The 56731-nt window shown below is 74.7% G+C and carries 48 protein-coding genes and 3 pseudogenes (1 of these 51 cut by a window edge); 27 read left to right on the top strand and 24 right to left on the bottom strand.

Going from position 1 to position 56731, the window contains the following annotated elements:
• Positions 1-1929: the 5' portion of an NACHT domain-containing protein gene (locus ACFVFR_RS21370; protein WP_383704000.1), read on the bottom strand. The gene continues 1371 nt to the left of window position 1, outside the view; 1929 of the gene's 3300 nt are visible here — the first part of the coding sequence; it begins with the start codon at positions 1927-1929; its stop codon lies beyond the left edge, outside the window.
• A 588-nt stretch (positions 1930-2517) separates the two neighbouring features.
• Between ACFVFR_RS21370 and ACFVFR_RS21365 the strand changes: the two genes are divergently transcribed.
• Positions 2518-3279, top strand: a complete 762-nt coding sequence (locus ACFVFR_RS21365) for a M23 family metallopeptidase (protein ID WP_383703998.1) — start codon at positions 2518-2520, stop codon at positions 3277-3279.
• A gap of 154 nt (positions 3280-3433) precedes the next feature.
• On the opposite strand, the gene ACFVFR_RS21360 is transcribed toward ACFVFR_RS21365, so the two are convergent.
• On the bottom strand, positions 3434-3928 hold the full coding sequence (locus tag ACFVFR_RS21360) for a hypothetical protein (protein ID WP_383703996.1): 495 nt from the start codon (positions 3926-3928) through the stop codon (positions 3434-3436).
• A gap of 55 nt (positions 3929-3983) precedes the next feature.
• A complete protein-coding gene (locus ACFVFR_RS21355) occupies positions 3984-5306 on the bottom strand; it encodes a hypothetical protein (RefSeq protein ID WP_383703994.1) in 1323 nt (440 codons plus the stop codon).
• A gap of 408 nt (positions 5307-5714) precedes the next feature.
• On the opposite strand from ACFVFR_RS21355, the gene ACFVFR_RS21350 reads away from it, so the two are divergent.
• The 3 genes from ACFVFR_RS21350 (at position 5715) to ACFVFR_RS21340 (ending at position 7106) form a co-directional block, all read left to right on the top strand.
• On the top strand, positions 5715-6533 hold the full coding sequence (locus tag ACFVFR_RS21350) for a Scr1 family TA system antitoxin-like transcriptional regulator (RefSeq protein WP_383703992.1): 819 nt from the start codon (positions 5715-5717) through the stop codon (positions 6531-6533).
• The gene (locus ACFVFR_RS21345; RefSeq protein WP_383703988.1) at positions 6530-6733 is read left to right on the top strand and encodes a DUF397 domain-containing protein; all 204 of its coding nucleotides are present in this window, start codon (positions 6530-6532) and stop codon (positions 6731-6733) included. The genes ACFVFR_RS21350 and ACFVFR_RS21345 overlap by 4 nt, the downstream gene beginning before the upstream one ends.
• A gap of 172 nt (positions 6734-6905) precedes the next feature.
• A complete protein-coding gene (locus ACFVFR_RS21340; protein ID WP_383703986.1) occupies positions 6906-7106 on the top strand; it encodes a DUF397 domain-containing protein in 201 nt (66 codons plus the stop codon).
• Between the two features lie 113 nt (positions 7107-7219).
• Here ACFVFR_RS21340 and ACFVFR_RS21335 read toward each other — a convergent pair whose 3' ends face one another.
• From ACFVFR_RS21335 to ACFVFR_RS21310, 6 genes and pseudogenes are all read right to left on the bottom strand, one after another.
• Positions 7220-8098 (bottom strand): NAD(P)H-binding protein, encoded by an 879-nt coding sequence (locus ACFVFR_RS21335; RefSeq protein WP_383703984.1) that lies wholly within the window; start codon positions 8096-8098, stop codon positions 7220-7222.
• 264 nt (positions 8099-8362) lie between these two features.
• Complete coding sequence (gene cseC / locus ACFVFR_RS21330; RefSeq protein ID WP_383703982.1) at positions 8363-9661, bottom strand: two-component system sensor histidine kinase CseC; 1299 nt, start codon at positions 9659-9661, stop codon at positions 8363-8365.
• Position 9662: 1 nt separating this feature from the next.
• Positions 9663-10373, bottom strand: a complete 711-nt coding sequence (gene cseB, locus ACFVFR_RS21325) for a two-component system response regulator CseB (protein ID WP_383703980.1) — start codon at positions 10371-10373, stop codon at positions 9663-9665.
• A gap of 8 nt (positions 10374-10381) precedes the next feature.
• Positions 10382-11050 (bottom strand): hypothetical protein, encoded by a 669-nt coding sequence (locus ACFVFR_RS21320; protein WP_383703978.1) that lies wholly within the window; start codon positions 11048-11050, stop codon positions 10382-10384.
• 218 nt (positions 11051-11268) lie between these two features.
• Positions 11269-11928, bottom strand: a pseudogene (locus ACFVFR_RS21315) (SigE family RNA polymerase sigma factor); the annotation flags it as partial.
• Positions 11929-12732: 804 nt separating this feature from the next.
• A pseudogene (locus ACFVFR_RS21310) lies at positions 12733-13602 on the bottom strand (A/G-specific adenine glycosylase); the annotation flags it as partial.
• 916 nt (positions 13603-14518) lie between these two features.
• Between ACFVFR_RS21310 and ACFVFR_RS21305 the strand changes: the two are divergent.
• A complete protein-coding gene (locus ACFVFR_RS21305; RefSeq protein WP_383703976.1) occupies positions 14519-15376 on the top strand; it encodes a hypothetical protein in 858 nt (285 codons plus the stop codon).
• A gap of 65 nt (positions 15377-15441) precedes the next feature.
• Complete coding sequence (locus ACFVFR_RS21300) at positions 15442-16488, top strand: hydroxyacid dehydrogenase (protein WP_383703974.1); 1047 nt, start codon at positions 15442-15444, stop codon at positions 16486-16488.
• Positions 16489-17124: 636 nt separating this feature from the next.
• On the opposite strand, the gene disA is transcribed toward ACFVFR_RS21300, so the two are convergent.
• The gene (disA, locus tag ACFVFR_RS21295; RefSeq protein ID WP_383703972.1) at positions 17125-18249 is read right to left on the bottom strand and encodes a DNA integrity scanning diadenylate cyclase DisA; all 1125 of its coding nucleotides are present in this window, start codon (positions 18247-18249) and stop codon (positions 17125-17127) included.
• A gap of 102 nt (positions 18250-18351) precedes the next feature.
• Positions 18352-19779 (bottom strand): DNA repair protein RadA, encoded by a 1428-nt coding sequence (gene radA / locus ACFVFR_RS21290; RefSeq protein ID WP_383703970.1) that lies wholly within the window; start codon positions 19777-19779, stop codon positions 18352-18354.
• Positions 19780-20202: 423 nt separating this feature from the next.
• Here radA and ACFVFR_RS21285 point away from each other — a divergent pair, with 423 nt between their 5' ends.
• Positions 20203-22017, top strand: coding sequence for a sigma-70 family RNA polymerase sigma factor (locus ACFVFR_RS21285; protein WP_383703968.1), 1815 nt, complete (start codon positions 20203-20205; stop codon positions 22015-22017).
• Positions 22018-22291: 274 nt separating this feature from the next.
• Here ACFVFR_RS21285 and ACFVFR_RS21280 read toward each other — a convergent pair whose 3' ends face one another.
• On the bottom strand, positions 22292-23167 hold the full coding sequence (locus ACFVFR_RS21280) for a hypothetical protein (RefSeq protein ID WP_383703966.1): 876 nt from the start codon (positions 23165-23167) through the stop codon (positions 22292-22294).
• A 423-nt stretch (positions 23168-23590) separates the two neighbouring features.
• Between ACFVFR_RS21280 and ACFVFR_RS21275 the strand changes: the two genes are divergently transcribed.
• The 6 genes and pseudogenes from ACFVFR_RS21275 to ACFVFR_RS21250 all read left to right on the top strand — a co-directional run bounded on the left by ACFVFR_RS21275 (position 23591) and on the right by ACFVFR_RS21250 (position 30379).
• Positions 23591-24562 carry a Ppx/GppA family phosphatase gene (locus ACFVFR_RS21275; protein ID WP_383703963.1) on the top strand — a complete coding sequence of 324 codons (972 nt, stop codon included), beginning with the start codon at positions 23591-23593 and terminating at the stop codon, positions 24560-24562.
• A gap of 419 nt (positions 24563-24981) precedes the next feature.
• Positions 24982-25815, top strand: a complete 834-nt coding sequence (locus ACFVFR_RS21270) for a sugar phosphate isomerase/epimerase family protein (RefSeq protein ID WP_383703961.1) — start codon at positions 24982-24984, stop codon at positions 25813-25815.
• A 115-nt stretch (positions 25816-25930) separates the two neighbouring features.
• Entirely contained in the window at positions 25931-26575 is a 645-nt protein-coding gene (locus ACFVFR_RS21265; RefSeq protein WP_383703959.1) for a TetR family transcriptional regulator, read from the top strand.
• Positions 26576-26721: 146 nt separating this feature from the next.
• The gene (ilvD, locus tag ACFVFR_RS21260) at positions 26722-28584 is read left to right on the top strand and encodes a dihydroxy-acid dehydratase (RefSeq protein WP_383703957.1); all 1863 of its coding nucleotides are present in this window, start codon (positions 26722-26724) and stop codon (positions 28582-28584) included.
• Positions 28585-29150: 566 nt separating this feature from the next.
• A complete protein-coding gene (locus ACFVFR_RS21255) occupies positions 29151-29519 on the top strand; it encodes a DUF4190 domain-containing protein (protein ID WP_383703955.1) in 369 nt (122 codons plus the stop codon).
• 165 nt (positions 29520-29684) lie between these two features.
• Positions 29685-30379: pseudogene (locus ACFVFR_RS21250) on the top strand (GntR family transcriptional regulator).
• A 219-nt stretch (positions 30380-30598) separates the two neighbouring features.
• Here ACFVFR_RS21250 and ACFVFR_RS21245 read toward each other — a convergent pair.
• Entirely contained in the window at positions 30599-30799 is a 201-nt protein-coding gene (locus ACFVFR_RS21245) for a hypothetical protein (RefSeq protein ID WP_383703953.1), read from the bottom strand.
• A gap of 192 nt (positions 30800-30991) precedes the next feature.
• Entirely contained in the window at positions 30992-31378 is a 387-nt protein-coding gene (locus ACFVFR_RS21240) for a DUF302 domain-containing protein (protein WP_383704142.1), read from the bottom strand.
• A gap of 176 nt (positions 31379-31554) precedes the next feature.
• Here ACFVFR_RS21240 and ACFVFR_RS21235 point away from each other — a divergent pair, with 176 nt between their 5' ends.
• The 3 genes from ACFVFR_RS21235 to ACFVFR_RS21225 are packed head-to-tail and all read left to right on the top strand — an operon-like array spanning position 31555 to position 34146.
• Positions 31555-32931: a rhodanese-like domain-containing protein gene (locus ACFVFR_RS21235; protein ID WP_383703951.1), complete on the top strand. Its 1377-nt coding sequence runs from the start codon at positions 31555-31557 to the stop codon at positions 32929-32931.
• A 37-nt stretch (positions 32932-32968) separates the two neighbouring features.
• Positions 32969-33397 carry a rhodanese-like domain-containing protein gene (locus ACFVFR_RS21230; protein WP_383703949.1) on the top strand — a complete coding sequence of 143 codons (429 nt, stop codon included), beginning with the start codon at positions 32969-32971 and terminating at the stop codon, positions 33395-33397.
• Positions 33394-34146, top strand: a complete 753-nt coding sequence (locus ACFVFR_RS21225) for a TSUP family transporter (RefSeq protein ID WP_383703947.1) — start codon at positions 33394-33396, stop codon at positions 34144-34146. The genes ACFVFR_RS21230 and ACFVFR_RS21225 overlap by 4 nt, the downstream gene beginning before the upstream one ends.
• 36 nt (positions 34147-34182) lie before the next feature.
• Here ACFVFR_RS21225 and ACFVFR_RS21220 read toward each other — a convergent pair whose 3' ends face one another.
• On the bottom strand, positions 34183-34464 hold the full coding sequence (locus tag ACFVFR_RS21220) for a metal-sensitive transcriptional regulator (RefSeq protein WP_277323089.1): 282 nt from the start codon (positions 34462-34464) through the stop codon (positions 34183-34185).
• A 77-nt stretch (positions 34465-34541) separates the two neighbouring features.
• Between ACFVFR_RS21220 and ACFVFR_RS21215 the strand changes: the two genes are divergently transcribed.
• Positions 34542-35105 (top strand): rhodanese-like domain-containing protein, encoded by a 564-nt coding sequence (locus tag ACFVFR_RS21215; RefSeq protein ID WP_383703945.1) that lies wholly within the window; start codon positions 34542-34544, stop codon positions 35103-35105.
• Here ACFVFR_RS21215 and ACFVFR_RS21210 read toward each other — a convergent pair.
• Complete coding sequence (locus ACFVFR_RS21210; protein ID WP_383704140.1) at positions 35005-35394, bottom strand: winged helix-turn-helix domain-containing protein; 390 nt, start codon at positions 35392-35394, stop codon at positions 35005-35007. The two genes, ACFVFR_RS21215 and ACFVFR_RS21210, sit on opposite strands and share 101 nt — an antisense overlap.
• 185 nt (positions 35395-35579) lie before the next feature.
• Here ACFVFR_RS21210 and cutA point away from each other — a divergent pair, with 185 nt between their 5' ends.
• Positions 35580-35909: a divalent-cation tolerance protein CutA gene (gene cutA / locus ACFVFR_RS21205; RefSeq protein ID WP_383703943.1), complete on the top strand. Its 330-nt coding sequence runs from the start codon at positions 35580-35582 to the stop codon at positions 35907-35909.
• A gap of 133 nt (positions 35910-36042) precedes the next feature.
• Here cutA and ACFVFR_RS21200 read toward each other — a convergent pair whose 3' ends face one another.
• The 3 genes from ACFVFR_RS21200 to ACFVFR_RS21190 form a co-directional block, all read right to left on the bottom strand.
• The gene (locus ACFVFR_RS21200) at positions 36043-36252 is read right to left on the bottom strand and encodes a DUF397 domain-containing protein (protein WP_383703941.1); all 210 of its coding nucleotides are present in this window, start codon (positions 36250-36252) and stop codon (positions 36043-36045) included.
• 264 nt (positions 36253-36516) lie between these two features.
• A complete protein-coding gene (locus tag ACFVFR_RS21195) occupies positions 36517-37251 on the bottom strand; it encodes a GntR family transcriptional regulator (RefSeq protein ID WP_383703939.1) in 735 nt (244 codons plus the stop codon).
• Positions 37252-37276: 25 nt separating this feature from the next.
• On the bottom strand, positions 37277-38611 hold the full coding sequence (locus tag ACFVFR_RS21190; RefSeq protein ID WP_383703937.1) for a tetratricopeptide repeat protein: 1335 nt from the start codon (positions 38609-38611) through the stop codon (positions 37277-37279).
• Positions 38612-38945: 334 nt separating this feature from the next.
• Here ACFVFR_RS21190 and ACFVFR_RS21185 point away from each other — a divergent pair, with 334 nt between their 5' ends.
• From ACFVFR_RS21185 to ACFVFR_RS21175, 3 genes are read left to right on the top strand one after another with little or no spacing between them, the layout of a single operon-like run.
• Positions 38946-39326, top strand: coding sequence for a hypothetical protein (locus ACFVFR_RS21185; RefSeq protein ID WP_383703934.1), 381 nt, complete (start codon positions 38946-38948; stop codon positions 39324-39326).
• Positions 39323-39799: a hypothetical protein gene (locus tag ACFVFR_RS21180; RefSeq protein ID WP_383703932.1), complete on the top strand. Its 477-nt coding sequence runs from the start codon at positions 39323-39325 to the stop codon at positions 39797-39799. The genes ACFVFR_RS21185 and ACFVFR_RS21180 overlap by 4 nt, the downstream gene beginning before the upstream one ends.
• The gene (locus ACFVFR_RS21175; protein WP_383703930.1) at positions 39796-40533 is read left to right on the top strand and encodes a hypothetical protein; all 738 of its coding nucleotides are present in this window, start codon (positions 39796-39798) and stop codon (positions 40531-40533) included. Before ACFVFR_RS21180 ends, ACFVFR_RS21175 begins: the two co-directional genes overlap by 4 nt.
• A 368-nt stretch (positions 40534-40901) precedes the next feature.
• Here the strand turns inward: ACFVFR_RS21175 and ACFVFR_RS21170 are convergent, their stop codons facing one another.
• Complete coding sequence (locus tag ACFVFR_RS21170) at positions 40902-43733, bottom strand: PQQ-binding-like beta-propeller repeat protein (RefSeq protein ID WP_383703928.1); 2832 nt, start codon at positions 43731-43733, stop codon at positions 40902-40904.
• A 137-nt stretch (positions 43734-43870) separates the two neighbouring features.
• Here ACFVFR_RS21170 and ACFVFR_RS21165 point away from each other — a divergent pair, with 137 nt between their 5' ends.
• On the top strand, positions 43871-44254 hold the full coding sequence (locus tag ACFVFR_RS21165) for an SH3 domain-containing protein (protein WP_383703926.1): 384 nt from the start codon (positions 43871-43873) through the stop codon (positions 44252-44254).
• Positions 44255-44411: 157 nt separating this feature from the next.
• Here ACFVFR_RS21165 and ACFVFR_RS21160 read toward each other — a convergent pair whose 3' ends face one another.
• Both ACFVFR_RS21160 and ACFVFR_RS21155 read right to left on the bottom strand, forming a co-directional pair.
• Positions 44412-45101 carry a hypothetical protein gene (locus ACFVFR_RS21160; protein WP_383703924.1) on the bottom strand — a complete coding sequence of 230 codons (690 nt, stop codon included), beginning with the start codon at positions 45099-45101 and terminating at the stop codon, positions 44412-44414.
• Between the two features lie 168 nt (positions 45102-45269).
• The gene (locus ACFVFR_RS21155; protein WP_383703921.1) at positions 45270-47636 is read right to left on the bottom strand and encodes a protein kinase; all 2367 of its coding nucleotides are present in this window, start codon (positions 47634-47636) and stop codon (positions 45270-45272) included.
• A gap of 96 nt (positions 47637-47732) precedes the next feature.
• Here ACFVFR_RS21155 and ACFVFR_RS21150 point away from each other — a divergent pair, with 96 nt between their 5' ends.
• Positions 47733-48317 (top strand): hypothetical protein, encoded by a 585-nt coding sequence (locus ACFVFR_RS21150; RefSeq protein WP_383703919.1) that lies wholly within the window; start codon positions 47733-47735, stop codon positions 48315-48317.
• Positions 48318-48582: 265 nt separating this feature from the next.
• Here ACFVFR_RS21150 and ACFVFR_RS21145 read toward each other — a convergent pair whose 3' ends face one another.
• Entirely contained in the window at positions 48583-49122 is a 540-nt protein-coding gene (locus ACFVFR_RS21145; protein ID WP_383703917.1) for a nuclear transport factor 2 family protein, read from the bottom strand.
• Positions 49123-49651: 529 nt separating this feature from the next.
• On the opposite strand from ACFVFR_RS21145, the gene ACFVFR_RS21140 reads away from it, so the two are divergent.
• From ACFVFR_RS21140 to proC, 4 genes are all read left to right on the top strand, one after another.
• Positions 49652-50011: an ArsR/SmtB family transcription factor gene (locus tag ACFVFR_RS21140; RefSeq protein ID WP_383703915.1), complete on the top strand. Its 360-nt coding sequence runs from the start codon at positions 49652-49654 to the stop codon at positions 50009-50011.
• A gap of 88 nt (positions 50012-50099) precedes the next feature.
• Positions 50100-50375 (top strand): hypothetical protein, encoded by a 276-nt coding sequence (locus tag ACFVFR_RS21135; RefSeq protein ID WP_383704138.1) that lies wholly within the window; start codon positions 50100-50102, stop codon positions 50373-50375.
• Between the two features lie 1500 nt (positions 50376-51875).
• Positions 51876-54035 carry an MMPL family transporter gene (locus tag ACFVFR_RS21130; protein ID WP_383703913.1) on the top strand — a complete coding sequence of 720 codons (2160 nt, stop codon included), beginning with the start codon at positions 51876-51878 and terminating at the stop codon, positions 54033-54035.
• 347 nt (positions 54036-54382) lie between these two features.
• Positions 54383-55189 (top strand): pyrroline-5-carboxylate reductase, encoded by an 807-nt coding sequence (proC, locus tag ACFVFR_RS21125; protein WP_383703911.1) that lies wholly within the window; start codon positions 54383-54385, stop codon positions 55187-55189.
• 60 nt (positions 55190-55249) lie between these two features.
• Here the strand turns inward: proC and trpS are convergent, their stop codons facing one another.
• Positions 55250-56356, bottom strand: coding sequence for a tryptophan--tRNA ligase (trpS, locus tag ACFVFR_RS21120; protein ID WP_383703909.1), 1107 nt, complete (start codon positions 56354-56356; stop codon positions 55250-55252).
• Positions 56357-56731 lie beyond the last annotated feature (375 nt).

Raw genomic sequence — 56731 nt, 5'->3', positions numbered from 1 at the left:
CCACTGGTCGTCGCCCGCGTGGTCGATCAGCAGGCCGATGTCCCACTCCTCGACCGCGCGCCGGGCGCCCAGGTAGTCCTGGAAGGTGCGGTGGACGAAGTCCACGGCGCCGGGTCCGGGCTCGCGGAGCAGGCCGCTGCGCAGCAGCAGATGGCGGAAGATCGCCGCCCCGTCGCCCTGGGCGGCGGCGGCCGGCACGGCGGGCAGCGCCTGCGCGATGACGCGCTCGGCGTGGTCGCGGTCGAGCTCGGTGCGACCGTTGCGGATCAGCCAGTACGCGAGCCTCTGGAGGAGCTGGACCTGTGGTTCCTCGGGCAGTTCGACGCCGTCCGGGCCGCTCATGTCGCGCTCCCGGTCGCGCCGGGTGAGCAGCATGGACAGGGCGGCGTCGTACAGCTCCTTGCGGCCGTGCGGGAGGTAGCCCCGGCGGTCCCGGTGCAGGGCGCAGATCAGGCCGCACATCAGCGGGTTGGTGGCCAGTCGGCCGAGGTCCCGCTGGGTGCGGACGGCGGTGAGCAGGGAGTGCTCGTACGCGTCGAGCCGGGTCGCGGCCTCACCGGTGGCCCCGGAGCGGGCGGCGGTGTGCCAGCGGCCGATGAACGCGGCCACGTCCTCGCGGCTCATCGGCGCGAGCGTCAGCTCGTCGAAGCCGTCCTGGCCCAGCCAGTCCTCGCGGACGGCCGAGGGGCGGGAGGTGACGAGGTAGAGGTTGCCCGGGTACGCGTCGAGCAGGTCGCGCAGCCAGCGGCGAGCCCGCGCGCGCTCGGCCTCGGGGATCTCGTCGATGCCGTCGACGAGGACCAGGCCGCGCCCCTCGCCCAGCACCCGGTCCGCCCAGCCCTCGGGCTGCGCGTCGGTGATCGGGCAGCCGACGGCGGCCAGGAAGGCGCCGGGTGTGGGCAGCCGCGCGCCGCCCCGGGTGAGGGTGCGCAGCGGGAGGACGAAGGGGACACGGCCGTAGAGGTGGACCAGGCGTTCGTCGTACCGGCGGCTGGCGGCGACCACCGCGAGCCACTGCACCAGCGTCGTCTTGCCCGAGCCGGCGACGCCGCGCACCAGCACCCGGTCCCGGTCGGCCAGCGCCTGGTCGGCGGGGAGGGGGAGGGCGGTGGCGTACGGCTCGTCGGGCTCGTCCTCGGGGTTGACCTCGTCGGGGTCGAGGCGGTGGCTCGGAGGGTGCGAGATCCCCTGGTGGCGGGGCGTGGCCGCGCGGGTGGCGCGCAGGCTCAGATACGTCGCGTCCAGCGGCCACCGGTCGGGGGAGGTGGTCAGGTCGATGCCGTAGATGGTGAGGGTGCCGTGTCTGGCCGTGACGTAGCGGGCGTAGCGCTCCTCGAAGCGCACGTCGGCCGCCGCGTGTGTGGGGGTGCGCTCGATCAGCGCGTCGACCCTGGTCACCAGCTCGGACAGCTGCTCGCTCTGCCGGACCAGGGTGTGCGCGACGAAGCTGGAGCGCTGCGTGAAGAAGTGCAGGATGTGCAGGCAGGCGGCTTCCAGGACGGTGTCGTGGAACGCGGTGGCGTCGGCGCTGAGGCCGTGGGCGCGGCCGGCGTCGGGCCGCTGGGCGACCAGGCGCCTGGCCAGGCCACCGGAGCCGTGCCGGACGGCGTCGACGTCGCTGAGAGTGAGGTCGCCGAGGCCGTGCAGGGTGCGGGTCAGCGCGTGGGTGACGGCCTCCTGTTCGTCGGCGGGAATCGGCCGCTCGCCCGGGCCGGCGGCCCGGATGCCGCGCCGGACCAGCTCGGCCGCGAGTTTGTGCAGGTCAGTCTCGGTGAGGGTGCGTTTCTCGCCGCGGAAGGAGACCAGCCCCGAGATCCGTACCGGCTTGTCCACCAGACCGGCGCCCGGCCCCTCGGACACGAACAGTTTCCTGACGAGCGGCGCGATGGCGCTCGACGCCAGCCGCGTGCCGATGACCGTTGGCTCCACGTTCCCCGTCCCCCCGCTGTCCCCGGCCCCCGCCCCGGCGCGGACGCTCGCCCCCGGCCCCTGCCCGGAGGGTGCTCAGGCTACTGCGGGCGGGGGCCGTTGGTCCCGGACGGGACGGGCGAACGCCCAGGCCAGGCGGCCCGCGTGGGGTGATCGGCGGCGGCCCGGCCGGTGATGTGGGGCACAGGCCCCCGAGGGCCTACTAGGCGCGATAGCGGGTGGCCGGGCCGGCCGTCCGGGACTTTCGGCCCGTCGACGCCGGGCCTTTCGCGAGGGCCGGGCCGGGTCCTTTTCCACGTGGTCGACGTGCTGGCGAAAAACCCCGGGAAATCGCCGGAGTACGCGTCGCGGGTGTCCGCCTACACCGTTCGGGCGCGTATCCGAAGGGGCTTTACGGGTGATCATCCCCGGTCCGGAAGGGGCGAAATTCCCCGGCTTTCGCTACGAGAACGGATAGTAGGAGGCGGGGAAAGGCCCCCCTTGGCAGAAAGCTGGCCCCGGGTTATCAAGGTAGGGCGATCCCGGTGAAACGCAGACGATTCAAAGTCGGGATCAATTCATTTCCTGGATTTCCCCGGAGGTTTCCGTATGACGCAGCACACCAAGGCCACTCACGCGAACAAGTCGGTCCTGCGCACCCGCGCCGCCGTACTGGCCGTGGGTTTGGGCGGCTCGCTCGCGCTGGGGACCGGGGTGGCGCTGGCAGCGGCCCCGCAGTCCGATCTGTTCACCGTGGCTTCGGCCGGTTCGCTGGAGAAGTCGATTCAGGCGCAGGCCAAGGCGCAGGCGAAGGCGGCCAAGAAGGGCGAGAAGAAGCCCGCCGCCCAGCACGACAAGAAGAAGGCCAAGAAGAAGGCCGGCGAGCGCGAGAAGGGGCACGGCTCCAAGACCAAGCGCGCCGACCGCTCCAAGCGCGGCCCGATCAACGCCTCCTCCTGGGTCGCCCCGGTCGGTGACGCGCCGCTGAGCGCCCCGTTCGCGGCCGGCGGCGCCCGCTGGGCGCACGGCCACTCCGGCCAGGACTTCGCCGTCTCCACGGGCACCTCCGTCAAGGCCGTGCACGCCGGCACCGTGGTCAAGGCCGGCGGTAACGGCGGCGGCGACGGCCCGGCGTACGGCAACGCCATCGTGATCAAGCACAAGGGTGGCAAGTACACCCAGTACGCGCACCTCTCGAAGATCAAGGTGGCCATCGGCCAGACCGTGCGCACGGGCGAGGCGATCGGCCTCTCCGGCAACACCGGTAACTCCTCCGGCCCGCACCTGCACTTCGAGGTCCGCACCGGCCCGAACTACGGCTCCGGCATCGAGCCGCTGGGCTTCCTGCGCGGCCATGGCGCCCCGGTCTGATCGGACTGGCGTCATCGCAGGTGAGCCGGGGTGCGCCCCGGCCGCCTGACCCCGCCGCCGCATGGGCTCCGGCTCGCGCGGCGGCCCCCGAACGACGCGAGCGGCGGTCGGTCCCCAGGACCGGCCGCCGCTCGCGTTCGCGTGTCGTCGGGTACTACCGCGTCGCCGGCTCACCCGCGCCCGCGCCCAGATCGGGGTCCGGGTCCCCGTCCGGCGCGATGCCCAGCGGCCCGGCCAGGGCCGCGGACAGCGCCGCGCACAGCGGCAGCTGGAGCGTGAACAGCGCGATGATCAGCGTGACGAAGGCGTAGTCCACGGCCTCGCCCGCCCCGTCCGAGAGGAACCGGACCGCGCTGACGGCCAGCAGCGCGACCGCGTACACGACGGTGTTCCGGGTGGCGATCAGCCACCGGTGCGGCGTCGGCCGCGCCCACGCGAGTCCGGCCACCACCAGCGTGGTGATCGTCAGGAAGGCGAGCGACCAGCCGCCCAGCCAGTCGTCGGAGAACGTCCGCCAGGAGCTTTCGCCCGCGCCGTCGGGATAGCCGCCGGCGTAGATCAACACGAACGACAGGAGTGCGCCCACCACCCAGGGAACGAGTGTCACGGCTATCGCGAACGCGACGGCCTTGGGCGGTGTTGCGCTCATGGTCGGGCCAATCGTCGAAGGGCGGGACGGACGGTCTTCGTACCGTGAATTTCCGTCAGTACCCGCCGTTGTTGCCAATCGTAGCCGCGGGGCAGGCCGGCTTGAACAGGCAGGTCGGGCTGGCCTGCTTGGCGGTGTGCAGGAATCGTGTGTACGTCTTCATCGGGGACCGGGTGAATCCGCTGATGATGATCTCGTGGTCGGGCATCTGCTTGTGCCGGCCGGAGATGTAGAAGTCGCCACTACGGCTGATCCGGGCGTTGTAGTAACCGGAAATGCTGCCGACACCGCAGTACGGATTACCGGCCTCGGTGATTCCGCGCACCTCGGCCGTCTTCGAGTTCTGCGACATCACGCGGAACGACATCTTCTTCTTGCTCGCCGTCTTCTTGCCGACGAACTTCCCGTTCGTCTTGTAGACGTGCGTGGTGCCGATGTGCGCGTTCCACGAGGAGCCGCCCTGCCAGTACACGATGCCCGTCAGGTCCGTGCGGTGGCTCTTGTTGTCCGCCTTGCTGAATCCCCGGTTGTCGCCCGCGTACTTGTAGCCCTTGGTGTACGTGCAACCCACCGGCGCGGTGACCCACTTGCTGCGGATGAAGGTGCGGTAGCGGATCGTCGTCGAGTGGTACTTCTTGGCCTTGGCCTCGGCCGCCACCGCGGCCCGCTCCAGCGCGGCCGGCTGGGTGGAGGTGGGCACCTCGACGTTCAGGCTCCAGGTGTGGCCGTTGACCGGCTTCTCACCCGTCGCGCGGAACGCGGCCCGCTCGCTGTCGGTCCACTGGCTCGCCGGCGCCTCGGCCGTGGTCGAGACGCGGTACTCGCTGGCGGTCCCCGGGCGCGCGGTCGTGTCGCGCAGGCTGGTGCCGCGCGTGGTGGCGATCGGCTTGCCGTCGCGGAAGACCCGGTACGGGGCGGCGCCGGCCACGCCGGGCCACGACAGGTCCACGAACTCGGAGTTGGCGGCCCAGGCGGCGCGCGCGGGCGCGTCGGTGGTGGCGGCCAGCGTGGTGCCGGCCAGGGTCGGGCCGTCACCGCCGGTGCCCTGGAGCACGCTGAAGTCGGTGGCCGCTCCCCTGATGTGGCGCAGCGTCCGTGGAGCCGTGCCGCTCGCGGTCAGGAAGCGGCCCTGGTCGGCGCTGAACCGGTAGCCCGCGCCCGGCGCGGTGCCGCTCGACGCGGCGTCCCGGTCGGCGGCGGGCGCGGCCCCCGGGCGCGCGCCGTCGCTCAGCGGGCTGGCCACCGCGCCGGTGGTGCCGCCCGTCACCAGGGCCAGCGGCAGCGCGATCGCCGCCAGCGCCCGGGGCACGGTGCGGTGGGCCCGTGCGGGCGTGGCGGGGTGGGTCGGATCGGTGGAAGTGGTGCGTATGGAACGCATGACGTGGTGTCCCCCTGAACGCCCGACGGCCTGTTCCCGACCGTCGCGGTATCGGTCGTGACGTGCCCAAAGTCGGCTACGCCGCAGGTCACCCTATACGTAATGGCGTGTACAGGTCGCTTCTGATTGGCGGGTATACGGCGGTGCGTGGGCGGGTATGAGGGGCGTGTTTCGGCCAGCCCAGCAGTGCGCTGGCCACGGGCCGATCCGGCCCCGGTGGCGGCCGGAGTCAGTCTTCGCGGCGGCCTGCTTCTGACACGCGGAGGGGCTGGCCGGTCACCGCCGATCAGACGATCACCAATCGTGGTCAATCCCTTACAAGCGCTTGTGGCTCTTCGTACCGTCGGCGGGCGAGCGGCCGAAAGCCAGGCCGACACGCGAACTGGCAGCGCGACGGAAGGGCTCGCCATGGAGTGCGAAGAAGGCCAACCCCAGGACGCCGTGGCGTTCTTCGGCAGCGAGGTGCGGCACGCCCGCGAGCACGCCGGGATGACCCAGTTGGAACTTGCCACGGAGGCGGCGTACGACCGTACGTACGTGGCACGGGTGGAAGGCGGAGGGCTCCTCGGCTCCAAGCACTTCGCCGAGACGTGCGACCGGGTGTTCAAGACCAACGGGTACTTCGTGCGGCTGCGGGCGCGGGTCAGCCAACGCGGGCATCCGGCGTGGTTCTTGCCGTACGTCGAGGTCGAGAAGACGGCTCGGTCGATCTCCGACTACTCCAACGCGTTCGTGATGGGGCTGGTGCAGACACCCCGGTACGCGGAGGCGCTGTTCCGGGCAGCCCATCCCCGGGAGACGGGCACCGAGATCGCAGCCCGGGTCGAGGCACGTCTGACGCGGCAGGACATCATGAAGCGGGAGTCGCCTCCACTCCTGTGGATGATCGTTCACGAGGCCGCGCTTCGCGTCCAGGTGGGCAGCCGCGAGATCATGGCGGAACAGCTCACACGCCTTGCGGACGAGGCTAGTTCACCCCATGTGAAGGTGCAGGTGTTGCCGAACGATGCCGGTGCGCCGGCGGTCAGCGTCTCGTTCATCCTGGTAGACCGGGACGAGTCCGAACCGAAGGTGTACAGCGAGACGTTCGGGCAGGGGCACTTGGCCGATGACCCGGAATCACTCCGTCGCGCCGGCGCGACGTACGATCGGCTGCGAGCCTCGGCTCTTTCGCCAGAGCGCTCGATCCGGCTCATCCGTCGCATCGCTGAGGAGTTCTCGTCATGACGGAGCAGGTTTGGGTGAAGTCGTCCTACAGCGGTGGCGAGGGCGGCAACTGTGTCGAGTGGGCCCCCAGCCGGGTAGTGGCCACCGGTGTTGTCCCGATCCGTGACAGCAAGGACCCGCAGGGCCCGGCGTTGCGTTTCGAGGTGTCGGCGTGGTCCGCCTTCGTCGCGGGTGTCAAGGCTGGCGACTTCCACGCCTGATCTCACCGCTTACGACGAGCCCCCGCCAGCGCACGCCCAGCGCGCCGGCGGGGGCTTTCGCGAAGGGGGCAGGCAACGGCCCCATGGCGCCCTACGATCGGTTGCGAGCCTCGGCTCTTTCGCCAGAGCGCTCGGTCCAGCTCATCCGTCGCATCGTTGAGGAGTTCTCGTCATGACGGAGCAGGTTTGGGTGAAGTCGTCCTACAGCGGCGGCGAAGGCGAGTGCGTTGAGTGGGCCCCCAGCCGGGTAGTGGCCACTGGTGCCGTTCCGGTTCGTGACAGCAAGGACCCGTACGGCCCGGCGTTGCGTTTCGACGTGTCGGCGTGGTCCGCCTTCGTCGCGGGCGTCAAGGCTGGCGACTTCCACGTCTGACCCCATCGCTCACGAACGAGCCCCCGCCAGCGCGCCGGCGGGGGCTCTCGTTCGTACGGGCACGGTTCCCGGCGCGCGCCGGGGCGGGGTGGCCCGGGCCGTCCCGCCCCGGGTCAGCCGCCGGGGCGCAGGTGCCGCAGGCTGCCCGGGTGTTCGCGGAGGTAGTCGGTCAGGGAGCGGGCGGGGGTGCCGGTCAGGCGGGGGACGACGTCGGAGACGGCGCTCATCTCGTTGCCGGCGATCGCCTCGTACGAGCTGACCCAGCCCGCCAGTTCCCAGGCGGCGGCGTTGTAGCCGGCCCGCGACGCGTACGCCTCCTCCTGGGTCTCGGCGACGTAGCGCACCTCGCGTCCGCTCGCGCGGCCCAGTTCGTCGGCGACCTCTGCCAGGGAGAGCGCGGTCGGTCCGGTGACGTCGTAGGTCAGGCCGTCGTGCGCGCCGTCGGTGGCGGTCAGGACGGCCGCGGCGACCCCGGCGACGTCCTCGTGGGCCACGGCCGCGGCCCGGCCGCTGCCACCGGGCCCGCGGAGTACGCCGTCGGCGCCGGTCATCGCGGGAAACGCGGCCAGGTAGAGGCTGTCCCGCAGGAACGTGAACGGCAGGCCCAGGCCACGGATGTGCCGCTCGGTGTGCCAGTGGTCGCGGGCGAAGGTGAACGTGGCGTCCGGCGCGGCGCCCTGGAACGAGACGTACACGATCCGCCGCACGCCCGCCGCGACCGCCGCGTCCACGGCGGTGAGGTGCTCGCGTACCCGGTCGGCGCTCTCCCGGGCCGAGACCAGGAACAGGGTGTCCGCGCCGGCGACGGCCTCGCGCATCGCCTCGGCGTTCCCGTACTCGGCGCCCGGCGCGGCCACCGCGCCGGGCAGGTCGGGCAGCTTGGCCGGGTCCCGGCACAGCAGCCGCTGGGCGACACCGGCGTCGGCGAGCCGGCGGGCGACGAGGCCGCCGATACGGCCGGTCGCTCCACTGACGGCGATGACTGGGGGCATGACGTGGACGTCCTCTCCTCGCGTGCGCTGGCCGCTCCTCGCGTGCGCGCTGGCTGCCAGTGTGCGCGAGGTGGCCGCGTACCGGCCCCTGGACGCGCGCACGGGCACCCGACGCGGGCGACACGCGCGCGGCCGGCCCGTACCGGAAGGAGAGCGCGCGCCGGTACGTGGCGGGGAGGTCCCGCGCGCCGAGGCCGCCGCCCTGGCCGGGCCGGCGTCGGCCCGGCGGGGAGAGCCGGCCGCGTCCCGTTCCCGGGGGCGTGCTCAGTCTGGTACGTGGATGATCGGGAAGCTGCCGGTGTTGGTGGGGGCCGAGTCGGGCAGCCACAGGACCGCGACGGCGCCCTCCCGGCCCTCGGCGGTCGGCTCCGCGTTGCGGAAGGTCAGGCGCGCGCCCAGGACGCGGGCCTGGCCCTGGGCGATGGTCAGGCCCAGGCCGTGGCCCTTGCCCGCGCGGTCGCTGGCGCCGGTGCGGAAGCGGCTCGGGCCGTCCTTGAGCAACTCCTCGGGGAAGCCCGGGCCGTGGTCGCGGACCCGGATCATGCGGCCCTCGACGGTCACCTCGAACGGCGGCTTGCCGTGCTTGGCCGCGTTGGCCAGCAGGTTGCCGAGAATCCGCTCCAGGCGGCGCGGGTCGGTGCTCACGTACGCGTCGCGGACGACCGCGATCTGGGCCTCGGGCGCCACCAGCCGCACCCGGCGCGCGACGAACTCGCCGAGCGCGATGTCGTCCAGCTCCGCGCGCTCCGCGAACCCGTCGAGCCTGGCCACCTCCAGCACGTCCTCCACCAGCGTGCGCATGGCCTGGGCCCGGTCGCGTACCAGCTCGGTCGGGCGGCCCGGCGGCAGCAGTTCGGCCGCCGTCAGCAGCCCGGTGACGGGGGTGCGCAGCTCGTGCGCGATGTCGGCGGTGACCCGGCGTTCGGCCTCCAGTCGCTGGCGCAGCGCGTCGGCCATGCCGTCGATGGCGCCGGCCAGCTCGTCGGTCTCGTCCCGCACCCGGCCGCCGATCTGCTCGCGTACCCGCACCTCGCTGTCGCCCTCGGCGACCTTGCGGGCCGCCGCCGCGGCCTTGCGCAGCCGGCGCGAGAGCTGGTCGCCGATGAGGACGCCGAGCGCGACGCCGCCCAGCACGACCGCCAGCGAGCCGATCACCAGCACCCGGTCCAGCTCGTCCAGGACGGCGAACCGGTCCTGGAACTGGCCGTGCACCGACAGCACCCGGCCGTTGCTGACCGGCACCGACGCCCAGATCTCGGGCGCGCCGGAGCCGGTGTCCTGGAGGTAGGTGGCCCGCAGCCCGCGCGCGGCCTCCTGCTGGAGTTGTTCGGGCAGTTCGGGGTCGTCCAGCTTGGCCTGGAAGAGCAGCCGGCGCGTCGACTCGTAGAAGCGCTGCGCGACCTGGACGCGGTCGTCCATGACGTCGCGGCTGTTGTCGAGCATGGAGGCGCGGGCCGCGTTGTGGACGACGAGGCTGAGCGAGGTCGCGATGAGCGCGCCCACGCAGGCGATGGCCAGGCTGACCTTCCAGCGCAGCCCGGTACGGAACGCGAGCCGTGCCATCTCAGCCCTTGAGCTTGTAGCCGAAGCCGCGAACCGTCTCGATCCGGTCCTGGCCGATCTTGCCGCGCAGCCGCTGGACGTGGACGTCCACGACGCGGGTGTCGCCGCCCCAGCCGTAGTCCCACACGCGCTCCAGGAGCCGGTCGCGGGAGAGCACGGTGCCCGGCGCCGCCGAGAACTCCAGCAGCAGCCGCATCTCGGTCGGCGTCAGCGCCACCGGCGTACCGGCCTTGCGGACCTCCATGCCCTCCGGGTCCACCTCCAGGTCGCCGAAGCGCAGCGGCCCCTCGCCGTCCGCGTCGTCGGCCGACCCGGCGCCGGCCGCGCCGCCGGGGCCGCTGGCGTGGCCGAAGCGGCGCAGCACGGCGCGGATGCGGGCCACCAGCACGGCGCCGTCGAACGGCTTGGTCACGTAGTCGTCGGCGCCGGCCTCCAGGCCGAGTACCACGTCGATGGAGTCGGCCCGCGCCGAGAGCATGATCACCGGAACGGTGGACTCGTCACGTATGCGCCGGCACAGGCTCACCCCGTCCAGGCCCGGCACCATCACGTCGAGCAGGGCGATGTCGGGCCGGTTCGCCCGGAAGCGCTCCAGGCCCGTCAGCCCGTCGGGCGCCGCCGTCACGACGAAGCCGTCCCGCTCCAGGGCGAGCTGGGTGGCCTCGCGGATCACGTCGTCGTCCTCGACGAAGAGCACATGGGTTTCCGCCACGGTCGCCGTCAGCCTTCCGTTCCGTCGTCACTGGGCAACTCGTCGTCTTCCACGGTCTTGCTGAAGTCGGTGTGGGTCCGCCCGGTCTCGACGAACCGCCCGTCGGACCAGCGGTAGTGGATGACATCCTCGCCCGAGGGGCAGCACAGCGCATCACCGGTGTCGTAGACCTGCTGGGTGACGCGCAGCTCGTTCTTGTCGATGTCGGTGTAGACGGGGGCCTGTTCGGACCGGAAGACGTTCGTGTAGTCCCGGCCCGCCTTGCGGTACACGTACGAACCGATACCGAAGCCGTCTCCGCAGGTCATCACGTTGATGACGACATCGGCCGCGGAAGCGCCGGTCAGGTCGGCGTAGCTGACCTCGACCGGGTACTCGTCCTTCACACAGGGCTTGAGGTTCCGCTTGAGGTCGACGTCGACCCCCGGGTCACCCTTGAGCAGCGCGACGGCGTCCACCTTCTCCTGGGACGGCGCCGCCGACACCGACGGCGCCGCGGTGCCCGGAGACGACTCCCGGGTCACCACGTCGCGCTGTGCCTGGCCTTCCTTACGCACGCCATCGCTGGCGGAGTTGCACCCGGCCAACACCAGGCCGGCGGTCGCGGCGAGCCCCGCGACCACACCCCCGGTGAACAGGGCGGTCTTGCTGGGAGCCGCCTTGATCAGGCCGCGCACCTGTCCTGCCCCCGTTCGTGGCGTGCGCGACGGTCCTCGTGCCCGGCCTCGACGCCGGCGGGGCGCACGGTACCGACCGGGTTCACCGCGCTCACGGGGCTCCGCTCGGCCCGCGTGGCGAGCGCCGGCGCGCGGCCGGGGCGCTGGCCCAGGGGCTGACGCTGGCGCACCACACCGGCCAGCGGAACGCCGGCCGGGCGAGCGGCGGCCGGCCGGGCGGCGGCGGCCGTCGCGGGCACCCGCACGTCCTGCCGGCGCGGGCGCGGGACGGCGCCACGGACGACGCCGGGGCCACCGTTGACCCGGGCGTTCGCGTCCGGGCGCGCCTCGCCCACCTCGGTGGCCTCGCCCCGCCGCTCCGCGCGCTCCAGCGCGATGGCGGCCAGGTCGCGGCTCTCCAACTCCTGGCGTAGCCGTGCCAGAGCACGGTGCAGCGTGCTCTTGACCGTGCCGGTCGACATCCCCAGCGCCTCCGCGGTCTCCTCGGTGCTCATCTGCTCCCAGTGTCGCAGGACGACGACGCTGCGCTGCTTCGGCGCCAGACAGGACAGGAGGTCCATCAGGAGCTCGCGGTCCGCATGCTGCTCGGTGCCGTCCTCGACCCGCGCGTCCGGCAACTCGTCGGTGGGCACCTCGTCCAGCTTGCGGGCGCGCCACCACTCCGTACGCGTGTTGATCATGACACGGCGCAGGTACGCGTCGGCGAGCGACTTGTCGGCGATGCCGTCCCAACGGCTGAGCGTACGCACCAGCGCGGTCTGGAGGAGGTCCTGTGCCTCGATCGGGTCGGGCACCAGTCGGCGGGCGCTGCGCAACAGCGCGTCCTGCCGGTTACGAACGTACTCTTCGAAGTCCAGTACCTCGCCGCTGCTGGCCATAGCGCAGCCTCCATTCCACGGTGTTCCCCACGTCACGCCCCTGGTCATGAGGCGTGTTACCGAGGAAGTTACGGAGCCGCTGTTGCGGCATCCCGTACGGAAGCACTGCCGCCAACGCACAGCTGTCCATAGGTTGTGTAACAACGACCGCCAGGCCCCTCCGCCCCTCACGCGGTGCGCTGCGCCGTGTGGGCGGAGTGACCTTCGAGGGCGTCTCCCCGCCCCGGCGCGGGGTGCCTCGCGGCGCGGCAGGTCTTTCGGCGCGGGGTGCCTCTCGGGGCGGGGCGCCGTCCCCTCTTGTCGCTGTGCGGTCCGAGCGCGGGGCCGTCTTTCGGCGTGGTGCCCGCTTCGGTGGGGGTGCCTGCCGGCGCGGGTGGGTGTGACGGCGCGCTGTCGGGTGTGGAGGTGGGTGTGGGTGTGGCGGCGGGGTGACGTCCGCCGGGTTGGTGGCTCCGGCGGGTGTGGGGGCGGGTGCGGGCGTAGGTGTGGCGGCGGGGTGACGTCTCCCGGGTTGATGGCTCCGGCGGGTGTGGGCGGGGGGGCGTCCCTGCCGTACACGGGTGGGGCGGTCACCCGGTCGGTGCGGAGGGGCTGACGTCGGGTGCGGGTGTGGGTGTGGGTGTGGGTGCTGTGCGGTTCCGGGTGCGGGCGGGGTGCGCGTACGCCGTCGGGCTCGGGCGTGGGGCGGGCGCGGATGGTCGGGTGCTTCCGCGACCGGGCGTCCGCCGGGGGCCCGGTCTCCGCGACCGGCGTCCGCCGGGGGCCCGGTCGTTCCGGGTGCGGGCTGGCCCGCACCCGGAGCGCTCAGCTCTGCGGGAGCCGGTAGACGCCGCCGGCGAGCGGCTCCACCAGGCCGTCGGCCACCAGCCCGTCCAGCGCCCGGGCCCGCTGGATCGGCTCGTGCCACACCCGGTCCAGCTCGACCCGGGACACGGGCCCGGTCGCGTCCCGCAACACCGCGAGCAGCTTGCCACGCACCTGGCGGTCCGTGCCGGCGTACGTCTGGCCCCGGCGCGGCGGACCGTCGTGCGCGGGTGAACCCGCGAGCTTCCAGGCGCACCGTGCCGCGATCGGGCACCGGCCGCACTCGGGCGAGCGGGCCGTACACACCAGTGCGCCCAGTTCCATCGTCGCCGCCGCCCAGCGCGCCGCGGTCGCCTCGTCGGCGGGCAGCAGCGAGCGGGCGAGCTTGCGTTCGGCGGCGGTGGTCGCGTTCGGCGGGTACTGCCTGCCGGTGACGGCTCGCGCGAAGACCCGGCGCACGTTCGTGTCGAGTACCGGGTGGCGCTGGCCGTACGCGAACGAGGCCACGGCCGCCGCGGTGTACTCGCCGACCCCGGGCAGCGCGAGGAGCTGCGCGTGCTCGCGGGGTACGTCACCCAGGTGGCGCTCTCTTATCGCCGAGGCCGCGGCGTGCAGCCGCAGCGCGCGGCGCGGGTAGCCGAGCCGGCCCCAGGCCCGGACGGCCTCGCCGGGCGGCTCGGCGGCCAGGTCGGCGGGGCGCGGCCAGCGGGCCAGCCACTGCTCGTAGACCGGGAGCACCCGGGCCACCGGCGTCTGCTGGAGCATGAACTCGCTGACCATCACCCCCCACGGCCCGGCCTCGGGCCGCCGCCAGGGCAGGTCGCGGGCGTGCGCGACGAACCACGTGTTGACGGCCGTGTGCAGGGCTGCGACCTCGGCGGACGGTTCGGCGCCGGGCCCCGTGGGGCGCGCCGTGGGGCGCGTCCGCGCGGTGGCGGGCCGGTCGGTGGGGGCCGTGGCCTGGCCGGCCGTGGGCCGGGATCCGGGCCGCGCGGCGGCGTCGGGCCCGGCGGCGGCGCGCTCGGCGGCCCCGGGCGCGGCGGCCTCCGGCTCGGCGGCGGGGTGCGCGGCCTCCTCGGCCCGGGCGGGTGCTGCCCGTGGGGACTCGACCTGTGGGGGCTCGGCCCGCGCCGGCGCGGACTCGACCTGCGCGGGCTCGGCCTGCGGGGACGGTGCGGGCGAAGAGGGGCGGGGGGCGCGCTCGGCGGACTCGGGGGCGCGCTCGACGGGCTGTGCGGCTTCGACAGATGGCGCGGGCGTGGCAGTCATAGCAGCATCGATCCTGGCACGACGCCGGCTCGCGACGAAACGGCCCGCGCCGGGCGGCCGGGTGAGCCGCGCCCGCCGTCCGGGCCATGTACGCCCGCCGCCCCGGCCTCGTACGCCCGCGGCCCGAGCCCGGTGGGACCGCCGTCGAAGCCGGGCGTGGTCGGCGCGTCGGAGCCGGGCGTGACCACCGTCCGCGCCGTACGCGACCGCCCCGCTGGCCACCTGCGACCGTCCCTTGGGCCACCGCGACCGCCGTCGGAGCCGCGTGTGACCGCCGCCCGGGCCACGCGGGCCCCACGGCCCGGGCCGTACGCGACCGCCCGGGCCACCCCCGCCGAGGGGTCCGCCCCGCCCGCCGCCAACGGACGGGCCCGGGCCCGCCGAGGCCCCCGGCACGACGGGAGCGGGCCCGAAAACCCGCCGGGAAAGCGCTCTCCGGGCAGATGATGCGAAAAGTCGACCCGGAATGCGGCGGGTAGTGGCGGGTGTCGTAACGGATCTCTCGTAGAGTTTCCGCGTGGGATCTCTGCGCAATCCGATCGGTCCGCTCCCTTCCTCCATCTACTGGCGGCGGAGGGCAGTTGCGCTGTCCCTGGCCGCGCTGCTCATCCTTCTCGTCATCTGGGCCGTCGGCCTGGGCGGCGACGACGGTGGCGGCAAGAGCGACGCCAAGGGCACCGGTGGCGGCACCGAATCCGCCGGCACGATCACGCCGGGCCCGTCCTCCTCCACGCCCGTCAACGACCAACGGCCGGGCGGGCGTGACGAGTCGGACGAGGACAGCGGCGGCTCCGGTGGCAGCGGCGGTAGTGGCGGGAGTGGCGGCAGCGGTGACGGCGGCGCCAGCGGCGGTACGGGTGGCGCCGGTGGTGCGAGCGGCGGCGCGGGTGGCTCCGGCGGCAGCGGCACCACGGGTCAGGCCGGCGGACTCGGCGTGGGCAACGGCGCCGTGGAGCCCGCCGACTCGACGCTGGCCGACTGCGAGGCGGGCGCCGTGGAGTTGACGCTGCGCAGCCTCAAGAACTCCTACGACCCCGGCGACAAGCCCTCGTTCGAACTCGTCGTGAAGAACACCGGCGACGCCGCCTGCAAGGTCGACCTCGGCCGCGCGTCGGCCTCACTCACCATCACCGACGCCGACGACAACCACATCTGGGCCTCGAACGACTGCCCGCGCGGCAACGCCACGTCGATGGTGCGCGTCCCGGGCAACGACAAGATCAAGCGTTCCGTGGAGTGGGACCGCAAGTCCACCCAGCGCGAGTGCGCGACCCCTTCCGGCGTCAACACCGCCCAGGCCGGCACGTACCTGGTCGAGGCCAAGGTGGACGGCGTCGGCACGGCCCGCGTCTCGTTCGTCCTGGCCAAGGACTGACCCAGGCCCCCCACCCCGCGCCCGGCGTCGGCCCGCCCCGGTCGACGCCGGCAGACCGGAGCCCCATGCAGACCGCCCGCTCCTCCACCGGCCGCCCCACCGGGACCCACCGCCCGCGCGCCGCGCTCGCCATGGCCCCCGAGGCGGCCGACGGCGTACTCGACGCCGGCGCGCTGCGCGCCCTCGCCGAACTCACCGACCTGACCCCGCCGCCCGCCCTGACCGACTTCGCCACCGAGCGCGCCCGCCGCGTACTCGGCGACACCGAACTGCTGATCACCGGCTGGGGGTGCCCGCCCGTCGACGATCGGGTGCTGGCCGCCGCGCCCCGGCTGCGGGCGATCGTGCACACGGCCGGTTCGGTACGCGGCCACGTGGGCGCCGCGTGCTGGCGGCGCGGCATCCAGGTCTCGACCGCCGCGCGGGCCAACGCGTTGCCGGTGGCCGAGTACACCCTGGCCATGATCCTGCTCGCCAACAAACGCGTCCTGGAGTCGGCCCGCGACTTCCACGCCGCCCGCGCGCGCGAACACTGGCAGTACGCCGGCCCCGGACAGGGTAACTACCAGCGCACCGTCGGCATCCTCAGCGCCTCCCTCACCGGCCGCCGCGTCATCGAACTCCTGCGCCCGCACGACCTGGAGGTGCTGCTGTACGACCCGTACGTCAGCGCCGAACAGGCGGCGGCGCTCGGCGCGCGCGCCACCGGTCTCGCCGAACTCTTCGCGGCCAGTGACGTGGTGAGCGTGCACACGCCCCTGCTGCCCGAGACGCGCGGCCTGGTCAGCCGCGAACTGATCGCCACCCTCCGCCCCGACGCCACCCTGATCAACACGGCGCGCGGCGCGGTCGTGGACCAGCCGGCACTGACCGAGGCCCTGCTCGCGGGCCGCGTCCGCGCCGTCCTCGACGTCACCGACCCCGACCAGCTCCCGCCCGACCATCCCCTGTGGACCTGCGAGAACGTCCTCCTCACCCCCCACATCGCCGGCTCCCAGGGCACGGAGCTACGCCGCCTGGCCACCCTGGCGATCGACGAGGTACGCCGCTGGACCCATGGCAAGCCCTTCGCCCACCCCGTCCCCCCCGACCAAGCCCCCTACCTGGCCTGACCCCCACCCTCCCGAAGCGACCCCAACGACCCCCCCCAGAGCGAGCACGAACGCCCCACCGCTGGGGGCGAACCGGAGGGCCCTGCCTGAGCAACGGGCACCCCGCCCAGGGGGCGAGCCCCAGGCCCCGTCTGGACGACCCGTCTCACAGGCGAATCCGAGGCCGCTGCCCCGGGGGCGAGCCCGAGGTCGCTGCCCCGGGGGCCCTGCCTGGGGGAGGTGAAGGGGGCGGTCCCGCCCGGAGTAAGCGCGAGGCTCCTGCCCTGGGGGCCCTGCCTGGGGGGAGGTGAAGGGGGCGGGTCCCGCCCGGGGTGAGCGCGAGGCTCCTGCCTCAGGATGAGCCCGAGGTTCCCTCCTGGGAGGGGAAGGTGAAGGGGCGGCCCCGCCCCTTCCTCTCGCCGCAACGGCGCTCAGCCACAACCCACCGCGTCCGGCGAAATCCCCACCAACACCATGCCGACCCCACCCAGCCCCCTGTCAGAGGAAGGGAGCAACCCGGGTAACGAGAGGCCAAGCCTCCCCGACAGGGGAGCCCCCCCCAAGCCCCCCGCCAGGGGAAACCCCTCGCCAGAGACGGGGAACCCCGAGACCGAGAGGTCAAGCCACTACCCCAGCGCGGAGCGGCCCAGCGGCGAGCTACACGTAACGCTCCAGGATCGAGGACTCCGCCAGCCGGGAGAGGCCCTCGCGGACGGAGCGGGCGCGGGCCTCGCCGACGCCGTCGACCATCTGGAGGTCGTCGACGCTGGCGGCGAGCAGCTTCTGGAGTCCGCCGAAGTGCTCGACCAGGCGCTCGATGATGGCGCCGGGCAGCCGGGGGACCTTGGCCAGCAGGCGGTAGCCCCGGGGGGAGACCGCCGAGTCCAGGGTCTCGGGCGAGCCGCTGTACCCCAACGCGCGGGCGACGATGGGGAGTTCGAGGAGTTCGGGGTGGGTGAGCGCGTCGAGTTCGGCGAGCGCCTCGGGGACGGTGCGGGTGCGCTTGGCCGTCGGCTCGGGTACGTAGTCGCGGACGACCAGTTCACGCTCGGGTTCGACGCCGGCGATCAGCTCATCGAGCTGGAGGGAGAGCAGGCGCCCGTCGGTGCCGAGCTCCACCACGTACTCGGCGATCTCGGTCGCGATGCGGCGGACCATCTCCAGCCGCTGGGCGACGGCGGTGACGTCGCGGACGGTCACCAGGTCCTCGATCTCCAGCGCGGAGAGCGTGCCCGCGACCTCGTCCAGCCGGAGCTTGTACCGCTCCAGGGTGGCCAGGGCCTGGTTGGCGCGGGAGAGGATGGCCGCCGAGTCCTCCAGGACACGCCGCTGGCCGTCCACGTACAGCGCGATCAGCCGCATCGACTGGCTGACCGAGACGACGGGGAAGCCCGCCTGGATGGAGACCCGCTGCGCCGTACGGTGCCGGGTGCCGGTCTCCTCGGTCGGGATCGAGGCGTCGGGCACGAGCTGCACACCCGCCCGCACGATCTTGGTGATGTCCTTGTCGAGGATCAGCGCGCCGTCCAGCTTGCACAGCTCGCGCAGCCGGGTCGCGGAGAACTCGACGTCGAGGACGAAGCCGCCGGTACACATCGACTCGACGGTCTTGTCCATGCCCAGCACGATGAGTCCACCGGTGTTGCCACGGAGGATGCGCTCCAGGCCGTCTCGCAGCGCCGTGCCCGGCGCGACCGCGCTGAGGGAGGCGCGCATCAGACGATCGGAACCGGAGCTTCCACCGGCCCTGCCGGGAGCTGTCGCCCGGTCGTTGGCTGCCACTGCACTCCTCCGTCGCCAGATCTGGTCGGTGCCGCAGGCCGCCCTGCCGGATGTACGTCGGGTTGGGTACGTACGGGCGTGCGGGCGAGACCAGGGCAAAGTCTACCGGCGCTCGGCCGACTCGCGGGGGGCCTGGGGCGCCTCGCGCCGTGGTCGCTTGGGCAGCGCGCGCAGCGCCTCGCCGATGTCGGCCACTTCGAGCACCCGCATACCGGGCGGAATCTTCCCCGGGTCGCTGGGCACCAGCGCGTGGGTGAAGCCCAGTCTGGCGGCCTCGGAGAGGCGCCGCTGCACCCCGGTGACCCGTCGCACCTCTCCCGCGAGTCCCACCTCGCCGATGGCCACCAGGTTCATCGGCAGCGGCGTATCGCTGGCGGCGCTGGCCAGCGCGAGCGCGACGGCCAGGTCGGCGGCGGGTTCGGTGAGTCGTACGCCGCCGACGGTGGCGGTGTAGATGTCACGCTTGCCCAGGGCGCTGATTCGACCACGCTGTTCGAGGACGGCCAGCATCATCGACACGCGCGAGGTCTCCAGGCCGGACGTGGTGCGCCGGGGTGAGGGGATCTGCGTATCGACGGTGAGCGCCTGCACCTCGGCCACCAGCGGCCGGCGGCCTTCCAGGGTGACGGTCAGGCAGGTGCCGGGCACGGGCTCGGCGCGGCGGGTGAGGAAGAGGCCCGAGGGGTCGGCCAGGCCCGTGATGCCCTCGTCGTGCAGCTCGAAGCAGCCGACCTCGTCGGTCGCCCCGTACCGGTTCTTGATGCCGCGCACCAGCCGCAGCCGCGCGTGTCGGTCGCCCTCGAAGCTGAGCACCACGTCCACCAGGTGCTCCAGGAGGCGGGGGCCGGCGATGCCGCCGTCCTTGGTCACGTGGCCGACCAGGATGGTGGCCATGCCGCGCTCCTTGGACGCGCGGATCAGCGCGCCGGCCACCTCGCGGACCTGGGCCATCCCGCCGGGCGCGCCGTCGATCTCGGAGGAGGCCACGGTCTGCACCGAGTCCATGATCAGCAGGGTGGGCTTGACCGTGTCGAGGTGGCCCAGGACGGCGGACAGGTCGGTCTCGGCGGCCAAATAGAGGTGGTCGGAGAGCGCGCCGATACGGTCGGCGCGCAGCCTGACCTGGCTCGCGGACTCCTCGCCGGTGACGTAGAGCGTGCGGTGTTCGTCGGAGGCGGCCTTGGCGGCCACGTCGAGCAGCAGCGTGGACTTGCCGACGCCCGGCTCGCCGGCGAGCAGCACCACCGCGCCGGGCACCAGGCCGCCGCCGAGCACCCGGTCCAGTTCGTCGACGCCGGTGCCGCGGGCCGTCGCCTGGCGGCCGTCCACCTGGCCGATGGGCAGCGCGGCGGCGGAGACCCGACCGGGCGCCGTCGTGCGCACCGCGGGCGCCCCGCCGAACTCCTCGACCGTCCCCCACGCCTGGCACTCGGGGCAGCGGCCGAGCCACTTGACCGTGGTCCAGCCGCACTCGCTACAGCGGTAGGAGGGGCGGTCCTTGGCGGACGAGCGGGAGCTTCGGGTGGCCATGCGCATCACCGTAGCGGTGCCCTCTGACATCGCCGGGGTCGGAGGGCCCGCGCGGCACCCGCCGACCGCCGCGGCCGGCCCGGGTGCATGGCCGGCCGCGCGGCGAGGCGGCGACCGCGCGCGCGAGGTGTCAGCCAGGGAACGGGCGTACGAGGCCCGTGGGCCCCTCGCGCGGCCCCGTCGGTCGGGTCGCGGCGGGCGACGGGTCGGCCGGCCGGGCGGTCGGGAGCGGGGGAGGAGCGTGGCGGACCAGGGGAACTGCGGGAAAGTGGGGCAAGCCAGACGCATATGTCAAGGTCGGGCCCCAGGAATGACGTAGAGCGAGAATCTTGTCCCCTTTCGAGGGAGATGGTCACCCGTACGAGTTAAAGGTGCCCGTGGCAGGCGGGTGACCCGGTGTGATCCCCCTACCGTCGCCAGGTGATGAGCAGCAGGTCCGAGCACCCCACGCATCCCACCGGCGCACACCGCGCACAACGTCGCGGCACGCGCGCCCCCCGTACCGTTGCCGAGCGCCCTCCCGCGTGTTACGAGCCCTATCTGGACGGGCTGTTCACGTACTGCATGTCCGTGCTGTGCGACCACGACGCCGCCACCGTCGCCCTCGGTGACGCGCTCGCGGTCGCCGAGCGGCGGCGGCAGCGCGGGCGGGCCGCCGGGTTCACGGCCAAGGACGGCGGCGCCCCGGCCGAGTACGCCGGCGTGCCGTCCCCGATGACCCCGCCCCTCTCACCCGAGCTGTCCGTGCCACCCGGCCGGGCCAGGGCCCCGGGACACGCCAAGCGCTCCCCCGCCACCGACCTGGGCCTTCGCCGTCCCTGGCTGTACGCGCTCGCCCGCTGGGCCTGTCTGCGCGCGCTCGCCGACCAACGGGGCGGCCCGACCTCGCGCGGCCGGTCGGCCCACGCCCCGCACCCCGTGCAGGCCCCCACCGCGCCCGCCCAGCGCCGTCGCGACCTGGCCGCGCTGGCCTGGCCCGAGGCCGCCGGCACCACCCCCGAGCAGCGCGAGGCGCTCGAACTCGCGGTGCGCCACCAGCTCTCGCCGCACGAGGTCGCGGCCGTCGTGGGGCTCGACCCGGACGAGACGCGGACGCTGATCGCCAGCGCGGCCTGCGAGGTGGAGCGCACCCGCGCCGCGCTCGCCGTGGTCGAGCTCGGCCGCTGCCCCACCGTCTCGCGGCTGGCCGGCGACGCGCAGGTGCTGCTGTCGGCCGCGCTGCGCCGCGAACTCGTCCGCCATGTGGACGACTGCGGCCAGTGCCGCAGGACCGCCGAGCGCGCCACGGCCGGTGGCCCCTGGCCGGGCACGGCCGCGGCGCCGGCGGCGCTGCCGATCCTGGAGGCGCCCCGGCCGGCGGTGTGCGCCGCGATGCGGTGCGCGTTGCGCGGCCGGCCGGCGCGGGCCTCGGCGGCCTGGCCGCGCTTCGACCGGCGCGGCTTCCCGATCGACCCGAAGGACCGGGCGGCGCGGCGCAGCCGGCTCCGGAGTCGCGCGGTCACCACGACGGTGGTGGCGACGGTGGTGGCCGCCCCGGTGCTCGCGCTGTGGGCCGCCTACCGGGGCGCCCCGCTGACCGGTGAGAGCCAGGCCAGCGGCGGGGTCTCCGCCTCCGAGCGGGACGACTTCGGCGGCCGGCCGTACGAGGAGGCGGGGCACGCGCGCGGCAACCAGCCCGACGCCGAGGTGGGCTGGCGCACCCCCAAGGAGCGCGACCGCGACCGGCTGCGGGAGGAGCGGCGCGGCCAGCCGCGCCCCACCGGCCGGGCGACGTCGCCGAGCCCGTCGACGCCGCCGGACACCGACCGTCCCGATCCGGGCACCAGCCGTCCCGCGCCCGCCCCCGGGCACCTGGCGGTGACGGCCCAGCCGGGGCAGGAGACGACGCTGATCACGCTGAGCGCGTCCGGCGACAGCCCGGTGCGCTGGACGGCGACGTCCGACGCGCCGTGGCTGCGGCTGAGCCAGAGCGCGGGCGAGCTGCGGCCGGGCGAGTCGTTGACGATCACCGCCACCGTCGATCACGACCTGGAGCCGGACGGCCCCTGGGCGGCGCGGGTCTCGGTGGCGCCCTCGGGCTCGGTGGTCACCATCCAGGGCGCCGGCACGGGCGGCGGCCCGGACCCGAGCCCCACCCCGACCGAGCCCGGTCCCACGCCGACCGAGCCCACCCCGACGCCCACGCCCAGCGATCCGGCGACGGAGCCGACCCCGGCCACCGCGAGCCCGTCCCCGTAAGCGCGCCACCCGACCCCGCCCGCGACCCCGCCCCCGGGTGTCACCGGGGCCCCGGCCCGCCCGCAGGAGCGTGGCGCCCGCCGGGCGGCCCCCGAGCCGGCGCGGAGTCGTGGCGCGACGGTCCCGGCACGTGGGCGGGGGTGGCGGAGCGGGGCGTACGCGCGGGTGTGTCGGGTGGGCCCGCGAGCGTCGTCGCCAGCGGTGCTGGTCGGCGGCGGTGCCGGTCGAGGCGTTGGCCTGGCGCGGGCCGGGTGGTGGGCCCGGCCCGCGTGGCTCAGCCGGCGGTGCCCCGGGCCACGGCCGGCGCGGGGTCGGCCGGGTGCGGGGCCATCGGGAGCTGCGCGGCCAGCCGGGCCTCGCAGAGCTCGACCAGCTTCGCGTAGCCCTTCGGGCCCATCAGCTCGGTGAGTTCGGGGCGGTACGAGACGTACACCGGGTCGCCCGCGCCGTGCGCCGAGGTCGCCGAGGTGCACCACCAGTGCAGGTCGTGGCCGCCCGGTCCCCAGCCACGGCGGTCGTACTCGCCGATCGAGACGACCAGCACCCGGGTGTCGTCGGGCCGGTCGACCCAGTCGTAGGTGCGGCGGATGGGCAGCTGCCAGCACACGTCCGGCTTGGTCTCCAGCGGCTCGCGGCCCTCGCGCAGCGCCAGGATGTGCAGCGAGCAGCCCGCGCCACCGGCGAAGCCGGGGCGGTTCTGGAAGATGCACGAGCCCTCGTAGCGGCGGGTCTGGCGCTCCCCGTCGTCATCGGTCTGCACCCAGCCGGTGCGGGTGCCGACGTCGTGGAACTCCCAGATGTCCGGAGTCAGCCGCGCGGCGTTCTCGGCCACCCGCGCCTCGTCGTCCTCGTCCGAGAAGTGCGCGCCGAGCGTGCAGCAGCCGTCGGCGGCCCGGCCGGCCTGGATGCCCTGACAGCCCTGGCCGAAAATGCAGCTCCAACGGGACGTCAGCCAGGTCAGGTCGACGCGGAAGACCTGTTCGTCGTCGGCCGGGTCGGGGAACTCCACCCAGGCCCGGGGGAAGTCGAGACCCACCTCGTCGGCGGGGGCCGCCGCCGGGGACGGGGCGCCCACCGGGGTCACCTTCAGGGCCTTCTTCGACCCCTGCTTTGGCGCTTTGTCCTGCTTCGCCTTTTTCGTCTTAGCCACGACTCCAGCGTATGCGCCCCGGCCCGCGCTCCCGACCGCCCGGTACCCCCGTCCGGCCCGTCCGACCCGCCCCGACACCGGCCGGCGGCTCCCCGTACACGTCCGGTAGGGCCCCCGTACGCGTCCGGTACGCGGCCGGATTCGCGCGCCCGGTCGGCCCCGTCGGCCCCCCGCCGGGTCGTCGGCCCGCGCGCGGCGGTGGCGCGTCACGGGCCTTGGCCGTCTCTCCGGCGCCGCGTCCGCCCACCCGACCCGACGGCGCACCGCCGCATCACCCGCCGGCGAACGCCCCCGATTCTCAAGGGCATCAGGGGCCGCACACGTTTCTTACGCCCCACGCCCGTCGCCGTATCGTGACCAACCGAGCCGTATCGTGACCAGCCGCTCACCGCTCCTCCAGAGGCGCACAGTAGCGTTCTGGCCATGAGACTCGGTGTCCTGGATGTGGGTTCGAACACGGTGCATCTCCTGGTGGTGGACGCGCACCCCGGTGCCCGACCGCTGCCCGCGCACTCCCACAAGGCGGAGCTGCGCCTGGCCGAGCTGCTGGACGCGGACGGCGCGATCGGCAGCGACGGCATCGACCGGCTGATCGGAGTGATCGCCGACGCGCTCCAGGCGGCCGAGGACAAGGGCTGCCAGGACGTGCTGCCCTTCGCGACCTCGGCGGTGCGCGAGGCGACCAACGCGGACGAGGTGCTGGCCCGGGTCGCCGCCGAGACCGGCGTGCGGCTCGCGGTCCTCACCGGCGACGAGGAGGCGCGGCTGACCTTCCTCGCGGTGCGCCGCTGGTTCGGCTGGTCGGCGGGCCGGCTGCTGGTGCTCGACATCGGCGGCGGCTCGCTGGAGATCGCGTACGGCCTGGACGAGGAGCCCGACGCGGCGGTCTCGCTGCCGCTCGGCGCGGGCCGGCTGACCGGTGGCTGGCTGCCGGGCGACCCGCCCGACCAGGACGACGTACGGGCCCTGCGGCGGCACGTGCGGGCCCAGATCGCGCGCGTCGTCGGCGACTTCAGCCGGCTGGGCCCGCCCGACCACGTGGTGGCCACCTCCAAGACGTTCAAGCAGCTGGCGCGGCTGACGGGCGCGGCGCGCTCGGGCGAGGGGCTGTACGTCCAGCGGTCGCTGCACCGCGCGGCCCTGGAGGAGTGGGTGACCAAGCTGGCCGGAATGCCGACGACCGAGCGCGCCGAGCTGCCCGGGGTCTCCGCCGGCCGCGCCCACCAGCTCGTGGCCGGGGCGCTGGTCGCGGAGGCCGCGATGGACCTGTTCCAGGTCGACGAGCTGGAGATCTGTCCCTGGGCGCTGCGCGAGGGCGTCATCCTGCGCCGCCTGGACCACCTGCCGGCCGAGCACCCGGCCCTGGGCCAGCTCACGGCCGGCGGCCCCGCCTGAGCGTTCCGCCTGAGGGCCGCGCCTGACGTCTCGCCTGACCGGTGCCGGCTGGGCGACCTGGCGGGGGCGGGTGGGTCGGCCCGAGAGTGGCCGGCTGGGCGGCGTCGATGGCTGGTGGCCGGCCGGGGAGTGCGCGGTTGGTCGGGCTTGCGGTGGCTGGGTGGGTCGGCCTCGGAGTGGGCGGCTGTCCGGGGCGGAGTGGCTGGGTGGTCGGCCTGGTGGGTGCCGGCTGTCCGGCGTGGAGTGGCTGAGTGGCCTGGAGCGGCCGAGCGAGGCTGGTCTCCGGCCAGCCCCCGGTCCCACCCGATCCCCCGGCCCGCTGGACGTGCCTCCGGTGCGGTCGTTTCCGGCCGCCTCTCCGGGGGGCCGGGCCCCGCCGGCCCGGGGCGCGGGTGGCGACACGCCGTACGCTGTCCCTCGTGACAGAGCCAGTGGTGCGCATCCCGGATGCGAAGGTCGCCCTGTCCACGGCCTCCGTTTACCCGGAGTCCACGGCGACGGCCTTCGAGATCGCGGCGCGCCTGGGGTACGACGGCGTCGAGGTCATGGTCTGGACCGATCCGGTCAGCCAGGACGTCGAGGCGCTGCGCCGGCTGTCCGACTACCACCAGGTGCCGATCCTGGCCGTGCACGCGCCCTGTCTGCTGATCACCCAGCGGGTGTGGTCCACCGACCCGTGGGTCAAGCTCAAGCGGGCACGGGCGGCGGCCGAGCGGCTCGGGGCCTCCGCCGTGGTGGTGCACCCGCCCTTTCGCTGGCAGCGCGCGTACGCCCGCGACTTCGTCAGCGGGATCTGGCGGATGGCCGACGAGACCGACGTGCGGTTCGCCGTCGAGAACATGTACCCCTGGCGCTACCGCGACCGCGAGATGCTCGCCTACGCCCCCGACTGGGACGTCACCAACGACGACTACCGGCACTTCACCGTCGACCTCTCGCACACCGCGACCGCCCGCACCGACGCGCTGGAGATGGTGGACCGGATGGGCGACCGGCTCGCCCACGTCCACCTCGCCGACGGCATGGGCTCGGGCAAGGACGAACACCTGGTGCCCGGTCGGGGCACCCAGCCCTGTGCCGCCCTCCTCGAACAGCTCGCCGGCAGCGGCTTCACCGGCCACGTCGTCGTCGAGGTCAACACGCGGCGCGCGATGTCCGCCGCCGAGCGCGAGGCCGACCTCGCCGAGGCGCTGGCCTTCACCCGGCTGCACCTGGCCTCCCCGCGCCGGCCGCACCGGGTGGCCGGCTCGTGAGCGGTGCCGGCCCCGGCACGGCCCGCGCGGCCGACCCGACGGGCGCGGCCGACCCGACAGACGCGACGGGCACCGGCGGTGCCCGCCACGCGTACGGCGAGAGGGCGGGCGAGGCGTGAGCGAGGAGGTCACCGCGCCGCGCCGGCGGGGCCGCCCGGCCCGCTCGGCGGGCGGCGGGGAGCCGGCGACGCGTGACCGCATCCTGACGGCGGCGCGCGGCGAGTTCGCCGGGCGCGGCTACGACAGGGCGTCCATCCGTGGCATCGCCCGGGGCGCCGGCGTGGACCCGGCCCTGGTCCACCACTACTTCGGCACCAAGGAACAGGTCTTCGCCGCCGCCATCGAGCGCGCCTTCGAACCCGCGCTGCAAGCCCCCGACCTGCTGCTGGCCGGCCCGGTCGAGGAGCGGGGGGAGCGGCTGGTCCGGTTCTTCCTCGGCATCTGGGAGACCCCCGAGCACCGCGAGCCGCTGCTGGCCATCGTCCGCTCGGCGGTGGGCAACGAGGCGGCGGCGGCCGTCTTCCGCGACCTGATCTCCAGCCGGCTGGTCGCGCGCGTCGCCGCCGAGCTGGACGTGCCCGACCCGCGACTGCGCGCCGAGCTGGCCGCCGCCCAGCTCGTGGGCATCGCGATGCTGCGGTACGTGATCCGGATGGAGCCGCTGGCCGACGCCTCACCGGAGCGGGTGATCGCCCTGGTCGGACCCGGTGTGCAGCGCCTGTTGACTGACCCGGACCCGCTCGGCGCCGGCCCCTCCTGAGCGCGTTCCCCCAAGGCCCACCCCGTCTCACATCGCGGGAAAGCCGTCCGGATCTTGGAGCCTGGGCGTAGGCTCGGACGACACCGTACGCAGGCCCCGACGTACGCAGCGGCGTACGCGCCAGGCATCACCAGGGAGTGAGCACCGTGCCCGAGCTGAGGTCCCGCACCGTCACCCACGGCCGCAACATGGCGGGCGCCCGCGCGTTGATGCGGGCCTCCGGGGTAGCGAGCGAGGACATCGGTAAACCGATCGTCGCCGTCGCCAACTCCTTCACCGAGTTCGTGCCCGGTCACACCCACCTCCAGCCGGTGGGCCGCATCGTCAGCGAGGCGATCAAGGCGGCGGGCGCGGTGCCGCGCGAGTTCAACACCATCGCGGTGGACGACGGCATCGCCATGGGCCACGGCGGCATGCTCTACAGCCTGCCCTCGCGCGACCTGATCGCCGACTCGGTGGAGTACATGGTCGAAGCGCACTGCGCGGACGCGCTGATCTGCATCTCCAACTGCGACAAGATCACCCCCGGCATGCTGATGGCGGCGCTGCGCCTGAACATCCCCACCATCTTCGTCTCCGGCGGCCCGATGGAGGCCGGTCAGGCCACCCTGGTCGACGGCACCGTCCGCAAGCTCGACCTGGTCAACGCGATCAGCGACGCGGTCAACGAGAGCGTCTCGGACGAGGACATCCTCCGTATCGAGGAGAACGCCTGCCCCACCTGTGGCTCGTGTTCGGGCATGTTCACCGCCAACTCGATGAACTGCCTCGCCGAGGCCATCGGCCTGGCCCTGCCCGGCAACGGCTCGGTGCTGGCCACCCACACCGCCCGCAAGGACCTGTACGAGCGGGCCGGGGCCACCGTCGTGGAGCTGACCCGGCGGTACTACGAGGACGGCGACGAGAGCGCGCTGCCGCGCAACATCGCCACGCACGCCGCGTTCGAGAACGCCATGGCCCTGGACATCGCCATGGGCGGCTCGACCAACACGATCCTGCACCTGCTCGCCGCCGCGCTGGAGGGTGGCGCCGACTACGACCTGGCCGACATCGACGCCGTCTCGCGCCGCGTCCCCTGCCTGGCCAAGGTCGCGCCGAACGTCACGCCGCAGGGCACGTCGTACTACATGGAGGACGTGCACCGGGCCGGCGGCATCCCCGCCATCCTCGGCGAGCTCTACCGCGCCGGGCTGCTCAACGAGGACGTGCACACCGTCCACTCCGCCAGCATCAAGGAGTGGCTGGAGACCTGGGACGTGCGCGGCGGCTCGGCCAGCGAGGAGGCGAAGGAGCTGTGGCACGCCGCGCCCGGCTGCAAGCGCTCCGCCGAGGCGTTCTCGCAGTCCGAGCGCTGGGACTCGCTGGACACCGACGCGGCGGGCGGCTGCATCCGCGACGCCGCCCACGCCTACTCCGCCGACGGCGGCCTGGCCGTCCTGCGCGGCAACCTCGCCGAGGACGGCTGCGTCGTGAAGACCGCCGGCGTCGACGAGTCGATCTGGACCTTCGAGGGCCCGGCCGTGGTCTGCGAGTCGCAGGAGGAGGCCGTCGACAAGATCCTCAACAAGGCGATCAAGCCCGGTGACGTCGTCGTCATCCGCTACGAGGGCCCCAAGGGCGGCCCCGGCATGCAGGAGATGCTCTACCCGACGTCCTTCCTCAAGGGCCGTGGCCTCGGCAAGACCTGCGCACTGGTCACCGACGGCCGCTTCTCCGGCGGCACCTCGGGCCTCTCCATCGGCCACGCGTCCCCCGAGGCGGCCTCCGGCGGCACCATCGCCCTGGTCGAGGACGGCGACCTGATCCGCATCGACATCCCTGGCCGCACCATCCAACTCCAGGTCTCCGACGAGGAGTTGGCCACCCGTCGCACCGCCCTCCTGGCGCGCCTCGGCGGCTACCGCCCCGCCGCGCGCGAGCGCAAGGTCTCCCAGGCGCTGCGCGCGTACGCGGCGATGGCCACCAGCGCGGACAAGGGCGCGGTGCGGGACGTCGGGTTGCTGGGCTGAGGGGTTCGGCTGGGCGTGGGTTCGGCTGGCGCCGGGCCCGACGGGTTGAGCCCTGCCGGGCGGGTTCGGCTGGCGCCGGGCCCGGGTGAGGCGAGCGCCGCCGGGCGGGTTCGCCCTCTGCGGGCGGGTTTCGGGTCCGGCTGTCGCCGGGTCTGGCTGTCGGGGGGGGCGGGTTGGCGGGCTGGGTTGGCGGGTTGGGTTGTTGGCGGGGTGAGCCCTGCCGGGCGGGGGTGGAGCCGGGTCGGCACCGGCACCGAACCGGCGCCGAGCCGGACCGGCGAGTTGGCGGGTGGCTGTCGCCGGGTCTGGCTGCCGGCGGGTTGGCGGGTTGCGGGTTGGGTTGTTGGCGGGGTGAGCCCGCTGGCGAGTCGAGCCCTCTGGCGGGTTGGTGGGTTGGCGCGGCTGTTCCGTGGGCAGCCGCGCCGTTTTCGTGGGGGTGGGGAGGGCTGCGGCGGCGGGGCGCGTAGGAGCCCGTGTGGTGCGTGGGGCACGGTCGGTGTGGCGGGACCCCTCCCGTGGGGGGCGTGCCAACCTGCCGCCACGTTCGCGCCGTCAGGAGGACCGCCATGGCCACGCCGCCCGACCGGGACCCGTCCGCACGCCGTCCGGAACCGCCCGCGCGCCAGCCCGGCCCCCCGGCCGGGCCGCCGTACTACCAGCCGGGGCCGCACGCGCACTGGCAGGGCTACCCGCCGTACGTCACGCCGCCCACGCGGACCAACGGGATGGCCATCGCCGCCATGGTGCTGGGCATCGTGTGGATCTACTGGATCGGCAGCGTCCTCGCGCTGGTCTTCGGTTACGTCGCGCGCAAGCAGATGAGGGAACGGGGCGAGGGCGGCTGGGGGATGGCCACCGCCGGGATCGTGCTCGGCTGGGTGGGCGTCGGCGTGCTGGCGTGCCTGCTCGGCGCCTTCTTCGCCGTGCCCGAATAGTGCCGAGGTCGCACGCGCCCGGCGGCCGGCCGGCCGCCGAGCCCCGGTCCGGCGTGGCGCGGGTGTGAGCGGGGGTGTGCGTGTGAGCGGGGCGCGTGTGAGGGGGGGCGCGTGAGGGGGGAGCGCACCGCGCCGGCCTCGCCCCCGGCCACTCCCGGGAAGCGGATGCTCTCCGAGCAGGTCTCCGCACACCTGCGGGACGCGATCATGCGGGGTGACCACGCGCCCGGTGGCGCCCTCAAGCGGCGGGACCTGGCCCGCGCCCAGGGCGTGACTGTGGCCGTCGTCCGCGAGGCGCTCGTACGGGTGGTGGGTGACGGGCTGGCGGATCGGTTGCCCCACCGGGGGTTCGCCGTTCCGGCCTTCTCCGTCACCCGCTGGCAGCGGATCGCGGAGGTCCGTCGGGCCGTCGGACCGTCGAACCGGTCATGCCGCGCATGTCCATCGAGCGGGGCGACGTCGACGGGGAGGCCCGGGTGCGAGCCGCGCACCACCGTCTGGCGCGGCCCCCGGTGTTCGTACCGGAAGGGGGCGAGTACGACAGCGGCGGCTGGTCCGAGGCTCACCGACTCTTCCGCCGCACCCTGTTGGAGGGCTGCGGCAACCCGGTCCTCCTGGAGACCTTCGACCGGGTGTGGGTCGCCGGCGAACTGGCCCGCCGCTGGTCCGCCCGCCGCTGGTCCGCCCACCGTGCCCCGCGCCGTGACGGCATCGGCGAACACCGCCGCCTGGAGGAGGCCGCCCTGGCCCGCGACGCGGACGCGACGACCGGGCTCCTGGCCCGACACCTCGCCCTGACGGCGGCGGCGCTGGCCCCCGACACCCAGCCTCCGACCCCCGATGTCTGCCCCCGAGCCTGACACCGGGTCCCCGACGCCCGACCCTGACCCTCGACGCCGGACCCCGATGCCCGCCCCCGGCCCCTGACGCCTGACCCTGACCCCCGACGCACGGCCCCCGGCCCCCGCCCTGACGGCCGCATGCCTCACGCTCCGCGAGGGTGAGCGGGTGCAGCACGCGGCGCGCCGCGGCCCGTACCAGGGGGCCGGACGCGGGGTCTCAGTGACCGTCGTGGCGGTTCACGCGGAGTCGCGCCGTTCGTTTCGGGACATGGCGTAGGCGATCCCCAGAACTCCGCCCGCGCCGCTTCCGAGCACCAGGCCGGTCCCCAGGTCGAGGACGGTCGCCCCGAGCGTGATGCCGACGGCGTTGCCCACCAGCATGCCGACGACGAGCCCGACGGCCATGGACGATGACGTGGTTCCCTCGGTGTGTGCCATCTCCCCAGTGTGCGGGCGGCCGGCGAACACGCGTTCGTGACACGACCGGCCTCGCGGAAGATGGCCGGCACGCGTACGCCCCGCCTACCCCGGGACGCCGCCCCCCGCCCCGGAGCTCCCCGCGCCACGGGCAGGCGCCCCCGCGTATCCAGCGGGTCGCGGCGGAGTCGGGAGGCGCCCGGCGGGGGCGGGTCAGGTGAGGGAGTTCAGGGCGGCGTCCAGTCGGGCCGTGGCTTCGGCGGCCACCGGCTCCAGGGCGGGCAGGCCGGTCAGGGTGACCATCGTGCCGGGGTCGAGGGCCTGGACGAGCGTGCTGTCGCCCTCCCGGCGGACGACGACGTTGCAGGGCAGGAGCAGGCCGATGGCGCGGTCGGCCGTCAGGGCCTGGAGGGCGAGCGCCGGGTTGCAGGCGCCGAGGATCAGGTAGTCCTCCATGTCGTGGTCGAGCTTGGCCTTCAGGGTGGCCCGGACGTCGATCTCGGTGAGGACGCCGAAGCCCTGATCGGCCAGGGCCTCGCGCACGGTGGTGACGGTGGTGGCGAAGTCGGCGCCGAGGCGCACGGTGCGGTCGTAGGACACGGACACTCCCGGATAGTGCGGAACGGTTGACTCCGCTATACCCCTACGGGCGCCCGTAGGGGCTCTGACACGTCCCTGAACGGGCGTTTTGTGGGCTCGGAATACCCCCCTGGGTATGACTGTTAGGGTGAGTGCCAGATACCCCGGGGGGTACATCGCAAGAGGAGTCGTGAGTCGTGTTCTTCGTTGACACCCTGGAGTTCGAGGGCCTGGGCAACCGCAGCTATCTGGCCGGCGGTCCCGGTGCCGCGGTGGTCGTCGACCCGCCGCGCGATATCGACCGGGTCATCGCCGCGGCGGCCCGACGCGGGGTGCGGATCGCCTTCGTGGCCGAGACCCATGTGCACAACGACTACGTCACCGGCGGCCTGGAGCTGGCCCGCGTCACCGGCGCCCGGTACCTGGTGCCGGCCGGGGCCCACGTGGCGTTCGCCCGCACCCCCGTCGCCGACGGTGACACGGTGACGGTGGACGAGGGGCTGGCGCTGCGCGCGATCGCCACCCCCGGGCACACCCCGCACCACACCTCCTACGTCCTCACCGAGGACGGGCGCGGTGTGGCGGCGTTCACCGGCGGCTCGCTGCTGATCGGCACCGTGGGCCGCCCGGACCTGGTGGAACCGAGACTGACCGAGCGACTGGCCCGCGCCCAACACGCCTCCGTCCACCGGCTGGTCGGCGAGTTGGACGACGACGTGCCGGTCCTGCCCACCCACGGCTTCGGCAGCTTCTGCTCCTCCTCCCCGGCCGAGGGGGACGCGACCACGATCGGCCGGGAGCGGACGGCCAACGACGCGCTGACCCTGGACGTCGACACGTTCGTCGCCCGGATGCTCGCCGGGCTGGACGACGTACCCGCCTACTACGCGCACATGGGACCGGCCAACGCGGCGGGCCCCGCGCCGGTCGACCTCACTCCGCCCAGGCGCGCGGACGCCGAGGAGATCGCCGCCCGGCTGGCCGCCGGAGAGTGGGTGGTGGACCTGCGGAGCCGCATGGCCTTCGCCGAGGGGCACGTGGCCGGGTCGTTCAACTTCGAGGGCGAGGGCAAACTCGCCACCTACCTGGCCTGGCTCATCCCGTGGGGCAAGCCCGTCACCCTGCTCGCGGCGGGGCCCGAGCAGGTCGCCGAGGCGCAGCGGGAGCTGGCGCGGGTGGGCATCGACCGCCCGGCCGCCGCCGCGACCGGCGATCCGGCCGACTGGGTCCGTACGGGCGAGCGGCTCGCCTCCTTCCCCCGCGCCCGCTTCGCCGACCTCGCCGGGGCGCGCCGGAGCGCTGACGACGTGGTCGTCCTGGACGTACGGCGGGACTCGGAGCGCGCGGGCGGCTTCATCGACGGCTCGGTCCACGTTCCGATCCACGAACTGCCCGGCCGCGTCGGCGAGGTGCCGGACGGGACGGTGTGGGTGCACTGCGCCGGCGGGGCGCGCGCCGCGATCGCGGCCTCCCTGCTGGACGCCGCCGGCCGCGACGTGGTCGCCGTCGACGACGGCTTCGACGCGGCCACCGAGGCGGGGCTACCCCTCGTCCACCCCGACGTCACCGGCTGACCCGCCGTTCCGTACCGCGCACGAAAGTGATCAAACGATGCTCGCGTTCCTCCGCCGCCACCCCGGTCGCCACACCCCCCACCAGGCCCGACACCGGGCCCGACAGCAGACCAACGCCGGCGGGGCCGCTCCGCTGGACCTCGGCGAGGCGCCGGGGTGGGACCTGGGGCCCGTGCCCGGCGCGCGGCCTTTCCGCCCGGTGGCCGGGGCGCGGTTCCGAGGGGCGGCGCGGGGCGGGCCGGCACCCGCGCGGGGCGGGCTGGTGGTCGCGCCGGGTGGGCCGGTAGCCGCGCCGGGCGGGCCGGTGGTCGTGATCCGCCGCTCCGGTCGCCGCTCCCGGCGGGTGTTCGAGCTGCTGGGGGGACGTGGCGTTCCGGCCACGGGCGTCACCGGCGGCACGGCCGCCCGGGCGTGTACGGGCCTGCCGGCCGCCGGTCGGGGGAGCGGCGACGGTGGCATAGCGTGAGCGCGCTGGTCCTGGCCCTGATCGCGGGGGCCGTGGTCGGACTGGCGCTCGGCGCGCTGGGTGGGGGCGGCAGCGTCCTGGCGGTGCCCGCGCTGATCTACCCGCTCGGCTTCACCCCGGCCGCCGCCACCACCGCGAGCCTGGTCATCGTCACCGCCACCTCGCTCACCGCCCTGTACGTCCACGCGCGCGCCGGCAACGTCCGCTGGAAGGCGGGCGCCCTGTTCGCCGCGGCCGGGCTGCTGCCCGCCGCGTTGGCCGGAGCCGCCGCGTCCCGGCTGCCCCAGCCCGTGCTGACCGTGGCGTTCGCGGCCGTCGCCGCGCTCGCCGCCGGCGGAATGCTCCGCGCCGGCCGAAGCGCCACCGGCCCGGCGGCCGGCGGACCACGGCCCGCCAGGGCGGCCGGCGCCGGCGCCGGGCTGGGCGCGCTGACCGGTCTGCTCGGCGTCGGTGGCGGCTTCCTGGCCGTCCCGGCCCTGGTCACCGTGTTGGCGTTCGAGATGCGGGCCGCTGTCGGCACCAGCCTGATGGTCATCTCGGCGAACTCGCTGGCCTCCCTGGCCACCCGAGGCGCCACCACCACGGGCCTCGACTGGGCGGTGATCGGCCCCTTCGCCGGGGCGGCGATCCTCGGCGCCAGGGACGGCAGACGGCTGGCCGCCAAGGTCGACGGCGCCGTGTTGCGGCGCGTCTTCGCCGTCGTCCTGCTGGCCGTGGCGGCCCTCATGCTCGTCGACGCCCTCACGTGAGCGGCCAGGCGGGCGGCCGGGCGCCGCCGACCGCGATCAGGCCAGCGAGAGGAACAGCTTCTCCAGCCGGGCGCGCATCTGCTCCCGGTCGCCGGAGGCGGCCATGTCCGCATCGGTCAGACAGTGTTGGAGCCCGGTCGCGATGATCGCGAAACCCGCCCGGTCCAGCGCCCGGGACGCCGCCGCGAGCTGCGTGACCACGTCCTCACAGTCCCGCCCCTCCTCGATCATCTTGATCACGCCGGCGATCTGGCCCTGTGCCCGGCGCAGTCTGTTGACCACCGTCTTCAGTTCCTCAGCCGCCATCGCCAGTTCCACAACCCACCACTCCTTCGAGATACCCCCATGGGTATCCTATCGAAGGGGTAACTCCCACCGAGCGAAGGAAAGTCCCCGTGATACCCACCGCCCTCACCGCCGACCAGGCCCACGCCCGCCTGCACGAGCTGACCGTCATCGACGTGCGCACCCCCGGCGAGTACGCCTCCGGCCACCTGCCCGGCGCCCACAACATCCCCCTCGATCACCTCGATGTCGCCCTGCCGGCCCTGAGGGCCGCCACGGACCGTGGTGACCTCCTCGTCGTGTGCGCCTCCGGCGCCCGCTCCGCCCAGGCCTGCCAGCGCCTGGCCGACCAGGGCATCACCGCCGCCACCCTCACCGGCGGCACCACCGCCTGGACGCGGCTCGGCCACGACACCGACCGCCCCGCCGACACCCGCGCCCCCTGGGCCATGGACCGCCAGGTCCGCCTCGCCGCCGGTTCCCTCGTCCTGACCGGCCTCGTCGCCGGCCGACGCTGGAACGCGGCCCGCTGGCTCTCCGCGGGCGTCGCCGGCGGCCTCGTCTTCTCCGCCCTCACCAACACCTGCGGCATGGCCAAGATCCTCGCCCAACTCCCTTACAACCAGCCCAAGGCCACCGACCTGGACGCCACCCTGGCCGCCCTGACCGCCTGATCCCCGCCCGGCGGGGCGCCCGCCCGGGCCTGTCCTCGGCCAGGAAGGACCCCGCGCGCCGCACCCGTACGAGACGGTCCCTGGGCGTCAGCGTCCACCGGGGTTCGTCGGCGACGAAGGTGCCGCGCGGTGTCGCGCGGAGGTACCGCTCGACGGCCAGCGCCTGGAGCGCCCGGCGCACGGTCGCCGTGCTGACCTCCCACGACGCGGACAGCTCCGCACTCGACGGCAGCTTGGAGCCGGGTTCCAGCGCGCCGGAGAGAATCCGCTCACGGTAGTGGTCGGCGATCTCGCTGGGCCCTGCCGAGCGCGATCACGCGGCGGGATTCCGCGCGCCGGGTGCCGCCCATCGGGCCAACGAGACGCCGAACGCGCGCAGTACGGTGGCGTCCGCACAGCCGAGAATGCTCGCGAGTCGGGCGGTGAGCGCGATAGCCCGTATCGGTTGGCTCCAGCCGGTCTACGCTCGATCGCATGGCGACACATGTCCTTCAGGTGTCCACCGCGACAGCTACGCGCGAGCAGGCCCTTGAGCTGGCCCGGTCGGCGGTGCGATCGCGGCTGGCGGCCGGTGCGCAGATCATCCCCGCCACGTCCGTGTTCTGGCACGACGGTGAGTTCGGTGAGGGGGAGGAGTGGCGGTTGCTGCTCAAGACCACGGACGCGCGCTATCCCGATCTGGAGCGCCACATTCTTGCCGCCCACCCGTGGCGGAACCCGGAGGTCTCCGCCGTGCGCGTCGAGGCGGGGGCGGCGGGGTGCCTTCGTTGGGTCGAGGAGGTGACGGGGCTGCCGTCCCAGTGAGAGGACGGTGCTCCCCGCCCGAGCGTGAAGCCGGCATGGCGGGCGAAGTCGTGCGGGGCGGGTCGCATGTCGCATCGCCAGCACAAGCCCCCGCCGCGCACGGGCGGGGGCTGGCGGGAGCTGTCGACCGCGATCAGGCGGCGATGCCGCCGGACTTGATCCCCTCGATGAACGACGCCCATGCCCTCGCGTCGAAGGCGAGAGAGGGGCCCCCGGGGTCCTTGGAGTCCCGAACGGGGACGGTGCCGGTGGCGGCTGCGTGTGTGGGGTCCCATTGAACGCACTGGCCGGTCGCCGTGCTGTACGTCGATGTCACCCACCTGTCATCTCCGGTGTGGGTCATTCGCGTTCCGCTCCACATGTGGCTGCTCCCCTCTGGTGGACTCTCTGACGGGCCGAGGTGATCGAACGATTGGGTGCGGTGTCGCCGTCAACGTCACCGCCCTGTGGGCGCGCGGGCAACGACGGGGCGCGCGCGTTCGTGGAGTGCGCGCGCGACGGGGTTGCGGAGGTGTGGGCGGAGGGCGGAGAGCATCGTCCGCATGCGGCGGTCGACGCGCGCCCTGACCGGCTGACCCCCACGCGGCGTGGCGTCCGCCCGGGCGTGTCAGCCCGGCACCGGCCGGTACTCGTAGCCGATCGTGAACAGCTTCGGCAGGCACCACTCGCCGTACTCGATCACGCCGTCGTCGTCGGACCAGCGGTGCGCGCCGGCCATGATGGTGGCGCCTGTCGGTACGCCGAGGTGGTTGGCCTCCCGGGCGTTCGCGTTGCGCGCGTGCATGTCGTCGCGGGCGTGGGTGATGGTCCGCCCGGTGGCTTCCAGCACCTTGTTGGTCATGGTGTGATTCCGGCCCGGAGCGGTGTTGAGCAACTCGGGCGCGACCGCCAGGAAGGCGGCGGGGTACCAGGTCACGGCGTACGCGGTACGGGTACGGCCCCGCCCGGCGACCCACTCGCGCCGCACGGCCTGGTCGCCCTCGGCGAGGTCGAGGATGTCGGCGACGTGGAGTGGCGCGCGTGTCGACTCCGCGCTCAGGACGCGGCTTGTCTCCCCTTCGGCCAGGAAGGACCCCGCGCGCCGCACTCGTACGAGACGGTCCCTGGGCGTCAGCGTCCACCGGGGTTCGTCGGCGACGAAGGTGCCGCGCGGTGTCGCGCGGAGGTACCGCTCAACGGCCAGTGCCTGGAGCGCTCGGCGCACGGTCCTCGCGCTGACCTCCCACGACGCGGACAACTCCGCGCTCGACGGCAGCTTGGAGCCGGGCTCCAGCGCGCCGGAGAGAATCCGCTCCCGGTAGTGGTCGGCGATCTCGCTGAAGGTCGTCCGCGCGTGCGGCATGGCTACGCTCCCTGACGGGGTTCCGTTACGTGACTGGGTTGGCAACGACGGGGCGCGCGCGTTCGTGGAGTGCGCGCGCGACGGGGTTGCGGAGGTGTGGGCGGAGGGCGGAGAGCATCGTCCGCATGCGGCGGTCGACGCGTCCGCTCTGCACGAGTGGGTACTCGTCCAGCGCTTCTGACCACGTCGCGCACGCGGCCTCCAGATGGCCCAGCTTGAACTGGAACTCCGCCAGGGTGGCCCGTTCCTTGACTCGGGACCGCCGGTAGACGTCATCGGTGAGCTTGTCGGAGGTCTGCATGGCGTCCACCGCGCCGGCGAAATCCCCCAGTTCATGGCGCACGTGGCTGACGTGGTAGTGGAGTGAGGCCGGGTCGTAGGAGCCGAACGTCCGCTCCCGGCTCTCGGCTTTCTCCATGGCGGATTCGGCTTCCCTGAGATGGTGCAGGGCGCGTGCGCGCTCGCCCACCTGGGCTGCGGAGTGGGCCTGTTGACCGGCGAGAAAGGCTCGCATGCGCGGCCCCGCCTGTGGTGAGGCAGCCGCCGCGGCATCGGCGAGTCGCAGCGCTTCTCGGCCGTGCCCGAGGTCCACGGCCTGAACGCTCATGCCCCGCAGCGTCGTGCAGTAGGTGAGGTAGTCCTCGGACGCGCCCGCGAGTTCCAGCGCCTTGAGGTAGTAACGCTGCGCGAGTCCTTCGAAACCCTCGTCCACGGCCATGTAACCCGTGAGGTAGCACAGGTCGGACGCTGCGGACATCATCGCCTTGCGGACGGCTTCCGGGGCGTCGGCCTTGAGGTAGGGGGCGACGGTGTTGACCAGGAACGCGGCCGCCATGGGTCGGGCGTGGCGTCCGCCGAACTGGTCGTCCAGCTCCGAAAGGCGTTCCGTCATGGCGATGACCGTGTGGACGTCGGACATCCCAATGGCCTGTGTGTGGCCCGTCTGTACGGCCTCCATACGAGCCACGACATCCGGCCAGTTGGGCACGGTGACGGCCACCGAGAAGAGGCTGGCCCCTATGACACCGCGCCGGGAGGGGTCGACGTCCTGGCGTCCGAGGTCGATGAGCCCTTCGACGGTTCCCAGGCCGGCCCCCGGTTCCTCGCCCGCCGGAAATCCCGCTTCCCTGTGCGTGATCGGCCGGCGCAGCTTGCGCGACAGCGCCTCCAGGACCAGGCGTCGCACCTCCTCCCTCGGCAGTGAGCCGGCCAGCCATTGATGAACTGAGGGTTCGCGGTAGCGCAGCGGAGTGCCGCGCTCGGTCCCCAGGCGATTCACGTGCTGCGCGAACTGGCGCAATGTCCAGCCGGTCTCGCGGTGCAGCCGGCCGAGAGAGACGTTCGGCTCGGGTGTGCCCACAGGTATCAGCCCCTTGTGGTGGTCCGCTTAAAGGTCTTCAGCGGCGCCGCGCTCGACATGGTGCCGCCGTACGTAGTCGGCCAGTTGCCTAGAGTACGGGCGCGTGCCGAGGAGTGCCGCGCCAGGAGCAGGACGCGCCCCGGTGGCCATCTGACGCACGGGGGCGCCGAGCACCTTGGAGGTAGCCGGCTGTGTCCCCTGTCGCGAGCACGAGTTCCCGCGTTCCCCGCACAGGACGGGAGAACCACCGATGACCCACCAGCCCCACCGCCAGCCCCCCGCCCCCGGCGGAACGCCCCCGCCGTCCGCCGGCCTCCCGCGCCGGAGGCGCCCCGTGGGTGAGGCCGGGGCGCGGGCGCGGGTGTTGACGGGGGAGCACACCGTGCGGACCGTCTCCGGGGGCGTGCTGCGGTTCTTTCTCGCGGACGCGTGGTGGGACGATCCGGGGTGTGAGTGGACGCCGGCCACGGACGTGGAGTTCCAACTCGCTTACGAGATGAGCCTGTTCGACCAGGCGCTCGTGGGGCGGGGGCGGCTCGGGCCCAACGCGGGGCGGGTGCAGGTGGGTCTGGACGCGCTCGCCGGCGCCGGCAGCTTCTTCTGGTCGGACGGTGACGGGGACGCCGGGATCATGACCACCAACGGCAAGGCGCCCGAGGACTGCGGGCTCGGCCTGGCGGACGTACGCTCGCTCGCCGAGAGGGGGCGGCGGTGAGCGCGGCCGTGGCCCGGGTGGACCTGCTGGTCTGGCGGCCGGCCGACGCTGACGCGCCCGGTGACCTGTCGGCGGGCTGGCCCCGGGTGCTCCAGGTGCGCGCGGGTGACGCGCCGTGGCGGTTGCCGGGGGTGCTGCTGCGGCCCGGAGAACCCGTGCGGGATGCCGCCGCGCGGGTCGCGTACGCCCTCGGGCTCGGACTGCCGCCGCGCTGCCGCGTACTGGTCGCCCACCGTCAACTCGCCGCGTCCGGGCAGCCCGTACGGCTGACCTTCGTACTGGACGGCGGCTGGGTGGGCGGGAGCGAAGTGGCCCTAGCGGAAGGCGAGTTGAGCCCGTGCCGGTGTCGTCGGGTCGTCCACCGTCGGCGTTGGGCGCCCGCCGGGTCGGCGGGTTCCGCCGCCATCGACGCGCTGCGCGTCGCCGTGTCCCTCCCCGCCTCCGCCCCCGTACGTGAGGAGTCCCACCCGTGAACGACGCGCCCACCCGCTCGCCCGGCGGGGACCCGTACGGCACGACCCGCTACGTCGCGCACTGCCTGGGCGACGGGCGACAGACGTGCCCCGACGCGTCCCGCCCGGCGCGCACGCCACGGGGCGTGGCCACCTGGATGCGCACCCACCGAGGCCGGACGGGCCATGCCCGGTTCACCCTGGCGACCTTCGCGACCGTCGACCTGACCTGCGGCGATGCCTCAGGCCCGGCCGCCACCGACGCCGCTGGCCTCGCCGACGGGTCCGACGCGGACGACCCGGCCGCCCCCTCCGACCTCAGCCCCGCCGACCGGGTCGGTGAGCCCGGCGGCGACGAGGGCGCTCCGGCTGACCCGGCGGCCAGCGACGTCGCCGCCCCCGGCCCCGCCCGCCTCGCCGACGAGCCCGACACCAGCGACCCCGCGACCCCTTCCGACCTCAGCACCGCCGACCTCACCCCGGCCGACCTGGCCGCCGCCAGACTCACCGTCACCAGTGCCGTCACCAGTACCGGCCTCAGCGCCGGCCCCGGTGCCGGCTCCACCGTCCGCCCCCATGTCGATCCCGACGGCCGTGCTCGCGCCCGCGTCGCCGGTGGCGCCTTCCGCGCGGCGAGCGCCGTCCCCGCCCTGCGCCTGCTCGCCGTCGTCGTGCTGGCGCGCGTGGACCGGGTCTGGTCCCGGGCCTTCGACCGGGCGCTGGAGCGGCTCAACCGGGAGCCGACGCGCCCGTGACGGGGGCGGCCCCCTGTGGGCCCCGACCCGCCCCGCCACACCGTTCGCCGACCTCGCGGCGTACCCCCCGGGCCGGACCCGACAGGCGCGGTGCCGCCTGCGAACGGCTGGGCTCGGCCGGGGAGTTCCGGCCCGACGCGGGTGAACCGCCCCCGGGAGGGCGCCCCGGGCGCCAGCCCGTCACGCACCAACTCGCCGCGCCGGTCACCGCCCCGAGCGACCCGTCCCAGCCCACCCCGGGCGCCGGCCCGCCCTCGGCAGGGCACCCCGCCCGTGGAGCGGCGGCCCCGCCCCGTCGCCCCGGAAGGGCGCCCCGCCACCGGAGCGGCACCCCCGGCCCGCCGCCCCCGCGTCCAGCGGAGACCGCGCTACCAGCGGGACGGAACGCGGTCGTCGACCGCGAACAGGGAGCCGTCGGGGGCCGCCGCGAAGACCTTGCCCTCGGCGGCGACGGGGGCGGGGAGCTGGTCCAGGTAACCGCTCTTGGCGGGGCCGGGGCGGGGTGGGGTCTGGCCCAGGAGGCGGCCGCCGACGCCGTCCACGGCGAACAGGCGGCCGTCGGCGGCCGAGAAGTAGAGTCGGTCCCCGGCGGCGACCAGCGGCGACGCGTTGCTGACCGAGGTCTCCAGCCGCCACGGCTGCCGCCTCGGCGCGCCGGGCCGGGTGTCGACGGCGACCAGGCCACCGTCGTAGCCGAGCAGGTAGACCATCTCGTCGCTGGTCGCGATGCTCGACGCGTGCAGCGGCACCGTCAGCGGAACCCGTCGCTCCGTGCGGCGCGCCGGGTCGTACCGCAGGACCGCCGTGGTCCGCGACTCGGTGTCGCTGGCCGCGAACCGCACCACCCCGTTGCCCGCCTCGCCCACCGGCGTGAGGTCACCGCTCAGCGTGCGCGTCCAGTGCACCGTGCCGCGCACCGGGTCGATCGCGCTGACCAGCGTGTGCGCGCCGTCGGGCGCGGTGCTGATCGCGTACGCCCGTCTCCCGGAGCCGAACGCGGTGAAGACCGGCAGCGTGTGCGCGGCGACCCGGTGGCTCCAGCGCGGCCGGTTGGTGGCCGCGTCGATGGAGGTCACCGTGCCGTCGGCGGCGACCAGGAGTACGGAATCGCCCGCGCGGTAGACCCGGCCGGCGTACGCGGAGACCTCGCGCGTCCACCGCTGCCGCTTGCTCGCCGGGTCCCGGGCCGTCAGCAGCGTCCCGTCCGGCGAGAGCGTCTGCACCAGGCCGGCGGCGAACACCGGGGCCGACGGCGGCCCCGCGACGACCTGGTCGGGCTCGGCCGGCGCTCCGGTGGCCGGATCGCCGCCCGGGGTGTCGGCGTCGGCGTCCCTGGTGGTGGCGTCGCCGGCCGGTCTGGACTCGCCCGCCGCGCCGGTGGCGGGCCCGTCCGTGGACCACAGCAACCGGCCCTGGCGCGGATCGAGTCGGGCCGTGGTGATGCCTCGCTGCGCGCAGTACAGCGCCCCCTCGCCGTAGTCGCAGAACGTCATCCGCGCGCTGTCGTCACGCGCCGCCGGCAGTCCCGCCGCGTCGCGCAGCGCGATCCGCCACGGCCGCCACGAGTCGCCCGCGGCGGCCGGCCGCGTCGGGTCGGGGTTCGAGCCGAAGTCGTCGATCTGCCGCAGCGTCCACACCGTGCCCGCGCCGAGCAGGACGACCAGCGCCGCCGCGGCGGCCAGCCACCTGACCGGCCGCCCGGCCAGGCCCAGCCTCGCCAGCACGCGGGAGGGGCCGGCCCCGGCGCGCCGTCCGGCGCGCCGACCGCGCCGCCCGCCCACGACCGGCCCCGCACGTCCCGCCCGCCCCGAACCCTTCGCGCCCTCCGCTGAGGCGTCGGGCCACACCTCGCCACCCGCCATCACCCCCGAACCACCGCCGGCGCCCGGGGCGTCCGCGCCCGCTCCAGTGCCCGCCTCGCCCGCTCCCCGGCCCGCCCGGACAGCGTCGCCGTCCGAGTGCGCGTCACTCAACTCGCCCTCGGTGGGTCCCTGTTCGGGGTGATCGTGTGCGCCGGTCCCACCCGCCGCGTACGTCCCGGCCCGGACGTGTGTGGGTCCCTCCCCGCCAGCGAACCCGTCGACGTCCCCGAACCCGTCGACGTCCGGGATCGCTCCCGCCGCTCCCGCCGAACCCGCCGGGCCGGCCGCACCACGCGCCTCCGCCGCTGGCGCCCCCGTCGCGCCGCCCGCCTCCGCGCCGCCCCCACCGAAGCCCGCGTCCGAACCCGCCGAACCCGCCGAACTCTCCCCACCGTCCCCGGCGTGTGGGCCGAACAACGCGTCGGCGCCCGCCGCCGCGATGTCGCGTTCCAGCGAGGAGGGCGCCCGTTGGAAGGGCACCCGGGGGGTGGACAGCGGCACGAACGGGCCGTGCCCGCCCGCGCGCAGCGCCGACATCAGGCCGTCGGGCGTCGGCCGGTCCGCCGGGTTCTTCGCCAGGCAACCGCGGATCAGCGGCAACAGGTCGTCGGAGACGCCGGCGAGATCGGCCTCGTCGTGCACGACCTGGTACGCCACGATGTACGGGCTCTCGGAGCTGAACGGGCCGCGCCCGGTCGCCGCGTGCACCAGGACCGACCCGAGGGTGAACACGTCGGCGGCCGGTCCCACCTCGCGCGGGCGCTGGAACTGCTCGGGCGCCATGAACGGCGGCGTACCGATCAACTTGCCCGTCTCGGTGCGCAGATCGCTGTCGGAGGGCCGCGATATGCCGAAGTCGATCACCCGGGGGCCGTCGGCGGCCAGCAGCACGTTGCTCGGCTTGAGATCACGGTGCACGACGCCGGCCCGGTGGATGTCGCGCAGCGCCTCGGCGAGGCCGGCCGCGAGGCGGCGTACCTCGTCCGGTGACAGCGGGCCATTCTGCTTCACGTGCTCCGCGAGCGTGGGCCCGGGAATGTAGAGCGTGGCCATCCATGGGCGTTCGCCATAAGGGTCGGCGTCTACCACCGGCGCCGTAAATGCGCCGCTCACTCTCCGTGCCGCTGTGACCTCTTGGCGAAAGCGGGCCCGAAATTCCGGATCGGCGGCAAATTCTGTGTGTACGACCTTTACGGCAAGTCGCATTCCCGAGGGTGACCTGGCCAGATGCACCACGCCCATGCCGCCGGCGCCCAGCCGTGCCTCAAGACGGTACTGTCCCGCATATTGCGGATCTTCCGCTTCCGGGCCTGTCCCCGCGCTACGCAGCGGCGGCATTCCCCCACCCCCGTGAATTCGACCGCACATTGCGGCTCACGGAGCTTAGTCCATGACACGGGCGCGCCAGTTGAGACTTGCTAGCCTGCGCATGTCTCGACATGACTCAACACAAAACGCTCACGGGGGAGGGCCGTATGGCCACGGAAGAAGACGACACGGTGACGGGTACGGGCACCGGAGTGACCACGGCGGCGGCGCCCGCCGCTGACGTCGGCGCGCTGGCGGCGGGGACCGGCGGCGCGGCCGGCGGCCCGGTCACCGGCGCGAGCGACGCCACCTACCCGGTGGCCCCCGGCTACCGGGTCAACGTCCGCAGCGGCCCGACCACGACCAGCCCGGTGGTGAAGGTGCTCGCCTACAACGCGCGGGTCCGCATCCGCTGCCAACGCCGGGGCCAGAACGTCTCGGGCCCGTACGGCACGTCGAACGTCTGGGACAGCATCGCGCCGGGCCAGTACGTCTCCGACACCTACGTCCGCACCGGCAGCGACGGGTACGTCGCACCCTCCTGCGGCTGACCGGCTGACCGGCTGACCGGCTGACCCGCCCGACCCGGTCGGCGGGTCGGCGGGTCACACCGGCCCGGCAGGCCCGCGGGTCGCGCCGGCCCGGCGGGTCGGCGGGTGGGGAGAGGCCGGTGTGTCGGCGACGGTGGCGTACCGGCCGGGTGGTCCGTCAGGAGTCCTGGACGAGCAGCCGGCCCTGGCGGGCGTCCGGCGAGACGAAGGCGAAGGCCGTGGGCGCGGCGCCCAGATGCAGGTGGAACGGCTGGAAGTTCGAGTTGAGCTGCAACAACAGCTTCCAGGGGCCGGCGTCGGGCCAGTCGTCGCCCTGGAAGAACGCGGGCGTTCCGCCGATCTTGTCGCCGTCGATCGGTTCCGCGTGCCGATCTCCCGTGGCGGCCGGCGACGCCGCCGGTTCGGGCCCGCCCGCGTGTCGGGGTCGGGCGTCGGGGTCCTCGGCCGGCCGGAGCCGGACGGTGTACTCGGCCGGCGACCCGTCCTCGGCGTGGTAGAGGCTGGGCCCGGTGGCCAGCGGGAGCGTCGTACCGGCGTAACCACCGCCCGGCTGCACGACGACCGCGTTCGCGCCCTCGTCGGGAAAGACGACGTCGGGGTCGAAGAACGTGTCGTCGCCGTGGTCCGCGTGGGTCACGAAGACGTACGCCAGCCGGCCGCGCCCCACGGCGCCGAGCACCGGTTCCAGCTCGATCTGGCAGACGAACCGCATCGGCTCCCCCCACGCGTCGTTGACCGGCCACCGAGGCTCGGCGAGCCACACCGGCTGGCCCCCGAACTTGGTGACCGGCTCGGTGACCGGCGCGCCGGCCGGTACGAACGCCTCGATCCGCAGTGTCGCGACCATCCCGGCACCTTCTCCTTCTCTCGCGTCCCGACGGCCCGAGCCGCCACCACCCACGACCGGCCGTCCCACGCGCCCGGCCTACCGGATCGACCTGCGCGGCCGGCCGCCCGGCTCGCGCCCGACCACCCCGCGCGGCCGACCCACGTGCCCGACCGGCTGGTGGGACGCTCACGAGCCCGCGTGCGGGGCGTTCGGGTCGACCGAGAACAGCGTGCCGTCCGACGCCGACGCGACCAGCGCCCCGCCGACCCGCAGCACCACGCTGGTGTCCATCGACATCCCGTAGCCGCTGTCCACGCTGCGCGGGCCCGTCTGCCAGCGCTCGTCGCCGTCGCGCAGGTCGAGCGCGAGGACGCGCCCGCTGCCGTTGCACAGGTAGACCGTCTCCTCACGCGCCGACACCGACGGCGTACCCAGCCGCTCGACGTCGGAGGGGCTGCTCCACAGGGTCCGGCCGGTGCGCGGGTCGACGGCGGTGACCCGGCCGCTGCTCTGGATGAAGAACAGCCGGCCGCCGGCGAGCGCGGCGTGCCCCAGGGCCAGCCGGGGCAGTCGCACCTCGCGCCGCGCGCCGGTGGTCGAGTCGAGCCGGACCAGGCTCTGGTACGGGGCGCCCTCGCGGTCCTGGTAACGCAGGAACAGCAGGTCCCGGCCGTCGGTACCGAGCGGCTCGTCCACGTCGCGCAACCGGGCCAGCTCGGTGGCCGCCCCGCTGACCGGGTCCAGCCGGCGTACCGACGTCGTGCCGTCGCCCCCGTCGACGGGCCAGCACAGCGCGTACGCCACGCCCGCCAGCCCGACCGGCGAGCAGGTGTGGCCGGCCGGTACGGGGAAGGTCCAGCGCAGTGCGCCGGTGGCCGCCAGGCGCGCGGTGATCGTGCCGTCGTCCGGGGCGCTGCCGACGACGAGGTCGCCGGCGAGCACCGCGTCCGTGCCGTCGCTCACCGGCCGCGACCACGCCTCGTGGCCGGTGTCCGCGTGCAGCGCGACCAGCCGGGCCCGTCCCTCGCCGGCGGCGTCGTGGACCAGGACCAGCCCGCCGCGCAGGCCGATCGGCTGGCTGCCGCTGGTCATCTCCGCGGGGTCGCCCAGCGCGTCGGTCCGCCAGTCGAGCCGCCCCGAGCGCGCGTCGAGCCGCACCGTGGGAAAGCCCATCCCGCCGCAGTACAGGTGGACGCCGCGGGCCAGGCACCTCGGGTCGAAGACCTCGCCGAGCGGGCCCGTGCCGGGCCTCGGCATGACCCCGGCCGCGTGCAGCGACACCTCCCACGGCCGCCAACCCGCAGGCAGCGCCGCCGCGCGCACCCCGCTGGCCGCCTCCCCGCTGGTGCGTACGCCCTCGTCGTCCGGGCCGTACAGCAGGAACGCCCCGCACCCCAGCGCGAGCGCCGTCACCGACGCCAGCGAACCCAGCGCCCGGCGCGGCCACCGGCCCCGTGGCCAGCGCGGCAGGCCGCGCCGCCAACCCGCCGACCCGCCTGCCGCCCCCGCGTCCGCGCCGTCCACAGCGTCCGCCCGCGCGCGCCCAACCCCGCCCCCGCGCTCGCCGGCGCGCTCGCCCGTGCCGCCCGCGGGACCAGCCCCCGCCGAGCCACCACCGCCACCGGCGGCCGGGCCGCCGGTCACCGGCGAGGCACCGACCCGCCGACCCGCCGCCCCCGGGCCCGCCGCCTTCCGGCCCGCCGGCGGGACCTCGGCCGACCGGCCCCCCGCCACGCGCACCGGCCCACGCGTGGGCAGCGCCGTGAACAGCCGCGCCAGCTCCGGGAGTTCGGGCCGCAGCTCCGGGTCCTTGGCCAGGCAACGGGCCAGCACGTCGCGCAGCGGCTGGGCCACCTCGGCCAGCGACGGCGGCTCGTGCACCACGCGGTACGCCGTCAGATACGGGCTGTCCGCGTCGAAGGGGCCGCGCCCCAGCGCCGCGTACGCCAACAGCGCGCCCAGCGAGAACACGTCCGAGGCCGCCGTCACCTCGCGCGGCCGGTGCAACTGCTCCGGCGACATGAACGGCGGCGTGCCCAGCACCCGCCCGGTCACCGTCAGCGCCTGGTCGTCGGCCGCCCGCGAGATGCCGAAGTCGATGACGCGCGGCCCGTCCCTGGCGATCAGCACGTTGGCCGGCTTCAGGTCGCGGTGGACCACGCCCGCGCGGTGGATGTCACGCAGCGCCTCGACCAGCCCGAGCGCCAGCCGGCGCAGCCGCGCCGCGCTCAGCGGGCCGCGGCTGGCCAACTCGTCGGCGAGCGTGCGCCCGGGGACGTACAGCGTGGCCATCCAGGGCCGCTCGGCCTCCGGATCGGCGTCCACCACCGGCGCCGTGAACGCCCCGCTCACCCGCCGGGCCGCCGCCACCTCCTGCCGGAAACGGGCACGGAACTCCTGGTCCTCGGCGAACTGGGAGTGCACCACCTTCACGGCCACCTGCCGCCCGGAGGCGGAGCGGGCGAGGTAGACGACGCCCATCCCGCCGGAGCCGAGGCGGTCGAGCAGCCGGTAGTCCCCGACGGCCTCCGGATCACCGGAACCCAACGGCACCGCCCCACCCCCTCGCACGCGCGTTTGAGCGAAAAGCCTAGACGGCGTACGGGACCGGCGCGGGACCGAGCCCGCCTACCGGCGATAATCGACGGTATGAGCGATGAGCAGCAGCCCGGCGCGGGCGAGGCGGTTCCCGGTGCCGACGCCGCGACGGGTGCCACGGCCAGCGCCGACACGGGGCCCGAACCGGAGACGATCCGGTTCTTCGGCACCACCTGGGTGCACCACGACGGCGGGTACGCGCTGCGCCGCGTCGCCTTCTCGCTCGGCACCCTGCTGGCCGCCGCCGTGGGCACCTTCCTGCTGGTCTTCGCCTACCAGGGGGTGGCCGTCTCCGACGCCGGCGGCCTGATCAACATCATGCTCGTGGTGGCGCTCGCGGTCTGCAGCGCGCTCGCCTTCGGCCGCACCATGGAGGAGCTCGGCTCGGGCGAGGGCCGGCGCGGCGGCCGGGGCGAGCGCGGTCGCGACGAGGCCAGCGAGAAGTCCATGCGCAGCATCAAGCTCATCGGCTTCGTCGGCGTCCTGCTCGCCTACTTCTGCCGCAGCCTCGTCGAGGCCCCGCGCGAGAAGCGCTACCGGGCCGAGTACGAGGAGGCCAGAACCCGCCACGAGCGGCTACGCGCCACCCGTACGGGCAACCCCGCCGCCCGCCGGAACAAGCGCAAGCGCCGCTGACCGGGCACGTCCACCCCGCCCGAACCCGGACCCGGCTCCGAGGCGGGCGCCGGGCGCGGGTAGGGGTCGGCCCCTGAGCCCCCTCTGGGCGCCGAGCCCGCCCGGCCGCCGGGCCCGGGTGTACGTGGCGCGGGCGGCCCCGGACGGGTCGGCCCCGACGGGTGTGCGGGGCACGGGGCTACGCGGTGGTGCCGGCCCCGTCGGGCGTGTGCGGCCTGGGGTTACGCGGTGGTGCCGGCCCCGTCGGGGGTGTGCGGTGCGCGGTTTACGCGGCGGCCCCGGCCCCGTCGGGCGTGCACGCGGCGGCGATGGCCAGCGCGTCCTCGTAGATGTGGTGCCGCACGATCTCGTCGTTCACGACGGTCAGCCGCAGCGCGAAGGGCGACTGGAACGTCTTCCCGGTGGCCCGCACGGTGCCGTGCAGGTGCCCCGTCAGGACCGCGTCCGCCCCGTCGACCAGGAACGCGTCGATCTGGGCGCCGCCCTCCTCGGCCACGGTGTACCGCGCCAGCTCGATCCAGTGCCCGGCCACGTCCTCCCGCGTGGAGCGCGGCCGAATCCACGGCACGACCGGGTTGGGGGCGATCTGCCAGTCCACGACCTCGGCGTAGACGGCGGCGATCTCCGCCGGCCCCTGCCCGGGGTCGGCCACCCGCCGCAGGTACTCCTCGATGACGGCCCGCGTCCGCTCCGTCAGCGCGGCGCTGTCGGTGGCGGCGGGGCCGGCGGGGGTGAGGGGAGTGGCGTCGGTGGTGGGGTTGGTGGCGGTGGTCGGCGTGCTGTGCGTGGTGCTCGGCTGCGTCATGGGGAAGAGCCTGCCGGCCGGCGCCGGGCACGTCGATTACCTGCGAGGTCATGTGGGCTGACCCGACGCGGGGCGCACGCGGGCCTGGCGTCGGGGTCCGTCACGACGCGGGGGCCGACGACGGGTGGTCCGCTCCGGGGCGCTGGAGCCGGCGCGACGTCGGACCCGCCACGGGGCGCGGACCCGCCACGGGTCGGAGGCCGCCCGTACCGGGGCCCGTCCCGTGCCGAACACCGGTCGTACCGAACACCGGTTGTGCCGGGCGCCGCCCGCGTCGGACGCCGCCCGTGCCGCCCGCGTGGGAGGGTGCGCGTCGGGGGCGGATCGGGCCGCGCGGGCCGCGTCCGGGAGGTGACAGGCCGGGCCGTGCGGGGAGGCTGGTCCGCGCGGAGCGGCACCCGCATCGGGGACAACCCTGAGACGACCCGCAGACACCCCCAACACTCCCCGACATGTGTCAGTTTTCTTTGACAGGTGTTCGCGCCGAGTGTCAGCGTAGAGAACCAGAACGGAACAGGAGAGGTTCGAGATGGGCTCGGTCCCAGAACCGGCCGGAGACGAGTTGCTCAAGATCCTTGGCGCACTCGGCAATCCGCACCGCATGCGCATCATCGCGGCGCTCGTCGAGGGTCGGAACTACGTCAGCCGACTGGCCCGGGACCTCGGCATCAGCCGCCCGCTGCTGCACATGCACCTCCAACGGCTGGAGGCCGCGGGTCTGGTGGTGGGGACGCTGGAGCTCTCGGAGGACGGCAAGGCCATGAAGTTCTTCGAGGTCGCGCCGTTCGCCCACCGCCTGACCCCCGAGGTCATCGCGGCGGCGGCGGCCACCCTCGCCGAGACCACCCCGCGCCCCGCGCCGGCCGACGCCCCGCGCGAGAACCGGTGAGACGACCCGCGGGCCCGTGACCGGCCCGCACCCCGCGACGACCGCGGGGCCCGCACACGTGAAAGAGGACAGGGCAGTGAACGTGGAGATGACGACGCTCGCGGCGGAGGACGGCGCGGAATGGGTCGGAGCGGTGGGCGCCGGTGGCGTCTTCCTGCTGCTCATCGTGATCGTCTGGCAGGTCGCGGCGACCTGGCGCTCCCGCATGGTGGCCGCGCGCGAGGAACAGTACAAGCAACTCGCCGCGAAGTACGCCCAGTTGCTGGAGGACACCACTGAACTACACCGCCGCACCCTCGACGAACTCACCCAGACCCGACTCTCCCTCACCTCGATGGAGAAGATGATGCGCGAGGTCGAGTAACCCACCCGCCCCAGCCAGCCTCGCCCCCGGCGCGCCCAGCCCCGGCCACACTCGGCGCGCCTGGCCCGGGCGACCGGCCCCGGCCGCCCGTGGCGGGCCCAGCCCCACCGCGCTTGGCCCGCCCCCCCCGGGCCACCTGGCGTACCCCGTCCCGCGCGCCTGGCCCGGGCGACCGGCCCCGGCCGCCCGTGGCGGGCCCACCCCCACCGCGCTTGGCCCGCCCCCCCCCGGGCCACCTGGCGTACCCCGTCCCGCGCGCCTGGCCCGGGCCGACTAGCCCCGGCCACCCGTGGCGGGCCCACCCCCACCGCGCTTGGCCCGCCCCACCCAGGCCCGCCCGGCCCGATCAGCCCCAACCGCGCCTGGCGCCCCTGGCCCGGTCCGACCGGCCCCAACGGCGTCTGGCGTCCCCGACCTCGGCCTGAGCAACCCCGGCCCGGCCGGCGGCAACCGCGCCTGGCCCCCGGGTCCGACCTGCCTCAACCACGTCGGCGCGCCCCACCCGGCACACCCTGGCTGGCGCCGCCCGCCCCCGACGCCACCCCGACCGCCCACGCGTACGCCTCACCCACGCGCACGCCACCACCGCCCCTCCGCGCCACCCCGCTCACACCCACCGCCGCACCCCCGCCCCCCACCAGCCCGGCCGCCGCCACGCACCCCGCCCACCCGACCGCACCCACCCCGAGCGCGGAGCCCACGCCCGACCGCGTCCGCGCCCCACATCCAGCCACGAACCCGCACCCCACGGGCCGTACGCCCCACGCGAGGCCCACCGACCACCCGGCCCCGCGCCAACCACCCGCCACCACCCGGCCCGGGCCCCCACGTCCAGCCCGCACCCGCACCCCACACACCCGCACACCACACACCCGCACCCCACGCCCCCACACCACCCACGGCCAACCCACCGCCCCGCGCGACCCGCCCCCACCTCGCTGGGCCCGCGAGCGGCCACCCACCGCGACACGACAACCCGACCCGCCACCCAGCCACAGCGACACCCCACACCCCGCGCCCAAGCGGCGAGCCAGCCACAACACACCCCGCCTACGGCGACCAGCCACAACGCGGTCACCCATGGCGGCCAGCCGCGAAGCACCCCCTCGCGGCGCCAGCCGCCCCGGCGGTCAGCCACACCGCACTCCCCGCACCCACCGCACAGTGGCCAGCCACAACCCACCCTCGAACGGCCAGCCGCGAAGCACCCCCCTCGCGGCCAGCCAGCCGCACCACCCAAGCGGCGCCCAGCCGCCCCACCCACCTCACGGCATCAGCCCCCCACCTCACGGCATCAGCCGCCCCGGCGCCCCACCCACCACACAGCGTCAGCCGCCCCAGCACCCAGCCACAACGCACCCCACCCCACGGCGGCCAGCCGTAACCCCGCCCCGAAACGCCGTACGGCCAGGAGCTGCGACTCCCGGCCGTACCTTCCGCACGGAAGCGACCTACCGCGATCCCCCGCACACCTCACTCCCACTCCGAAGGAGACCACCCATGCCCGCGTGGAGCGACCGGCTCCCGACCCTCCCCGGTGGACGCCGCTCGAAGTGGGCCGTCCTGGTGGCCTGGCTGATCCTCGTGGTCGCGCTCGGGCCGCTCGCCGGCAAGCTCGGCGACGTCGAGAACGACGGCCCCAACGCCTTCCTGCCGCGCGCCGCCGAATCGGCCCGCGTGAACACCGAGCTGGAGACGTTCCGTACCGACGAACTCACCGCCGCCGTCGCCGTCTACACCCGCGCCGGCGGTCTCACCCCCGCCGACCACGCCAAGGCCGAGGCCGACCGGGAACGGTTCGCCGCCGTCGCCGCGAAGGGCCGGAAGATCGCCCCCGCCCAGCGCTCCACCGACGGCCGAGCCCTGATCACCACCGTCCCGCTGGCCGGCGACGACGACCTGAACGACGCCGTCGACGCGGTACGCGAGATCACCGACACCCAGGCGCCACCGGGCCTGAGCACCGAGGTCGGCGGCCCGGCCGCCTCCCTCGTCGACTCGGTCGAGGTCTTCGACTCCCTCGACTCCACCCTCATGATCATCACCGGCGCGGTGGTCGCGGCCCTGCTGCTGATCACCTACCGCAGCCCCGTCCTGTGGCTGTTCCCGCTGCTCGCGGTCGGCTTCGCCGCCGTCCTCACCCAGGTCACCACGTACCTGCTGGCCCGTCACGCCAGCCTGCCGGTCGACCCGCAGAGCGCCGGCATCCTGATGGTCCTCGTCTTCGGCGTCGGTACGGACTACGCCCTGCTGCTCATCGCCCGCTACCGCGAGGAACTCCACCAGCACGCGGACCGCCACCGCGCCATGGCCGTCGCGCTGCGCCGCTGCGGACCCGCCGTCCTCGCCTCCGCCGGCACCATCGCCGTCGGCCTGGCCTGCCTGGCCTTCGCCGACATCAACTCCTCCCGCTCGCTCGGCCTGGTCGGCGCGGTCGGCGTCGGCTGCGCCTTCCTCGCCATGGTCACGGTGCTGCCCGCGCTGCTGGTGATCGCGGGCCGCTGGGTCTTCTGGCCGTTCGTCCCACGCGACGGCGCCGCCCCGCGCGCCGCCCGCACGCCGTGGGCCGCGATCGGCGCGGCCGTCGCCCGCCGCCCGCGCTGGGCGTGGCTCGCCTCCCTCGGCGTCACCGGCGCCCTCGCCCTGTGCGCCCTCGGCATCACCATGGGCCTCAGCCAGGCGGAGGTCTTCCAGGACAAGCCCGAATCGGTCGTGGCCCAGGAACGCGTCTCCGCGCACTACCCCTCCGGCGCATCCGACCCCGCCACCATCGTCACCCGCGCCGACGGCGACCAACTCGCCCGGGTCAGGGCCACCGCGGCGGACGTACCGGGCGTGGCCCGGGTGGGCGAGGCCGAGGGCCCCGTACGCGACGGCGACCACGAACTCGCCACCTTCCCCGTCACCCTGAAGGACGCCCCGGACAGCGCCGCCGCCAAGGACACCGTCGACGCGCTGCGCCACGCGGTCCGCGCCGTCGACGGCGCGCACGCGCGGGTTGGCGGCACCACCGCGCAGACCCTGGACACCCAGCGCGCCGCCGACCGCGACCTGACCACCGTCGTCCCCGTCGTCCTGCTCGTCGTCCTGGCCGTGCTGATCTGGCTGCTGCGTTCCCTGGTGGCCCCGCTGCTGCTGCTGGCCACCGTGGTCGTCTCGTACGCCGCCGCGCTCGGCACCTCGCACCTGCTCTTCACCCACGTGCTGGACTTCGCCGCGATGGACTGGTCGACCCCGCTGATGGGCTTCGTGTTCCTCGTCGCCCTCGGCATCGACTACAACATCTTCCTCATGACGCGGGTCCGCGAGGAGACCGCGCGCCTGGGCCACGCCCGGGGCGTGCTCGCCGGCCTCACCGGCACCGGCGGCGTCATCACCTCGGCCGGCGTCGTGCTCGCCGCGACGTTCGCCGTCTTCGCGGTCCTGCCGCTGGTCACCATGGCGCAGCTCGGCGTACTCGTCGGCGTCGGCATCCTGCTCGACACCTTCCTGGTCCGCACCGTCCTGGTCCCCGCTCTGGCCCTGGACATCGGCCCCGCCATCTGGTGGCCCGGCCCCCTGAGCCGCCCCACCCCGCCGGCCGTTCCCCCCTCGCCGACCGACCCCGCCGCCCCGCCCGCACCCCGCGCCCACCAGCCCGCGCGCAAGAGCACCCCGTGACCCGGGCGCCCCGCCTGCGCCCCCCGCCCTCCGGAACCGGAGCACCCGCGGGCCGCCCCCACCCCGCTCGCCGGTACGGGCCCGCCACGCACCCCGCCCAGCCCCAGGGCCAGGCACGCCCCGACCACCACCCGTCGCCCGACCACCACCCGCCCCCATGCGTCGCCCGCGCCCCCGCACCCCACCCGGGCCCCCGCACCCCGTCCGCGCCCCAGCGCCCGCGCCCGCGTACCGCCAGCCGGACACGCGCACCGCGATCCGGCCCCCGGTGCGAGGATGCCGCCTGACGCCGCCGGCGGAGGCACCCCCTCCGCCGGCTCCGGACAGCACTGGATGAGGTGAGCGCCATGACGCGGAAGGTCGCCGTGCTCGGCACGGGCAAGATCGGTGAGGCACTGCTCAGCGGGATGATCCGTGGCGGCTGGTCCCCGGCCCACCTGCTGGTCACCGCCCGCCGCCCGGAACGCGCCGCCGAACTGCGCGCGCGCCACGGCGTCGAGCCGGTCAGCAACGTCGAGGCCGCCAGGGCCGCCGACATCCTCATCCTCACCGTCAAACCCCAGGACATGGGCGCCCTCCTCGACGAGCTGGCCCCGCACCTGCCCGCCGACCGGCTCGTCATCTCCGGCGCGGCCGGCATCCCGACCTCCTTCCTGGAGGAACGCCTCACCGCCGGCACCCCGGTCGTACGCGTCATGACCAACACCCCGGCCCTGGTCGACGAGGCCATGTCCGTCATCTCCGCCGGCAGCCACGCCACCGAGGAACACCTGAGCCACGCGGAGGAGATCTTCAACGGCGTCGGCAAGACCCTGCGCGTCCCCGAGTCCCAGCAGGACGCCACCACCGCGCTCTCCGGCTCCGGCCCGGCGTACTTCTACTTCCTGGTCGAGGCCATGACCGACGCCGGCATCCTGCTCGGACTGCCCCGCGACAAGGCGCACGACCTCATCGTCCAGGCGGCGATCGGCGCGGCGGTGATGCTCCGCGACAGCGGCGAGCACCCGGTCAAGCTCCGCGAGAACGTCACCTCGCCCGCCGGCACCACCATCAACGCCATCCGCGAACTGGAGAACCACGGCGTCCGCGCCGCCCTGATCGCCGCCCTCGAAGCGGCCCGCGACCGCAGCCGCGAACTGGCCTCCGGCGCCTGACCCACACCGGGCCGCCCCCGTACGCACCGGGAGCGGCCCGGCCCCGCCGGGGCCCGCCCCTCAGCCCGGCGGCAGCAACCCCACCGCCGCGTACGCCGCGTCCACCCGGGGCCGCGCCATCGCCCGAGCCCGCCCGGCCCCCGCCCGCAGCACCGCGTCCACCTCGCCCGGCTCCGCACACAGCCGCGCGTGCCGCTCCCGCACCGGCCGCAACGTCTCCACCACCGCGTCGGCCACGTCCCGCTTGAGCGCCCCGTACGAGGTGTACCCCCGCGCCAGCTCCGCCGGCCGCCCACCCGCGCACGCCGCGAGGACGTCCAACAGGTTCGCCACCCCCGGCTGCTCCTCCCGGTCGTACCGCACCTCGGCCCCGCTGTCCGTCACAGCCCGCATCACCTTCTTGCGCACCACCTCCGGCTCGTCGAGCAGATAGACGATCCCGCTGGTCTCCGCGTGCGACTTGCCCATCTTCGACGTCGGGTCCTGGAGGTCCATCACCCGCGCCGCCACCGCCGGGTGCACGGCCCGCGGCACGGTGAACACCGCCCCGTACCGCTGGTTGAACCGCCGCGCGAGATCCCGCGTCAGCTCCACGTGCTGCGCCTGGTCGTCCCCCACCGGCACCTCGTCGGCCCCGTACGCCAGGATGTCGGCGGCCATCAGCGCCGGATACGTCAACAGCGACAGCCGCACGCTCCCGCCCCGCGCCGCCTCCCGCGCGGCCTTCTCCTTGTACTGGATCATCCGCCGCATCTCGCCGTCGGACGCCAGGCACTCCATGAGGTACGCCAGCCGCGCGTGCTCGTCGACGTGGCTCTGGACGAACACCGTGCACCGCTGGGGGTCGAGCCCGGCCGCGAGCAACAGCGTCGCGGCCTGCCGACTGAGCCGCCGCACCCGCGCCGGGTCGTGCTCGACGGTCAGCGCGTGCAGGTCCACCACACAGAACAACGCGTCGGCCCGGTGCTGGTCCTCCACGACCCACCGCCGCACGGCCCCCAGGTAGTTCCCCAGGGTCAGGTGCCCGGTCGGCTTCACCCCACTGAAGATCCGCGCCCGAGCCGGCGCCCCGGTCGTCGCCCGCTCCGCACCCGCCGCCGGCGTGGCCGCCCCGCGCCCACCGGTCTCGCCGCCCGCCGCCGGCGCCATCTCCGTCGTCTCCGCCATCACTGGTGTCTCCCACCGGATCGGAGCCGCCGTCCCCGGCCGGCCGGGGGAGCGAAGCGAGGCTTCGACAACGCGAAACGGCCGCCGGATCCGGCGGCCGTTGGTTGGTGCGTACGCACACGGTGTGGACCGCCGTCAGGCGGCCCGCCACAGGGTGTGTACGCGCATCGTCATGCGGGCGACCGTACTCCCCGAACGAAGGACGCCGCCACGGGTTTGAGACGCGTCGAAGCGTCATGTAGTGTTCTCCGGGTTGCCGCACGATCCACCTGGACAGTACGGCAGCGCTTCGCGCCGCACCGGCGGCACACCACTACCGCACGGCCCCTGAACGGGATGGATTTCGGCATGCCGGAATTCGATTCGAAAGCCTCG

Origin of the sequence: Streptomyces sp. NPDC057702 (assembly GCF_042799315.1) — a bacterium.
In the GTDB taxonomy this organism is placed as follows: Bacteria; Actinomycetota; Actinomycetes; order Streptomycetales; family Streptomycetaceae; genus Streptomyces.
The sequence above is the reverse complement of the archived record's forward strand: the minus strand, read 5'-3'. Positions and strand labels throughout refer to the sequence as shown.

Excerpts from the sequence above, each read along its gene's own strand:
- ACFVFR_RS21230 (WP_383703949.1), top strand. The coding sequence starts at position 32,969 with ATGCTCGCGTTCCTCCGCCGCCACCCCGGTCGCCACACCCCCCACCAG.
- ACFVFR_RS21130 (WP_383703913.1), top strand. The coding sequence starts at position 51,876 with ATGCCCGCGTGGAGCGACCGGCTCCCGACCCTCCCCGGTGGACGCCGC.
- ACFVFR_RS21275 (WP_383703963.1), top strand. The coding sequence starts at position 23,591 with ATGAGACTCGGTGTCCTGGATGTGGGTTCGAACACGGTGCATCTCCTG.
- ACFVFR_RS21145 (WP_383703917.1), bottom strand. The coding sequence starts at position 49,122 with ATGACGCAGCCGAGCACCACGCACAGCACGCCGACCACCGCCACCAAC.
- ACFVFR_RS21195 (WP_383703939.1), bottom strand. The coding sequence starts at position 37,251 with ATGCCGCACGCGCGGACGACCTTCAGCGAGATCGCCGACCACTACCGG.
- cseC (WP_383703982.1), bottom strand. The coding sequence starts at position 9,661 with ATGGCACGGCTCGCGTTCCGTACCGGGCTGCGCTGGAAGGTCAGCCTG.
- ACFVFR_RS21135 (WP_383704138.1), top strand. The coding sequence starts at position 50,100 with ATGACGACGCTCGCGGCGGAGGACGGCGCGGAATGGGTCGGAGCGGTG.
- ACFVFR_RS21285 (WP_383703968.1), top strand. The coding sequence starts at position 20,203 with ATGAGCAGCAGGTCCGAGCACCCCACGCATCCCACCGGCGCACACCGC.
- ACFVFR_RS21160 (WP_383703924.1), bottom strand. The coding sequence starts at position 45,101 with ATGGTCGCGACACTGCGGATCGAGGCGTTCGTACCGGCCGGCGCGCCG.
- cutA (WP_383703943.1), top strand. The coding sequence starts at position 35,580 with ATGGCGACACATGTCCTTCAGGTGTCCACCGCGACAGCTACGCGCGAG.
- proC (WP_383703911.1), top strand. The coding sequence starts at position 54,383 with ATGACGCGGAAGGTCGCCGTGCTCGGCACGGGCAAGATCGGTGAGGCA.
- ACFVFR_RS21140 (WP_383703915.1), top strand. The coding sequence starts at position 49,652 with ATGGGCTCGGTCCCAGAACCGGCCGGAGACGAGTTGCTCAAGATCCTT.
- ACFVFR_RS21165 (WP_383703926.1), top strand. The coding sequence starts at position 43,871 with ATGGCCACGGAAGAAGACGACACGGTGACGGGTACGGGCACCGGAGTG.
- ACFVFR_RS21350 (WP_383703992.1), top strand. The coding sequence starts at position 5,715 with ATGGAGTGCGAAGAAGGCCAACCCCAGGACGCCGTGGCGTTCTTCGGC.
- ACFVFR_RS21255 (WP_383703955.1), top strand. The coding sequence starts at position 29,151 with ATGGCCACGCCGCCCGACCGGGACCCGTCCGCACGCCGTCCGGAACCG.
- trpS (WP_383703909.1), bottom strand. The coding sequence starts at position 56,356 with ATGGCGGAGACGACGGAGATGGCGCCGGCGGCGGGCGGCGAGACCGGT.
- ACFVFR_RS21340 (WP_383703986.1), top strand. The coding sequence starts at position 6,906 with ATGACGGAGCAGGTTTGGGTGAAGTCGTCCTACAGCGGCGGCGAAGGC.
- ACFVFR_RS21300 (WP_383703974.1), top strand. The coding sequence starts at position 15,442 with ATGCAGACCGCCCGCTCCTCCACCGGCCGCCCCACCGGGACCCACCGC.
- ACFVFR_RS21345 (WP_383703988.1), top strand. The coding sequence starts at position 6,530 with ATGACGGAGCAGGTTTGGGTGAAGTCGTCCTACAGCGGTGGCGAGGGC.
- ACFVFR_RS21360 (WP_383703996.1), bottom strand. The coding sequence starts at position 3,928 with ATGAGCGCAACACCGCCCAAGGCCGTCGCGTTCGCGATAGCCGTGACA.
- ACFVFR_RS21200 (WP_383703941.1), bottom strand. The coding sequence starts at position 36,252 with ATGACCCACACCGGAGATGACAGGTGGGTGACATCGACGTACAGCACG.
- ACFVFR_RS21365 (WP_383703998.1), top strand. The coding sequence starts at position 2,518 with ATGACGCAGCACACCAAGGCCACTCACGCGAACAAGTCGGTCCTGCGC.
- ACFVFR_RS21150 (WP_383703919.1), top strand. The coding sequence starts at position 47,733 with ATGAGCGATGAGCAGCAGCCCGGCGCGGGCGAGGCGGTTCCCGGTGCC.
- radA (WP_383703970.1), bottom strand. The coding sequence starts at position 19,779 with ATGGCCACCCGAAGCTCCCGCTCGTCCGCCAAGGACCGCCCCTCCTAC.
- ACFVFR_RS21335 (WP_383703984.1), bottom strand. The coding sequence starts at position 8,098 with ATGCCCCCAGTCATCGCCGTCAGTGGAGCGACCGGCCGTATCGGCGGC.
- ACFVFR_RS21170 (WP_383703928.1), bottom strand. The coding sequence starts at position 43,733 with ATGCCGCCGCTGCGTAGCGCGGGGACAGGCCCGGAAGCGGAAGATCCG.
- ACFVFR_RS21355 (WP_383703994.1), bottom strand. The coding sequence starts at position 5,306 with ATGCGTTCCATACGCACCACTTCCACCGATCCGACCCACCCCGCCACG.
- ACFVFR_RS21245 (WP_383703953.1), bottom strand. The coding sequence starts at position 30,799 with ATGGCACACACCGAGGGAACCACGTCATCGTCCATGGCCGTCGGGCTC.